The sequence below is a fragment of the Mediterraneibacter sp. 210702-DFI.3.120 genome, from assembly GCF_020561005.1.
Lineage (GTDB): Bacteria > Bacillota > Clostridia > Lachnospirales > Lachnospiraceae > Mediterraneibacter > Mediterraneibacter faecis.
In genome coordinates this window covers 173,014-230,684 of sequence record NZ_JAJCNG010000002.1, presented here as the reverse complement: position 1 = coordinate 230,684, position 57,671 = coordinate 173,014, and the positions used below count along the sequence as shown (strand labels likewise).

At 40.3% G+C, this 57,671-nt stretch carries 53 protein-coding genes (2 of these 53 only partly in view); 15 read left to right on the top strand and 38 right to left on the bottom strand.

What is annotated here, in order from left to right; translation table 11 throughout:
- The 10 genes from LI162_RS02655 to LI162_RS02610 all read right to left on the bottom strand — a co-directional run.
- A protein-coding gene (locus LI162_RS02655; protein ID WP_165853781.1) for a relaxase/mobilization nuclease domain-containing protein crosses the window boundary here: on the bottom strand, nt 1-1,269 show its 5' portion. It extends 27 nt beyond the left edge of the window; the window shows 1,269 of its 1,296 coding nt (coding positions 1-1,269); the start codon lies at nt 1,267-1,269; the stop codon falls past the left edge of the window.
- Between the two features lie 6 nt (nt 1,270-1,275).
- Nucleotides 1,276-1,584 (bottom strand): plasmid mobilization protein, encoded by a 309-nt coding sequence (locus tag LI162_RS02650; RefSeq protein ID WP_004613145.1) that lies wholly within the window; start codon nt 1,582-1,584, stop codon nt 1,276-1,278.
- Nucleotides 1,581-1,733 (bottom strand): DUF3789 domain-containing protein, encoded by a 153-nt coding sequence (locus LI162_RS02645; RefSeq protein ID WP_117636810.1) that lies wholly within the window; start codon nt 1,731-1,733, stop codon nt 1,581-1,583. Before LI162_RS02645 ends, LI162_RS02650 begins: the two co-directional genes overlap by 4 nt.
- Before the next feature lie 125 nt (nt 1,734-1,858).
- Nucleotides 1,859-2,182: a DUF7768 domain-containing protein gene (locus tag LI162_RS02640; protein ID WP_117636809.1), complete on the bottom strand. Its 324-nt coding sequence runs from the start codon at nt 2,180-2,182 to the stop codon at nt 1,859-1,861.
- Nucleotides 2,183-2,249: 67 nt separating this feature from the next.
- The gene (locus tag LI162_RS02635; RefSeq protein WP_028087628.1) at nt 2,250-3,047 is read right to left on the bottom strand and encodes a DNA-methyltransferase; all 798 of its coding nucleotides are present in this window, start codon (nt 3,045-3,047) and stop codon (nt 2,250-2,252) included.
- 55 nt (nt 3,048-3,102) lie between these two features.
- Entirely contained in the window at nt 3,103-3,987 is an 885-nt protein-coding gene (locus tag LI162_RS02630) for a DUF5688 family protein (protein WP_117636807.1), read from the bottom strand.
- Nucleotides 3,988-3,991: 4 nt separating this feature from the next.
- A complete protein-coding gene (locus tag LI162_RS02625) occupies nt 3,992-4,720 on the bottom strand; it encodes a hypothetical protein (protein ID WP_227155668.1) in 729 nt (242 codons plus the stop codon).
- 8 nt (nt 4,721-4,728) lie between these two features.
- Nucleotides 4,729-5,694 carry a DUF3991 domain-containing protein gene (locus LI162_RS02620; protein WP_117636805.1) on the bottom strand — a complete coding sequence of 322 codons (966 nt, stop codon included), beginning with the start codon at nt 5,692-5,694 and terminating at the stop codon, nt 4,729-4,731.
- The gene (gene metK, locus LI162_RS02615) at nt 5,694-6,851 is read right to left on the bottom strand and encodes a methionine adenosyltransferase (protein WP_117636804.1); all 1,158 of its coding nucleotides are present in this window, start codon (nt 6,849-6,851) and stop codon (nt 5,694-5,696) included. Before metK ends, LI162_RS02620 begins: the two co-directional genes overlap by 1 nt.
- Before the next feature lie 93 nt (nt 6,852-6,944).
- Nucleotides 6,945-7,709 (bottom strand): hypothetical protein, encoded by a 765-nt coding sequence (locus LI162_RS02610; protein WP_117888726.1) that lies wholly within the window; start codon nt 7,707-7,709, stop codon nt 6,945-6,947.
- Between the two features lie 112 nt (nt 7,710-7,821).
- Between LI162_RS02610 and LI162_RS02605 the strand changes: the two genes are divergently transcribed.
- On the top strand, nt 7,822-8,421 hold the full coding sequence (locus LI162_RS02605) for a TRADD-N-associated membrane domain-containing protein (RefSeq protein ID WP_117636660.1): 600 nt from the start codon (nt 7,822-7,824) through the stop codon (nt 8,419-8,421).
- Between the two features lie 58 nt (nt 8,422-8,479).
- Here the strand turns inward: LI162_RS02605 and LI162_RS02600 are convergent, their stop codons facing one another.
- The 25 genes from LI162_RS02600 to dnaA all read right to left on the bottom strand — a co-directional run bounded on the left by LI162_RS02600 (nt 8,480) and on the right by dnaA (nt 39,348).
- Nucleotides 8,480-13,060: a SpaA isopeptide-forming pilin-related protein gene (locus LI162_RS02600; RefSeq protein WP_227155667.1), complete on the bottom strand. Its 4,581-nt coding sequence runs from the start codon at nt 13,058-13,060 to the stop codon at nt 8,480-8,482.
- A gap of 22 nt (nt 13,061-13,082) precedes the next feature.
- A complete protein-coding gene (locus tag LI162_RS02595; protein ID WP_117636662.1) occupies nt 13,083-13,586 on the bottom strand; it encodes a gamma-glutamylcyclotransferase family protein in 504 nt (167 codons plus the stop codon).
- 13 nt (nt 13,587-13,599) lie between these two features.
- Nucleotides 13,600-14,553, bottom strand: coding sequence for an amidoligase family protein (locus LI162_RS02590; RefSeq protein ID WP_004613156.1), 954 nt, complete (start codon nt 14,551-14,553; stop codon nt 13,600-13,602).
- 12 nt (nt 14,554-14,565) lie between these two features.
- Nucleotides 14,566-15,813: a DNA (cytosine-5-)-methyltransferase gene (gene dcm / locus LI162_RS02585; RefSeq protein WP_179962484.1), complete on the bottom strand. Its 1,248-nt coding sequence runs from the start codon at nt 15,811-15,813 to the stop codon at nt 14,566-14,568.
- Between the two features lie 86 nt (nt 15,814-15,899).
- Nucleotides 15,900-16,313 (bottom strand): hypothetical protein, encoded by a 414-nt coding sequence (locus tag LI162_RS02580; RefSeq protein ID WP_004613159.1) that lies wholly within the window; start codon nt 16,311-16,313, stop codon nt 15,900-15,902.
- A gap of 177 nt (nt 16,314-16,490) precedes the next feature.
- Entirely contained in the window at nt 16,491-16,661 is a 171-nt protein-coding gene (locus LI162_RS02575) for a hypothetical protein (protein WP_165853791.1), read from the bottom strand.
- Nucleotides 16,662-16,688: 27 nt separating this feature from the next.
- The gene (locus tag LI162_RS02570) at nt 16,689-16,967 is read right to left on the bottom strand and encodes a plasmid segregation centromere-binding protein ParR (protein WP_117636664.1); all 279 of its coding nucleotides are present in this window, start codon (nt 16,965-16,967) and stop codon (nt 16,689-16,691) included.
- A complete protein-coding gene (locus LI162_RS02565) occupies nt 16,964-17,872 on the bottom strand; it encodes a ParM/StbA family protein (RefSeq protein ID WP_117636665.1) in 909 nt (302 codons plus the stop codon). The genes LI162_RS02570 and LI162_RS02565 overlap by 4 nt, the downstream gene beginning before the upstream one ends.
- Before the next feature lie 66 nt (nt 17,873-17,938).
- Nucleotides 17,939-18,544, bottom strand: coding sequence for a hypothetical protein (locus LI162_RS02560; protein WP_227155665.1), 606 nt, complete (start codon nt 18,542-18,544; stop codon nt 17,939-17,941).
- Between the two features lie 104 nt (nt 18,545-18,648).
- Complete coding sequence (locus LI162_RS02555) at nt 18,649-18,855, bottom strand: hypothetical protein (protein ID WP_044925139.1); 207 nt, start codon at nt 18,853-18,855, stop codon at nt 18,649-18,651.
- A 101-nt stretch (nt 18,856-18,956) separates the two neighbouring features.
- Complete coding sequence (locus LI162_RS02550) at nt 18,957-19,277, bottom strand: hypothetical protein (RefSeq protein WP_004613165.1); 321 nt, start codon at nt 19,275-19,277, stop codon at nt 18,957-18,959.
- Between the two features lie 7 nt (nt 19,278-19,284).
- The gene (locus tag LI162_RS02545; protein ID WP_117636668.1) at nt 19,285-20,553 is read right to left on the bottom strand and encodes a Y-family DNA polymerase; all 1,269 of its coding nucleotides are present in this window, start codon (nt 20,551-20,553) and stop codon (nt 19,285-19,287) included.
- Nucleotides 20,554-20,601: 48 nt separating this feature from the next.
- A complete protein-coding gene (locus tag LI162_RS02540) occupies nt 20,602-21,153 on the bottom strand; it encodes a GNAT family N-acetyltransferase (RefSeq protein ID WP_044949274.1) in 552 nt (183 codons plus the stop codon).
- Nucleotides 21,154-21,415: 262 nt separating this feature from the next.
- Nucleotides 21,416-24,553: a metallophosphoesterase gene (locus LI162_RS02535; RefSeq protein ID WP_117888725.1), complete on the bottom strand. Its 3,138-nt coding sequence runs from the start codon at nt 24,551-24,553 to the stop codon at nt 21,416-21,418.
- A gap of 644 nt (nt 24,554-25,197) precedes the next feature.
- Nucleotides 25,198-26,469, bottom strand: coding sequence for a type II secretion system F family protein (locus LI162_RS02530; protein ID WP_226865962.1), 1,272 nt, complete (start codon nt 26,467-26,469; stop codon nt 25,198-25,200).
- Nucleotides 26,459-27,052, bottom strand: coding sequence for a type II secretion system F family protein (locus LI162_RS02525; RefSeq protein WP_331470783.1), 594 nt, complete (start codon nt 27,050-27,052; stop codon nt 26,459-26,461). Before LI162_RS02525 ends, LI162_RS02530 begins: the two co-directional genes overlap by 11 nt.
- Before the next feature lie 109 nt (nt 27,053-27,161).
- Complete coding sequence (locus LI162_RS02520; RefSeq protein WP_227155663.1) at nt 27,162-28,376, bottom strand: CpaF family protein; 1,215 nt, start codon at nt 28,374-28,376, stop codon at nt 27,162-27,164.
- 2 nt (nt 28,377-28,378) lie between these two features.
- Nucleotides 28,379-29,449, bottom strand: coding sequence for a hypothetical protein (locus LI162_RS02515; RefSeq protein WP_227155661.1), 1,071 nt, complete (start codon nt 29,447-29,449; stop codon nt 28,379-28,381).
- A 178-nt stretch (nt 29,450-29,627) separates the two neighbouring features.
- Nucleotides 29,628-29,837, bottom strand: coding sequence for a pro-sigmaK processing inhibitor BofA family protein (locus LI162_RS02510; RefSeq protein WP_015527665.1), 210 nt, complete (start codon nt 29,835-29,837; stop codon nt 29,628-29,630).
- Nucleotides 29,838-30,185: 348 nt separating this feature from the next.
- Complete coding sequence (gyrA, locus tag LI162_RS02505; protein WP_118175286.1) at nt 30,186-32,735, bottom strand: DNA gyrase subunit A; 2,550 nt, start codon at nt 32,733-32,735, stop codon at nt 30,186-30,188.
- A gap of 296 nt (nt 32,736-33,031) precedes the next feature.
- Nucleotides 33,032-34,966, bottom strand: a complete 1,935-nt coding sequence (gyrB, locus tag LI162_RS02500; RefSeq protein ID WP_015527667.1) for a DNA topoisomerase (ATP-hydrolyzing) subunit B — start codon at nt 34,964-34,966, stop codon at nt 33,032-33,034.
- A gap of 11 nt (nt 34,967-34,977) precedes the next feature.
- Complete coding sequence (recF, locus tag LI162_RS02495; RefSeq protein ID WP_015527668.1) at nt 34,978-36,069, bottom strand: DNA replication/repair protein RecF; 1,092 nt, start codon at nt 36,067-36,069, stop codon at nt 34,978-34,980.
- 69 nt (nt 36,070-36,138) lie between these two features.
- On the bottom strand, nt 36,139-36,354 hold the full coding sequence (locus tag LI162_RS02490; protein WP_015527669.1) for an RNA-binding S4 domain-containing protein: 216 nt from the start codon (nt 36,352-36,354) through the stop codon (nt 36,139-36,141).
- 158 nt (nt 36,355-36,512) lie between these two features.
- The gene (dnaN, locus tag LI162_RS02485; RefSeq protein WP_015527670.1) at nt 36,513-37,622 is read right to left on the bottom strand and encodes a DNA polymerase III subunit beta; all 1,110 of its coding nucleotides are present in this window, start codon (nt 37,620-37,622) and stop codon (nt 36,513-36,515) included.
- 355 nt (nt 37,623-37,977) lie between these two features.
- Nucleotides 37,978-39,348 (bottom strand): chromosomal replication initiator protein DnaA, encoded by a 1,371-nt coding sequence (gene dnaA, locus LI162_RS02480; protein ID WP_020436913.1) that lies wholly within the window; start codon nt 39,346-39,348, stop codon nt 37,978-37,980.
- Nucleotides 39,349-40,047: 699 nt separating this feature from the next.
- Here dnaA and rpmH point away from each other — a divergent pair.
- The 8 genes from rpmH (at nt 40,048) to rsmG (ending at nt 47,406) form a co-directional block, all read left to right on the top strand.
- Nucleotides 40,048-40,182 carry a 50S ribosomal protein L34 gene (gene rpmH / locus LI162_RS02475; RefSeq protein ID WP_004847680.1) on the top strand — a complete coding sequence of 45 codons (135 nt, stop codon included), beginning with the start codon at nt 40,048-40,050 and terminating at the stop codon, nt 40,180-40,182.
- Between the two features lie 80 nt (nt 40,183-40,262).
- On the top strand, nt 40,263-40,598 hold the full coding sequence (gene rnpA, locus LI162_RS02470) for a ribonuclease P protein component (protein WP_015527672.1): 336 nt from the start codon (nt 40,263-40,265) through the stop codon (nt 40,596-40,598).
- A 27-nt stretch (nt 40,599-40,625) separates the two neighbouring features.
- On the top strand, nt 40,626-40,838 hold the full coding sequence (gene yidD / locus LI162_RS02465; protein ID WP_015527673.1) for a membrane protein insertion efficiency factor YidD: 213 nt from the start codon (nt 40,626-40,628) through the stop codon (nt 40,836-40,838).
- 12 nt (nt 40,839-40,850) lie between these two features.
- Complete coding sequence (locus tag LI162_RS02460) at nt 40,851-42,185, top strand: YidC/Oxa1 family membrane protein insertase (RefSeq protein WP_020436914.1); 1,335 nt, start codon at nt 40,851-40,853, stop codon at nt 42,183-42,185.
- A gap of 75 nt (nt 42,186-42,260) precedes the next feature.
- A complete protein-coding gene (gene jag / locus LI162_RS02455) occupies nt 42,261-43,088 on the top strand; it encodes an RNA-binding cell elongation regulator Jag/EloR (RefSeq protein ID WP_020436915.1) in 828 nt (275 codons plus the stop codon).
- 231 nt (nt 43,089-43,319) lie between these two features.
- Nucleotides 43,320-44,708, top strand: coding sequence for a tRNA uridine-5-carboxymethylaminomethyl(34) synthesis GTPase MnmE (mnmE, locus tag LI162_RS02450; RefSeq protein ID WP_015527676.1), 1,389 nt, complete (start codon nt 43,320-43,322; stop codon nt 44,706-44,708).
- The gene (gene mnmG, locus LI162_RS02445; RefSeq protein WP_055165907.1) at nt 44,674-46,566 is read left to right on the top strand and encodes a tRNA uridine-5-carboxymethylaminomethyl(34) synthesis enzyme MnmG; all 1,893 of its coding nucleotides are present in this window, start codon (nt 44,674-44,676) and stop codon (nt 46,564-46,566) included. Before mnmE ends, mnmG begins: the two co-directional genes overlap by 35 nt.
- Before the next feature lie 114 nt (nt 46,567-46,680).
- Nucleotides 46,681-47,406, top strand: coding sequence for a 16S rRNA (guanine(527)-N(7))-methyltransferase RsmG (gene rsmG, locus LI162_RS02440; RefSeq protein WP_330582922.1), 726 nt, complete (start codon nt 46,681-46,683; stop codon nt 47,404-47,406).
- A 249-nt stretch (nt 47,407-47,655) separates the two neighbouring features.
- Here the strand turns inward: rsmG and LI162_RS02435 are convergent, their stop codons facing one another.
- Nucleotides 47,656-48,633 carry an alpha/beta fold hydrolase gene (locus LI162_RS02435; protein ID WP_055157921.1) on the bottom strand — a complete coding sequence of 326 codons (978 nt, stop codon included), beginning with the start codon at nt 48,631-48,633 and terminating at the stop codon, nt 47,656-47,658.
- Between the two features lie 390 nt (nt 48,634-49,023).
- Between LI162_RS02435 and LI162_RS02430 the strand changes: the two genes are divergently transcribed.
- The 6 genes from LI162_RS02430 (at nt 49,024) to LI162_RS02405 (ending at nt 55,943) form a co-directional block, all read left to right on the top strand.
- A complete protein-coding gene (locus tag LI162_RS02430) occupies nt 49,024-49,794 on the top strand; it encodes a ParA family protein (protein ID WP_020436477.1) in 771 nt (256 codons plus the stop codon).
- 2 nt (nt 49,795-49,796) lie between these two features.
- Complete coding sequence (locus tag LI162_RS02425) at nt 49,797-50,717, top strand: ParB/RepB/Spo0J family partition protein (RefSeq protein WP_020436476.1); 921 nt, start codon at nt 49,797-49,799, stop codon at nt 50,715-50,717.
- A 7-nt stretch (nt 50,718-50,724) separates the two neighbouring features.
- Nucleotides 50,725-51,237 carry a DUF4446 family protein gene (locus LI162_RS02420; RefSeq protein WP_054753588.1) on the top strand — a complete coding sequence of 171 codons (513 nt, stop codon included), beginning with the start codon at nt 50,725-50,727 and terminating at the stop codon, nt 51,235-51,237.
- A gap of 38 nt (nt 51,238-51,275) precedes the next feature.
- Nucleotides 51,276-52,565 (top strand): serine--tRNA ligase, encoded by a 1,290-nt coding sequence (gene serS, locus LI162_RS02415; RefSeq protein WP_055145237.1) that lies wholly within the window; start codon nt 51,276-51,278, stop codon nt 52,563-52,565.
- Nucleotides 52,566-52,587: 22 nt separating this feature from the next.
- Entirely contained in the window at nt 52,588-53,463 is an 876-nt protein-coding gene (locus LI162_RS02410) for a DUF3881 family protein (protein WP_020436473.1), read from the top strand.
- Nucleotides 53,464-53,885: 422 nt separating this feature from the next.
- Nucleotides 53,886-55,943, top strand: a complete 2,058-nt coding sequence (locus tag LI162_RS02405) for a hypothetical protein (RefSeq protein WP_155203454.1) — start codon at nt 53,886-53,888, stop codon at nt 55,941-55,943.
- A 58-nt stretch (nt 55,944-56,001) separates the two neighbouring features.
- On the opposite strand, the gene LI162_RS02400 is transcribed toward LI162_RS02405, so the two are convergent.
- The gene (locus LI162_RS02400; RefSeq protein ID WP_155203456.1) at nt 56,002-56,976 is read right to left on the bottom strand and encodes a bile acid:sodium symporter family protein; all 975 of its coding nucleotides are present in this window, start codon (nt 56,974-56,976) and stop codon (nt 56,002-56,004) included.
- A 3-nt stretch (nt 56,977-56,979) separates the two neighbouring features.
- A protein-coding gene (gene panC, locus LI162_RS02395; protein WP_155203458.1) for a pantoate--beta-alanine ligase crosses the window boundary here: on the bottom strand, nt 56,980-57,671 show its 3' portion. The gene runs 148 nt beyond the window's last position; the window shows 692 of its 840 coding nt (coding positions 149-840); its start codon lies beyond the right edge, outside the window; the stop codon is at nt 56,980-56,982.

Below are 57,671 nucleotides of genomic sequence, written 5' to 3'. Positions count from 1 at the left end.
CCCCTTCCTTCGTTGCATATTCTTCTCTGCCTGTTCCATCCTCTCCTTTGCCCGTTTCATCCGCTGCTCCATTTCTACGGAATACTGCTCAATCCGCAGCGACATCCGAATATCCTTGCGGATCTGTTTCATCTCTTCTGTAATCTTTCCAATCCGTTCACATCCGGGCTGGCTGCGATACAGTTGCCGGCGTTCCAATAGCAACTGTGCCATTTTTTCTTCCAGCGGGTGCCGGAATTCCTGCAGCTGTTCTATGGTGGAAATGTCCTGTTTCTGAAGAAATTCTATCTGCGCAATCCGCTGATCCAGCCTGCGGATATCTTCCCGCACTTCATAAGGAATGCGCTTGGGTTTCTTTTGAAAAACACCCATCTGATACAAATAGGAATAATACAATGCCTGTAGTCCGGTCCGTTTCTTTCTTTGTTTTGACCATTGCAGATATACTTTTTCTGTCTCCCGAATCTTTGGTCTTAAAATCCACTCCCGGATTTCCATTTCTCCATATCCTTTTCCCAAAGATCGTAAGCGTACATATCGTTCCATTCCAGGAGCCTTTAGAGCAAGATATTTCCTATCTGTCCGCCATACATAACCTCTTGTTTCCATTTCTTTTACAAACTGAGTCCAGCTGTAGCTTGCTTTCACTGCCTCACGAATATCCGAACGGATGGCTGTCCGCCAGGTTGGTTTTCCCTCTTTCTCCGCTTTCCATTGTACATAATGTATCCCTTTTTTCTGATTTGTCTGGATTACGGACAACCCATATTTTCGGCAAAGTTCATCAGAAATCTTTCGAATCTCCATATAATAACTTTGTTCATTACTATGATACTTATGCCCATCTTCCATAGACACGGAATTCCAGACCAGATGGTTATGGAAATGACTGGTATTTAAGTGAGTGGTGATAACCACTTCAAACTGTCCTCTCAGCAGACGCTCTGCCAGCTCCACTCCTATCAAATGTGCCAGTTCCGGACTAACCTCTCCCTCTGCGAAACTTTGTACCAGATGGAAGCCCTGCACCTTGTCTGTTTTATGAAATCTTTTTTTTGTAGCAATCATATCCTGATATGCCTGTTCTATGGTACAGCCAATGGCATCTTCAAAAAACACTTGCTCTGTTTTATCCCGGTTCAATGCATAGTCGATTGCTTCTTCCAGAGAACCGGCAGTATTCCCTTTCTTTTGAGTCTTTTCTTTATCCCGGATATAGTCTACAGAACGGTCCAGGCGGTGAACGGGAATAATACTTGTATATGCAATAAGTCATCACCACATTTCCCTTACTTCTTCCCAGACTTTTCTGGATATCCTCAGCATTTCGTTGACACTCTCCTGGCTGGCAGTTCCTGTTGCATTGGCAACGTGTGCCAGCTGATTCGCATTATTACACAATCCTGCAACTTTCCGTAGCAAATCTGCATGATGGGTACAAGGCTTTGCACGCACTTCCGCCCCTAAGATCAGGGTACGGAGATATTCTTCCCTGTTTAGCCCACTGACTGCAACCTGTGTCTCCAGATGTTTCATTTCTTTTGTATTCAGCCTTATAGGAATCACATGATTGCGTTTCCTCATTCAGACACCTTCCCCTCTAATGCTGATGTTTCTTTCTTCTTTTCAATATGTTCCATATCCTCATCTGCTCGTTTTCCTATCACCGTAAGGCACACAATTCCAACTCCACACATACCGCCAAACATTGCACCTATGATAAAATTCCACATATTTGATCTCCTCTCATGCTCTGTCACGGGGGATTGGGGTTCTCCCCAAAGGGCGTTTGGATATCCAAACGCTATGCTTGCAAAACGAGTCGCACCGCAAGTCTGTTTCCTTTCCCCCTTTTCCCTTATTTTGTTTCTTTGATCTGAATCAGCCCTTCTAAAGTCGTACAGATAATATGCAGTCGATCCGCTGTACTGATTTCTGTATTCATGTTATCTGTCACTTCACTTCCACAGACTACTACCATGCGGCATCGTTTTAAGAGAAGCATGGACATCTGTGCAAGCCCCTGCTGGTCTTCTGCATTACTCTCATCCAAAAATGGGACAAATCCAAATCTGGGACAGATTGGAATATACCCCAGTTCATAAATCTTTCTGCAGTATTTCTGCACCTTTACTCTGCTGTCCTCTTCGGAGCAGCTCACATACGCAAACGCTCGATCCATATCTCATCTCCTTTCGCCAGGCATCCTTATGGATGCCCTAAATTTCTATCACGAAAAAATGGACATCCTATTGGACATCCACTTCTTCTTTCAATGCTTCTCTCACTCTTTCCGTTCCCAATTGGAAATAGGCATCTGTCACTTCAATTCCCACTGCCTGGTATCCCTGCTGGGCAGCCGCAAGAATCGTAGTACCTGCTCCGGCAAAAGGATCTAATATTCTTCCGCCTGGTTCGCATATCTGCACCACGTCCTTCATCAACTGCAGCGGTTTCTCTGTCACATGCACCCGGTTCTGGGGATTCCCATATCGGAACACACCTGGAAGACAGGAAACCGGACGGCTGATCGGCATAGGTCCGTTACTTCCCCATATGATAAACTCTGTCTGCTGGCGGAACCTTCCCTTCTGTGGCCGGCTGTTTGTCTTATCCCAGACCGCTGTTCCTCTCCAGATCCACCCTGCCCATTGAAGAGCATCCGTCATCGATGGATACTGTCTCCAATCAATAAAAAGGCAAATCGGAGCACCACTTTTACATGCTTTTCTCACATCATACAGCCATTCTGCCATCCAATGGGTCCAGGAACGCTGATCTTTCTGGTCGCCGTCAAAATCTGGCAAGGCTTTTTCCGGTGACATGCTGCTATATTTCTGATTGGTTGTACGGTTCCTTTCATTCTGCTTTGTACCGCCCGATGCGTAGGGCGGATCTGTGATCACTGCATCAAAAGTTCCCGGTTGAAACGCTTTTACTAATTTCAGTGTATCTCCGTGTAAGATCCTCCAGTTATCTCCTCCTTCAGACTCCACAGGATACATTCCATCTTTCAATATTTCCCCTAACTGCAGGGTATGTTCCATAGGCATCATCCTTTCTCTTCAACGATTTAACCGTTTTTTCGAGTTTACTTTTCTCTTATCGCTCCCGATTTTTTTTCTTTTCATCGAGACAACGTTTCAATTTTTTATCTCTTCCACTATACTCATAGACATGATCACTTAACATCTGCTGGATACCCATTTCACGGTTTCTTTGTTTCAACGCCTCTCTAAGATATTTTATCGGCGCATTCTCGGTTTTTCCTACAATCAAAACTTCATGGATATTGGCTGGAATCACATAATAATCCATACCTGCCATTTTCCTTAACTGTTCTAACATTCCCGGATAAGTGATGGCAGTCGCTCCATTTCGCCCATCTTTGTTAGACAGGATAAAGTAAGGAAACCTGTCATTGGTATCCACTGGCATCACCACAGGAGGATTTATTTTTATAGTATTTTCCATGGCCTGCTTCATCATGGTACTTTGACTCACGCCACAAACTTCCAATACATCCCTTCCCAGTCTTGCCATAACCAGCTGGTTCTTCTGTTCCAACCTAAGGTACAGAACCAATGCCCCAATAGGCTGCTTTTCAAAAATTCCATGAGATAAATGTTCTCCGTTGAACTCTGAACGTTCCAATTCTACCACCAGCAGATCTTTTATGTAATCATAATCTCTAAAATCAATTCCATGCGTACCATCTATTTCTGGAATCATCGTAAATGCAGTATTTACTGTATCTTGTATAGTTTCTATAACTTCTTCTATACTTTTTTTGTTCTGTGAAAAATCCTGATACATCTCCTCCATAGAGATGCCTGGTACAACTTCCTTGTCAGACTTATTGATGATCAACATCTTGCCAAGCCCATACTCTGTTTGATCCACAATAGTGATTACATAACCTTCTTCTTGTGGCAGAATCCTTTTTGCCTGTTCCATAATCTGTTGTTTAAATACAGCATATTCCATAGGTTTACCTTTCCCTTTCTGTTTTCTTTTTTCCTTGTTTCTCTGGCTTTGGTTGATCCGTATCCCTACTCAGTTCCGTTTCCACGTATTCGCTGATGATCGCAAGTGCCTGCTCATAACTTTTGGAAGACGTGACTCTGTCAAACATCTCTTTTGCGGCTTCTGGCTGTCCATTCTGTTTTAAAAGCCTGCTGGCATCACCTAAAATAGAAAAAACATTTCCATTATGTCCAAGCAGTTTTAACTTTGGTTTTACTGCACATTCCGGTTTTATCTGCTCCGGAATCTTGTGCAGGATATCCATCCGGAAATAGTCACTATTCCAGAAATGAACATTTAAAACACCATCTTCTACCGGAATATCCTGCTGTTCAAATCCTTCTCCCCAGCCATCGGAATATTGCCCAGTCAGATAAGTTTCCAGTCGATTCATTTCCCATCGATCTAAGGGCGCTTGGATGGTAACTTCCGCACATCCCATAAGTTCTCCATCCTTTAAGACAACCGACAGCTCCAGATTTGTAACTTTTTCTTTGACGGAATCCTTTTCATCGTAATATTCCATCAAATCTTCTCCTACATGATCCGCTCTCTCCTGCATCTTCTGTAGAATGTCTGCTCCATATACTGCCAGTGCACGGCCATCCATCACGTCATCTGGGTACATCCGGTCACTCTCGTTTTCATAAAATTCTGCCTGTAATGGTGATAATAAATATAGTTTTCGTTCCATAGAGACTCCTACCTTTCCATTCGATTTTTTTCTTTCTTTTCCCATGCTTCCTTTGACAGGTCTGCATAGTCTGCCCCTTCACGCTCCGGTAAGTTTATCAAAATCTCATATCTATCCCGATATGTTCTTTTCATAGTTTCACACGCATATCTGCCTGGTCCGTCATTATTGGTACAGATTTCAATCTGCGTAACCTCCGGATGGTTCTCCAGAAAATGTTCCAATGCCAGTGGCGGTTTTTCCTCTTTTTTTCGCCTGCCATCTTTTGGAGCATAAATCCCTCCAACGGACAAGCGATATTTATCTGTACGATTTCCCTCCAGCGTCATGTGTGCTAAGGTTTCGATTGCCGCTTCATATACCGCCACTCTGCAACACTTCCCACTTGGTGGAACACAAAAACTATATGCTTTGTCACTTCCTGACTGTTCCATCTTAAAGGGTTTCCCCCGGTCATAGATTCCCCGCAGGAAAGCATACCGGGCTTGTCCTTTTTCATCCCTGCCAACAAAAACAGCATTATGATATGGCAAGCTTTCATAGAGAATTCCTTGGTTCACACAGTACACAAAAGTTTCCCTGCTGATTCCCCTGTGTTTCAGATAATCCCAGATACGGTTTACATCCTTCGCACGTTCTGGAAGAGCAAATGGCTTCTTTGCCATTTCACGTTCCTGTATGTTAGGCGGTATATAGGATGGGTTCTGCTCCAGTAAAAAACCAACTGCATCCAGAAAAGACATCCCATTCACATGAACCAGGAAATTCAATGCGCTGATTCCTCCGATATCCCTGGATTTCCAATGCCACTGGCTGGTGATCTCATTGATCTTGAAGCTGTCATGATCAATCAGTTCATATTCATGCCGAAGACCTCTGCAGGGTTTGAGCCGCTGTGGTTCATATTGTTTTAAGTATTCAATCGCTGTCATTTCTCTGGCCTTTTCCAAATCTTCCTTTTCGTACCACGGCATTACAATAGTGCTGACCGTAGTGCTTCTACCTTATCGGTACGTTCCCACGGAAACTCCTTTCTTCCAAAATGTCCAAACACCGCTGTTTGGCCATAGATTGGGCGTTGCAGCTTAAAATGGTCTATGATCTGTTTTGGCGTCAAACCAAACACCAGCGGAATGGCTGCAGCCAGACAGTCATCCGCACACACAGTTCCAGTACCAAAAGTATCTACCTGCACCATCACAGGTTCTGCCACACCAATTGCATAAGCAAGCGAAACCAAACACTTTTCAGCCAATCCGGCAGCCACCATGTTTTTGGCAATATACCTTGCCATATATGCCCCTGACCGATCCACTTTTGTTGCGTCTTTTCCAGAAAAGGCACCGCCTCCATGTGGTGCTATGCTTCCATAACAGTCCACCATTAATTTCCTTCCTGTCAGCCCCGTGTCTGCATCCAGACCGCCCACCACAAATTTTCCTGACGGATTGATCAAAATCCTGGTATCCTCATCTGGTGGAAGCATCCGCAGTGCCGGGCGCAACACTTTCTGTCGAATCTCCCGTTCCAGATCTTTTTTGGACTTTTCTTCAACATGCTGGCAGGACACAATGACCGTATCCAGACGGACAGGTTTCCCATCTTCATATTCCACGGTTACCTGTGCTTTCCCATCTGGCAGTAATCCCTGGATATATTCACTGATCCTGCAAGCCGACAATTCCCGGACAATCCGGTGTGCTAGTACCACGGGAAGGGGCAAAAATTGTTTCGTTTCACTGCATGCATATCCCGTCATGACTCCCTGGTCTCCGGCGCCCATTTTCCATTCCTCGCCAGCTGCATGTTGCTTTCTGGATTCCATGGAGTTTTGAACACCCTGTGCGATATCCGGGCTTTGCTGATGGATCAAGGCATCAAAGAGGATTTCTCCTGCCTGGTATCCCACTTTTTCTACTACATCTTCAGCAACCGCCAAAACATCTGGCTCATACTTACTTGTAATTTCCCCGGCCAGAAGTACCGTTCCCTTTGTTGCAAGTACCTCGCAGGCTACTCTTGCTTCTGGATCCCCTTTTAAACACTCATCCAAGATACTGTCTGCAATCAGATCAGAGAGTTTATCCGGATGCCCTTCTGTTACGGATTCCGCTGTATAAAATCGTTTCATATCTTTTTTCTCCTTTCAGACAAAAACAGCAGGAACACGATAATTTCATTACCGTACTCCTGCTGTTTAAAATTGTTTTTTCACAAATAAACTCTAGATTTTATCCCACATTGTTAAATTCTTTACTGTTTGAAAAATCCCCAACTTCTCATCAAAAATATACTCTGGCAATTCCACTCTAAAAATATAATCTAAATATGTATTTCCTTCGACTTTTTCTTCATTTTTAACTGCCTCTCTACATATTCCTAATTTTGCTAATGTTTTTGATTCTGAAAGATTTAATATATTTTCCAAATAATCAATGTTCTCGATATAATATGCTAACTCCATAATATTGGAAAACGTATCGTCTAAACGTTCTAATAATCGAGATATTATAAACAATGTATCTGGTTCTATATAAGTTGTTGCATGTTCATCTTCAATCATTCCATGACATTTTTCACTTCTTATTTTTCTAGTTTTGCTTTTTTCTCTGTATTCCTTCTGCAACTCATGTACGTCCTTACTCTTCCAATTATCTTCTTGTAAAACTGCTACCATTAAGTCACTTAATATATCAATGAGAATTTCATGGTGATATTGTAAGGCAAACGACATTTCTTTTCGCTTTTTCTTTTCTGGTATTACTGTAATAATATAGTGAAAAATATAACTAGCAACAATGGAATAGCTAAGAGTGCTTGATAATATTCCTAACTTGTATATCAGATCATTATAAGCAGGAATTCTTGTCCACCATATTTCGTATAAAAATATATACACTATCGCAATAATAAATCCAATAACATGACATGCCCTATTTCTTGCCTTTTTTTCTGCAATCAAGCGATCTAATTTACTTCTATTTATCATAGCTATACCTAATTCCTTCTATTTTTGTTGCTTTAATAAGATTATATTTTATGCTAATATTAGTATTATAACAAGAAAATTCACCAATATATAGGGGGAAAACTGTAGAAGCATGAATGCCTTAGTGACAACTACTAGAACTGTAACAAAAACACCTATAGATAAGACAGCTTTGGAACAATTTATTGGGATGTTACCACTACTACTTATAATTCTTGGCATGTTTATAATTCTTCTAGTAGTAGTTAAAATGACTTTAAAAGATGAGTCCACTTCACCAATGATGGATTGTGATTTGTCAAATAATATTAGTAATCAACTAATGAGACAAATTGTAAAAGAATCTGAGTTTTATTACAAAAATAATAGGCGCCAAATGATTGCAATATTTATTTGCGCTCTTATATCTTGTTTTGCAGGACTTGCATTACTGATTTTTTCCGCATTGTATTTTGCAGATGAGGCAAAAACTATGGGAATTATTGGTGGTATTATTATTAATTTTATATCCAGTATAATATTTTGGATATATAAGCAATGCAGCAAACAAGTTCAGTGTGATTTTAATACCCTTATTCATTTACAAAACATATGTTTAGCCATAGAACTAATAAATGATTGTGATGATGAAATTCAAAATAGAAAAAAAGAAGCTTTAATCGATAAACTATTAGAATCCTCTAGGTTTCTTTATTCTGGGAAAGAGGAGTAATCTCCTCTTCCCTTTTCTTTTTCTCTTATAGATTTCAATCTCTATATAACACTATTAATCATTCTTTATCATTTTTGCAATTCTTTTTCTTTCTGTAAACACAACACCCAATCAATATACCTGCACAAACCGCACAAATACCAAGAAGCACTATTGGTGATACCGTATCATCTCCTGTTTTGGGAACATCTGTTGGAATCTTATGATTTGTCACATCCAGCTCCACTAAAATCTCCCCATCCTTTTCTCCTTCTAAATCAAAGGTAACCGGATGTGGCGTGGAATCCAGCTGGTATCCCTCTGGAGCCTTTGTCTCCACAACTTCATACTGGAATAGTTCTTTGATTCCCTTCTCATTATAACTTCCGATCAGCAGTTCCACACTTTCTGCCTGCCCGTTCTGGTCTGTCTTAAGAACTCCGGCCACTTCATTGGTCGTTTTATTCCGGATTTCAAATTCTGCACCTGCAAGGGCATCCCCGCTTTGAAGGTCTGTTTTTCTTAAAAAGATTTTTCCATAGACAAATTCATTTTTCATGGATACCTTCTGTACTTCACCCGTATCCTCTAAAGTAAACTTCACATCCTCCGCCAGCGTGTATCCAGAAATTGTCTGGGTTTCACGAAGCGTCAGTTCTTCTCCCACTGGCAGATATTCAATCCGATGTTCTGTTCCATCGGAAATCCATTCATCCAGCACTTCTTCTTTGCTGTTTAATACCTGAAGTTTCACACCTACAAGCTCGGTATCTCCAGTAATATCCGTTTTGCTGATATCCACTTTTGAAAAATCATCCTTCATTTCCACTTTTGTGATCGTTCCATCTTCTTTAACCTCAAAAGACACATCCTCTGCACTTACATATCCATCCTCTAACGGTGGAAGTTCTTCATGAAGGATATAGTTTCCCGCCAGAAGTGCATATTCCAGATGTTCTTCCTTGGTTGTGATCCATTCACGGACAACGGTTCCTTCTTCATCCAGAATCTGCAGTTTGGCACCTTCTACCGGTTCACCGGTTACAATATCTGTTTTTGTAAAATAGCTTTCTGTCGGCTGGTTCTCTACTTCCTTTTCCAGAAAGATGGCCGGAAGATTCTGGTCTTCATATGTTGCATCAATTTCCCAGATTTCATCATTTGGCAGATATCCCGGCAGATGCTGCTCTTCTTTTACATAATAATGTCCATGCCACAGGTCACTGTCAAAGGTAAGTTTTCCTTCCGGATCGGTTGCTTTCGTTTCAAGCAGCGTATCTTTTTCTACTACAACCTTACCCTGCATATTTTTGATATCTTCCCCGGCATATAAACCAAACACCACACCCTCCAGTGCTTCTTTGGATACGGAATCTTTTTTCTCTACAGAAATTTGGATTTTCTGTCGCTCATTCTTATAAGTAACACCTTCATAAACAACGGATACTGTGTCATCTTCTGCAGAAAGTGTGAACTCCTTCTGTTCAGGATTTAAGACAAAATGGTCACCAGCTGTCGTTTCTTTTAAATAATAACTTCCTAATGGCAGCTCTCCTATTTCCGCTTTCCCATCTTCATCTGTAGTCAGCGTTGCCACAAGTGCATCTTTTTCATACCGGATGATGCGGTCTCCATTCTCATCTACAGCTCCGTCTGGCGTATAGATGGTCTCTTTTGCATGAAGTTCAAAGACAGCTCCTTCCACACCGGATTCCTCATAGATAAACTTCTTTTCCAGTCCAGATTCAACTGAAACTTCCCCCATGACCATATCTTTCAATGTTACAAAGAATTTTTTTGCTTTTTCCAGCAGGTTCTCATCTTTGACTGTTTTTAGCTGTTCTCCTACTTTTTGCAAAGTAAGATGACCTGTCTGCGCCTCATTATACTGTACGACTTCCACAATATAAGCGCCTGTATCCGGATCGATCTGATGAGGCGTGTCGGAATTAATCACAATTTCAATAGCCTTTGTTTGTTCTTCCTCATACCCTTGTCTCACATATCCATCCGGTGCCTGGATTTCTTCAATCCGATAATGCCCTGCCTTTAATTCTTCTGGCAGGATCAGATATCCGTCTGCATTAGTGGAAAACTCAGAGATTTTCTCTTTCTCTGGATAATATACCATTTGTTCCACATATGCTTTTTTCTCAAAATCCCAAATCTTATAAGTTGCAGAATTATTTAATACATTATGGTCTGTTTCCGCATCTTTCTTTATGATCTTCAGCATGAATTCAAATGGGCGGTCATCAAAGACTCTCCATTCCTGCGGATCTCTGCTGTCTTCGTTTACAGTTACCAAAAACGGATGGACTTGTTTCAGATTTTCCGGTGTTTTGGTCTCTGCAACCACATACTGTCCATATGGAAGTTCCACGCTCTTGGCATATCCTTTTTTATCTGTTACAAGGACAGGTACTTCTATTTCTTTCCCATCCTCATATGTGACTGCCACTTCTTCGTCTGTAAAATCATAACCAATAAAATCTTCCGGGGTAAATTCAGAACCATTTCCCGGTTTTAAGGTACCGTCTTTTACTTTGGAGAGATTGCTGACCAGATATATGGTAAATTCTGCTCCCTCCACTAAATCTGTCTCTGTCTGATCTCCATCCTCTGAAATCTTAATGATCTGAAACGCCTGTTTCTTAACTTTTTCCTTGACAGTCAGCGCCTTTACTACAATCGGTTTTTCCTGTCCTTCATAAATAAGCGTTGCATCATATTCCGTTTCGTCCAGAAGGTATCCTTCTGGTGCAGCGATTTCTTTCACATACATTGCTCCAAGGTATACATTCTCAAATACGATTTCTCCGCTCTTTCCAAAGGTTTTTTCCTGAATCAGGCTTCCTGCTTTGTATAAAACTCCAGTTCCATCTGGTTTCTGGATATCTTCTTTCGCATACAGCCCGTAAACAGCACCGTCCAGTTTTGCATCTCCCTGCGGAAGGAAATCTCCCGTATCCACGTCCTGTTTCTTCACCGTGATCTTGCCTTTTACCGAGGTATTTACTGCTTCTACCTCTACACTTGATCCAGCGGACACATGAACCGGATATACAGTCTTATTGATTGCATATCCATTAGGCGCTGTGATCTCTTTTACATAAACAGTTTCTAATGCTGCATCAAAATAGTCACTGTAACTGATACCGTCTTCACCTGTCATAGCAATGGTCAACAGCTGGTCCGTACAGGTACTGTTTTTATAAACGCCATAGACTGCACCATCTAACGGGTTCCCTGTCTCCGCATCCTTTTTCAGAATCTTAACTCTGGCAAGATTTAGCCACTGGATATCAAAAGATACCGGAGCTGCTTTTTCAGAGATAAATGCTCCGATATCCTGATTGTTTCCTCCGGTGGAAGTTAAAACCAATGTTTTCCAGCTCTCACGGACAGAACCATAAAGCTGCCCGCTTTCCCATTTCCCAGTTACCGTAAGAGGTGCCTGCAGATAGAACGTATCTCCCCCATAAACTTCCAGATTTCCGCCGCTTACATTTGTTCCTTTTGACTTGTTATATCCGGTTACACCCTGTGGAACAGGAATGGTAATCTTATTCCGATGGTCACCGTTCAATGTAATATCTGGTGTTTTCTGGATATCACCTTCTCTTACTGCAGTCACATTTGCATTGGAAAAAGACAGCTCACCTTTTGGCGGCTCTTCCATGCCAAATAAGTGATTGATATAAGCAATCACACCTGCATTGACCAGGTTTTCATACGGGCATCCTGTAAATGCCAGATCCCCACAATAGGCATAAGATGCTGCAAGATGGGTATAAACATACTTTTCGTCATCACTTTTCCCGGACAGGTAACTGCCTGTGATATCTCCAGCTCCACCATATCCATAATAAAGAACTTTCTGAAGATTCTTATTACTTTCCAGAATATCCGCAACATAGTCACCAGTAGGCGGTGATGCACGGTGGGATTCCAGACAGTACGCCAGTTTTCCATTCACCGTAAATAAGCATGTCAGATAATTACCTAAATAATCCGGATAGTAAATGGTCCGTCCTTTATTCAGATGGACTGTTTCACTTTTTCCCATACCATCTGCAGCAGAAAACATCATCACATTTCCCTCTTCAATATCTCTTTCCAGTTCTGCAAGGACATCCGGGGTATCTTCCGGCTGGGAACTGGTAATCTCTACAGGAAGAGGCTGCTCCGACTCTTCTTCAGAAGACGTATCTTCCTTCTGTTTCTCCCCGCCATTGGATTCCGAGTGTGCCAGCCCTTCCGTATCGGTCAATGTGATGGTCCGTCCAATCATATATGGCTCACTTCCATCTTTTGGGGTAACCAGATACTGTGCGTAATAAACACCTGGGTTTTCCGGCTGGAAAGAGCCTCCATCCTGATCTTTGATTTCAGACAGCAGGACACTCTCCCGCTCCGGGTCATAAGAAATCCCTTCCATAGAAGTTTCTACCCGGAACTCTTTATCTGAGACATCTTTTACAATATCTTCTGCTCTTACCTTCTCTTCTGTCTGTTCCTCAAATACCTGCGTTTCCGTTTCTACTTTTGTCTCCGGCTGTTCCGCCGCAGCATAAACGGATGAAGAAATCATCGAACTCATTCCCATACTAAAAGCCATGACAAATGCCATGGCTCTGGTTTTCCATTTTCCTTTCATAATCATTCTTTCTCCTTTATCCTTATCGTCCCACTTCCCGACCATGAGACTCTTTTTTCTTCTCTTGCTTCTTCATTTCTTTTCTGGTCGTATGGACAGCTTTTTGGATCTCATTTTCCGATAATCCATTCTGCCTGCATCCTTCCAGAATCCCTTCCAGATATAATTTGCCCGGAAGTGACGGCTGGCTCTGGTAGGGTTCATTCATAATATATACAGCTGCATAAAGTTCCTGCCCATCTTCACACTGCACAAGAATATCCTGTTTTCCATATAGATATGGATATCCTTCATAGTAATCCAGGCTTTTTTCGCATTTTTCTGTAATACTCCATAACACACCCGATACCTGTTCCCCTTGCTCCGGCAGGATACTGGCTACTCCATTTCCCCTGCTATTCCCCCGGAATACCAAGCGGTAATCTTTCACCACTACATTTCCTATTACTTCTGCATCCGGGCATCGAAATTCCATTTGATCCAGATTCATGTTGCTTCCATACGCAAAATACAAACGTTCTTTGATAACTTTCCCTCCTTTATCGCTCTTCCTGCTTTCTCTTCAGACATTCATAGGTGTTCTTGTCATATCTCCATGCTTTGTCCCCTTCCAGATGATCCAATAAGTGTTTCCGCACATTCTTATATTCTGGTCCGATCAGGCCAAGCCGAAGAAGAAAGGTCCGAAAAGTAAAACAGGGATTTTCAGAAATCTCCGTCTTTCTCATATGGGTACATTTCTGATTGATAGCTTGAGCAGAAATTGCTAAAGCAAGAGTGATATTTGCACGTACTTTTCCTGCATGGAGGGTACTGTTAAAACACCGCCATTCCACCGTTCCCTTATCAAACACAGCATGCAGGTTCAGCGCATAGTACCTGGTATCATCATAGTGACTATGCGATCTTCCTCCCATTCTTCTTTCCTCATACCACAGCTGACGAAATTTATCCATGGACATATTCCCGGAAGGCATTTTCCGGATATCTTCTAGCACATTTTCACGGACTTTTTTACACCATTGTTCCACCCGGCTGGGGTTTACCTGCAATGCTTTAAATAAAATATCTTCTTTGGAATACATGATCGTGAGCGCATTCTTTAAACTTCGTGGTGTATGATTGGAGGCATCCACATGAACATGCATTCCACAGGAGGAATTGACTTTTCCCCCATGGCTTCTTAAACAGCGGACAACCTGTTGCAGTTTTTCCATTTCGCCATATTCCAGTTTCGGACTGACCATTTCTGTGCTGTACTCACTATCTGCATAAACATAACGGTTTCCATTTCTTCGCTGTGTATGGATGCTCCCATCGTAGGTAAACTTCCACTCTTTTCCTTCCAGATCTCTGACTCCCCAAGTACTGTAGTAGGTTCCGATATAATATGGCTGTGTTCCAAACAATTCTCCTACTGCGTTTGCTGCCTCTTCTCTGGTAATCCCCGTCATTTCTATTTCGGTTCCAAAGTATTGTTCTTTCAGATCCATCCTGACACCACCTTACTGCAGAACATGGATACCGGAATGTACCTGAAACAAGCGTCTTCCTATGGCTTCGATCACATTAACGGTTACCCCGTTTCCGGCCTGCTTATATGCCTGTGCATCAGAATTAAGTTCCAGGATCTTGTCGATCTGTTCCTCATAATATCCCTGTAATCTCAAGCATTCCCGTGGTGTCAGTCTCCGGATTCTTCCTTCATAACACACCCCATGCCGGTCCTGTGCAGTTAAAGTGAACATTTCTTCCTCTGGTGCTTTCATCCTACGTCCCTGTTGACGGACGTTTTCCCTTTCGGGTGTCAAAACAGCTCTTGGTCCCTCTTCTTCCAATGCTCCGGAGCGTTCCCCCAGATGTTTGTCACTAAGGCTATTCTGCCTTGTTGTGATACAGCGTGCCACTTCGGTTACACGCAGTCTGGAATCCAGATCTACAAAATGCACGGTTCCCTGGGTACTGCCCGTTGTCAGCGTATGGGCAACCTGATGCCCCACTCTTCCCCGTCGGGTATTCATCCCGGCATATCCCAGATCAATGCTGTCGCCTTCATATGCCATCTTATAACCTTTTTTGGTATTTTCCTTAATGGGTACCCCAACATCATAAAGCCCTGTTTTTCCTCCCATCCCTCCTGCAGTGGAAGTGATAGTACAGCTTAATCCGTCTTTGGAATAAACTCTGCTCCCTTGGCAGCCTGGGACGATTTGAACAAGAGCCTTCTTGTTTGCTCCGGTGAAAGGTAATATTTTTCCGGCACATCTTTCATCAAGATATCCGATAAGATACACTCTTTTTCTGGACTGAGGGACTCCGAAATCCTTGCTGTTAAGCACTTGCCATTCCACATGATACCCCAGTTCATAAAGCGTATATAAGATGGTGTTAAACGTCGCGCCTTTGTTATGCGATAACAATCCGGGTACATTTTCAAGTAAAAGATACGGAGGTCGTCTTGCTTTAACCAGTCTGGCAATTTCAAAGAATAAAGTTCCTCTGGCATCTTCAAAACCTTGTCTTTTTCCAGCAACTGAAAAAGCCTGGCACGGAAATCCTCCGCACAAGAGATCAAACTCTGGTAGTTCTTCTGGGCGTATTTTTTTTGCGTCATTACAAAACCACTCTCCTTCTGTGTTAAAAATTGCTCGATAACTTCGGTCTGCATACTTATCGATTTCGCAATGTCCAACACAGGAAAAACCACCAGCCCTGTTGAGCCCTTCCCGAAATCCCCCTATACCGCTGAACATATCAAAAAATCGAATATTTTTTCTGACCACTCCCTTCAACGAAAAAAAGTACGGGCATACCCGCACTTTTTATACAGTTTCCTTATTTATTCTGTTTCTTCCTCTGATTCTGCCTCTTGCAGACGCTCTTCATTCTCTAATTCCAATTCTTCAGGCTGTGTTACATGAAGTTCCGGTTCATCCTCATCTTGTTTTTCCAGTTCATCCGCTGCATCCAGTGCCTGGGTAATAATTTCGATCAGATAGTCTTTCTGAGTGAAACGCCCGCGTCTTTGGCGTTTTTCCTTTTCTACTCTCTCTTTTAAGCGGTTGAATAATTCCTCGGATACTTGTACTGCCAATGTTTTTGCTTCCATTTTTTCCACTCCTTTTTTCATAAAATGCTCTTCGATAACCTTTTGTAAAAACTGAGGAATTGTCATTTCTGTTCCTTCCAGTTCTTCCCTGACCTTTTCATGTAATTCTACTGGTATCTTGCCACAGATGTTTTTGGTTTCCATAGAAGTCTTTCTCCTTTCTTTTTGTTACAACCAACATACTCCAAAGGTCATCACAAAGCTATTCACAATACCTGACAAAGAAATGCTCTGCAAACGAAGCATATTACATACTCAAGTTTTCCCTGCTCTCAGTAGGCATCCCTCCCTTCTTTTGCCGCGCTCTATCTATGCAAGCTCTTATCTTTTTCTATCTCTTTGTTTCATCCGCTTGATCTGCTGGCGGACAGCCCGCTCCGCAAGATCCGTCATGGTCACTTCTTTTCCAATCCGGTTGGATTCTTCTTTTGCCAGAAATTCCAGCTGGTTTACCTGGTCTTCCGGTAACGTTACAACTACCATTCTGCTCATGGCATCCCTCCTTCCCATGTGTTTTTCCTATTCCTCCTGCAGCATTGAGATAAAATCCAATACCTGATCCGGCAACTCCTCCGGCTCTGCAGTTGCGACAGTTTGTCGCATATCGCCACATTTTAGTTCTTCTCGAACACTTTTCCGGATCAGCTGTTCCAGTGCATCTGCCTGGTCATAGAATAAAATCGCATCCACAAGAAACTGGCTTTTCTCTCCTTCCGGCACTTTCTCCAGAATGCTCCATGCTTTTCTATGGTTTCGGTCTTTCCTATTAGGCCGGAAAGAAAATACCGGACGTTTCATCGTTTCAAAATCTGCCCTGCAAGCCTTTCAAATCCTGCAGCGTTTAAACATACGTCTGGCAGGGTGATAAGCCGACACAGGCGGTCCTGGGGGCTTACGTTGCGTTCAAAAAGTCTTGCTCCCCCTCCCAGAAATACAGCCGGAACTGCCTGCAGATCGAAACCGGCCTCCATGATGGCAGACACGATCCGCTTCACATACTGTCTCCCATAAGTAAGTATAATGTTCTTTGCCTCTTCAGAGATGCTGCAGCTCTTTCCATTCAGAACACGTTCCACCTGTACTTCTGTGATCGACAAACCAGTATCTCTGCGGACTTGTTCCAAAATCTCGTCTTGACAACGGATGACTCCCATTTCCAGACTCCTGCAGGTTGCTGCATTTGGAACACCATTATCCAGTCGCATAATGTCAATAGTCCAACCGCCAATGTCTACCAAAAGAACAGAAGGTTCATCCCGAATGATCTCCGGGTGCATTGCTACGACAGAATAGCCCTGTGGAAACAGTCTGACATCCAAAACCCGGATTTCATAGATTTCCCCTTCGTATTCAAACACTACCGGATTTTTTCTTTCCAGCAGGTAATCCCGAAAATTTTTCTTTTCCCGTCCGAAACTGGTAAGCGGGAGGCCAGCGGCCAGCACCACCTCCGCTTTCCGGGGAGCCTTCCGGAATCGGATTTCCTGTGCGATAGCTGCAAGTGTCAATAAATAGTACTGCTCATTCTCGGTCTTGGTACGCAAAAGCGGCTGTCTCCCTGTACCGCACACATAATATTTCCCTTCTATCTTCAACACTCCACGATTGGTATAGGGTTCATGTTCATATCTTACAATCCCTGATGGGAAACAAATATGCGCTGTTTTCATGACAGAATAGCCATGATCTACTCCAATAATCATGCAATTCCTCCTTTTTGCAGACAAAAACACCGCCCCCGAAAGGACGGCATTTCTTCATTACTCTTCTTATTCTTTTATCATTGCTAAAATATCTTCCATGCCATATTGATAAGCTAACTCCCCGTATCTCAGCCACTCGGCATTGAGAGCAGAGAGATAATTATCAATGACTATAATGATTTCTTCTGAAAGCCCCATACTACGCAGTTCTTGTTCATATTGAAACACTTCATCCCTTTCTTTTTGATATTTTGGATCAAAGCGGAACTCCTTTTCTGCTTCTTCCAATCGGAACTGCCTCATACATTCCAAAATTTCCTTTTTTCTTTGTTCCGGTTCCCTTTCCTTCGTTTCTGAGATCTCTTTTAATAACTTTTGGTAATGGAACATATCTGCTTGTCCAAAGTAATAATAGTATGCCCGTTCCAGCATTTCCCGGTTAGATGACAGCTCGCTGTAGGTTTTAAATACCTGGTATTCCTCATCATTTAAAGTTACCCCGTTATTTCCATCAATCAGTTGTATGATAGCTGGATACTTTTCACACAGTTCTTTCATTTGCCTGGAATAGTCTTGATAATCTCTATTATATCTTTTCAAATAGAACACTACCCGATTATCCACCATAGACTCTAAAGTCCCTGCCCATGCTTCTTCCGGTGACAGTTTCATAGGCACATCCTCCTTTCCAGCACAACAGGATACCATATTTGTGCCAGAAAGCTATTCACAATACTACACAAAGAATCTGCTCTCTTTTGTAGCAACTATCCAGCTTATTTACATTCTGATTTTTCAAAAGTACCCTCCCTTTCCTGCATTTGTTTTACCATCCAATATCGGATTCCAAACACATACTCGCAAAAATCGTCCAGCTGTTTTAACGTATATTGATCCAATGATATACGTTTCATCTTCTCCCATACTTCATATCGGTATCTGGGTAGGTCAGAAATATAGGTACAGCCAATACAATTTTTCATTCTTTCAAACAAATCCTGTTCTCTCTTTTCTATCAGCAGACTATCCCCCTTTCTCCAAAAGAAAAACAGCCTGTCCAAGCTCATGTTCATTTTAGGCTGCTTCACATCATCTCATTTTCTTTGTCAATATCATATAAATCATCAATACAGATTTTCGTATTGACGATCTGTATCACTCTGGCGGATGTATCGATTCGGGACACCATCCCTTTTTTCTGCAGATATTCTCCTTTGAAGAAAAACACTGCCGTGACTACATCATTTTTCTTAATCTGTCGAAGTTTCCGATCCAGCTCTTCCTGGTACTCTTCCGGCAGTTCTATTTTGGGTACTACGATTTTCTCTTTTTTTCGAAGCGCTTCTGGATAACCTTTTAAAGCAGCAAATGGCATAAATTGTTTTGCTCGGTCTTCTCGGTTCATACATCCTCTATGTTCCACTTTTATGCCCTCCTATCTGACGGTTCCGTTCCATCGTAGTGGCTCCTGTCTGCAGGTCCATCCCTCTCAAGATAGCATTTTTCCCGAACTTTTCTTTAATATCCAAGATAGCCTCCTGCATCCGATGTTCCCGTTCTAATTCCGCCGGATCTGTGAACAGGTCATACTGCTGATACTGCTCATCTACCACCTGGTTAAAGGTTACAGTCATTCGCCGGACGGAAGTATACGGATCTACAATCTGACAATATAATTTTTCCGTAGCCGCAATAATTTGTCTGGCTGAACTGGTACTATTCCGTAACCCTATGGTCCCGTGTGCAGGTTTCTTCTCCAGCCGGTTACTGTATCCTACATGCAGGGTGATGGAATCTGTGACCAATCCTTTCTCCACCAATTCCAGACAAAGAAGGTCAGCCATCTCTTTCACCACAAGTTTCCCTTTTTCAAAGGTATAATCGCACTCCAATACCTGCCCGCTGGAAAGGGAATTGGTCTTTGGTCTGTAAGATTTGATATCCTGCATGGTAGTGCTTTCCCTGCCCCAGGCGTGATCGATCAGTAATTCCGCATCTACCCCAAACATCCGGTAAAGCATGTCTTCATCTGCATGGGCAATCTCTCCTATTGTCCGGATACCTGACTGCTCCAGCCGGTTAGCAATCCCTTTTCCCATTCTCCAAAAATCTGTCAGTGGCTTATGATTCCACAAAGTCTTGCAATAGGATTCTTCATCCAGTATCCCAATATGATCCTCTACATGCTTTGCTGTGATATCCAATGCAACTTTGGCCAGATACAGATTTGTTCCAATCCCGGCAGTCGCAGTAATCCCGGTATGTTCAAGAATATCTTCCATGATCCTTACACTCAGTTCTTTTGCAGACATCTGATACATTGCCAGATAATCCGTTACATCCATAAACACTTCATCGATACTGTAAACATGTATGTCTTCTTTGGAAATGTATTTCAGATAAATCGCATAAATCTCTGCCGAATAATCAATATAAAGCTGCATCCTTGGTGGAGCCATGATATATTCAATCCCTTTGGGTATTTCAAAAACCCGACATCGACCTGGAACGCCCAGTTTTTTCATTGCCGGGGAAACCGCAAGACAGATAGTTTTATCTGACCTTTCTGGATCTGCTACTACAAGATTCGTAGTCATGGGATCTAATCCTCTTTCCCGGCATTCCACAGATGCATAAAAGGATTTCAGATCAATACAGACATAGGTTCTATCCTTTTGCATGTTCCCACCTCCTCCAGATTAGTATCCGCATTTCTCAGTTATTTTCATTCAGAACCGGATAAAATAATCCCTAAAAGAAATGTTACATTCGTCCATTGCTGCTACAAAATGAAACTGTTTTAATATACTTCTTCTTGCAGTTGCATATTCCTGTGCTTTCATCAAAACTGCCTGTACTTCAAAATCCTCATAGATATGCTCTAAGATCAGAGTAAGCAATTCATTAAGCATCTTTTCATTTTCATATTCCGGTAATAGATCGATTCTCAAAATCCCAATCTTAGAACCATCTGCAGAATATTTATAAGACGGACAGATCTCTACCATTCCAGCAATTTCTTTTTGTTTCTGATCTACAATGGTAAAACGTACAAAATCCCTCACTTGGTATCTGCTTTCCCAAAACTTCATACATTCTAAAAATTTCTCATAGTCTGTATAATAAAAATCATCTCCACAGCAGTCACCGTTAAAATATCGGGCAGCCTGGGGATTACTGTAACACCGAAATAATTCATGTGCATCTTTCATTTCCATCTTTCTTATCTCAAAACGATCAGACTGGTAAATCGGACAGTTTTGAAAAACATCTTTTTTCATTTGAATTCCCCTTTCTGTTCTTATTAGTTTAACAGAACGTATGTTCTTTTTCAACATGAATTTATTGTATCCTTTTTCCATATCTATGAAAAAAGGCCGACCTCACTTGACCGGTCTTTCATCACGTTGCCTAACAATTTGGTTTTTGTAGGATTCCAAAAATCTTAGTAAAATTGTTTTGTATCTTGTAATTCCTTATCAGATGCTTCCACTTTCTTTCCACTTTTACAATATAAAGAATATTTCTGTTTGTCCTCCCCTTCTATACGTCTGAAATTAATTTATTTTTTTGTTCATCTATAAATATATCTTTTATGTTGAAATTTAACAATGAACAAACAGCCTTCTTATCATTTACATCATACTGATAATTCCTCAAATAGACAGCCACATTCTGCGATAAAATACTGCGAGAAAATGTATCTAATTTGTTCTTGCCTTTGATACATTCTTCAATGTCCTTAACTGGCAAATGTCCATTCTGAGTTCTTATTAAATAATCAATACTTGCCATTCGGAAAAATGTACAGTTTTTCTCAGTTCTAACATCTATAATCTCATCCACAATCCTATCTGATTGCAAAGAATACCCCAGATTACATACTGTAGCACCAACGAAGGCTCCCCAAAATTGACTCAGAAATTCATTTATTTTCATCTTGAATTGACTTTTGGCTGCAATTTCTTCCTGATCTTCTTTTGCTTTTTCGTCTACAATTTCAATGATAGTATCTATCATTCCATTCAGGGATTCATATAACGCTCCCATAAGCTTCATACTTGAATCATACATCAAATTTATTATTTCTATTCTTGGTTTCCGCTTAATGGATGATGAGTAATTTTTTAAAATATCTCCCAAAAACTCAATAATTCTTATTGTTTTGGTAAATTCAAGTGACATTTTATCTAATTCTGCTTCCTTTTCAAGCATTTCCTCATCTTTTTCAGATTGTTGATTTACCTCATCCATTTCAACTTCATACTGCTTAAGGGCTGTTTCTTCCTGAATTTTAGGTATGTTTACATTCTTAGGTATATTGAATATCTGTTCCACTTTTCGATCTATATCATACTCCAATTTTTTTAATAAATCTTTTTGTTGAGCATACTCAAAATTTTGATACTCTACAAGAAGCTCTTTGCATACTGCTTGTATCAATGGTAATATTTCATACTCCGCACTCATATCATATGCTAAAAATAAAGCAATATTAAAATTAAGTTCTTTCGATAAATCTTCAAATATTTTTTTTGTTTTTTGCATTCTCATATCTGGAGGTAATTGGTTCAAAATATAACTTCCAGTAAAATAGTAGTACATGTAGCTATGTTTAAATCTATATTTACCTTCTCTCTTTTCAAGAACTTTATATTTAGTCAGGTTATTAATGACATCAATTCCGCTTCCCTTACTTCCTCGATAATCTTGATTATAATCAAAAATCACCCCTAAGACAAAGCTCTCTTCCATATTTTGCTGTTGTTCTTCATCATAAACTCTGAAAGCTAATTGCTCCAGAATAGTCTTATACATAGTTGCTTCATTTGTATCGCCATTGGATATTTCGTTTATCTTATCAAGAATTAAACATTCATAAATATAGGAATATCTACTATAATCCGTATTCATTTTTTCATAATTGTCTAAATAGGAAAGCACAAGTAAAAATTCTATTGGCGTCTTATTAAAAAATCCTGTTTTCATAACACTTTGTACTTGTGCCAGCTTATTTCTACATAATACATCAAACTCTTGACTTTCAGGATTTTGTTCCTCATTAGATAACAGCAACCACCTACTTACTAATTTTCTTCTCATATAGTTTTTTAGGTCTTGAATATATAGGCGCGTGAATTTCTTTTCTAAATATTCTTTTGTTTCTACATTTTTCAAGAAACCAAGCAAATCATTTTGAAGATTACTTGTAATCACCACAATCCCAAATTTACAAGTAAGGTAATGTAGTATTTTTTTTATTAATTTATCCGAAACTACAATCTCTTCAAAATTATCTATAATACACACCTTCTTTTCTTCTTCCATTTGCAGGATTTCTTCTTTTTCCAAATTAGAATATTGTTGTTCATAAATTTCTGCAATCTTATTATTTAATTCATCTCCTTCTCCAGTTCTCAATTCTGTGGCATCTACCATTACTGGATATAATTTCATATTAAAAAAATCTTTATATAACTGCTTTAATAAAGCTGTCTTTCCATACTCCTTTTCCCCAGAAATCATGATATATTTCTTGTTTTTTATGATCTGAATAATATCTTCTTTATTTTTATACAGCGCTTTATTCTTTTTATTACTAATACTTTCCCCTTTTAAAACCGGATAAACAAAAACATCGGATAATTTCAATATCCCTTTGGCTTTACTTACCAAATCTATTTCATTATCCTCTAAGTATTCCAAAAAATCTGCTTTTAATTCAACACCGCTTTTTACATAACGGTTTTTCTTAAATTCTCTCGATTTAGTATCTAATATATTTTCATACAGTTTTCCATTCCATTCATATGAAAAAAAGCGCTCAATATTACTTTCTAAATCGATTTTCAAAACATTAAAACCACTCTGTTCTGGATAATGCGAATTATATAATTGGTTTCCTTTCACAAAATAATTTGTTGCAGCACCATAATTATCCTTTAATACAATCTCAGAAACATGATCATGCCCCACTAATACAATATCCGAATAATATTTATAATACTTTTTCCATTCCTCAACACTATCCCAAGTCATCCACGACTCATCATGGTGCATCAAAGTAATAACAATATCATTTTCTATCTTATCTTCTTGTTCAGGAATGGCAATTCTCATCTCTTTAGGTTTTTCATTTTTACTAGAACACCATGCTGTGTTCAAACAATGAAATTTTAAAGAAACTCCTTTATATCTCAATCCGTTAATTGCAAATATGCTTTCAGCACTTGCACTAACTAATGGTGCTATACTTTCATCCCAGTCTTTCACAAAGTTAAAATAATTTTCTTCAGCTGTAGTACAAGTCTTGATAATACTACCATTTAACATATCTAAATTAGAATCACGTAGTACCGATTCTCTTATGACACTATCCTCTCTGTCAAAATCACAATCATGATTTCCTGGAACGGTTACAATTTGTATAAACAAATCATTATATCTCTTCTTTATACCCGCTATAATGTCAGAGATAAATATTGACGCAAATAGATATTGCTCTTCTTTGCCCGAATATGCTATATCTCCAGTGATACACAAAATTAGCAGTGTATTCGTTTCATCTATAATATGTTTATTTATTGCATTTGCAATATATTCACTTCTGCCTTCTAAAATATTATAATCTGTGTCGTTTTCGAGATGTATATCTGTAATATGTACTAATACTAATTCCATACTCTTTTCTCCTGCTTAAAAATGACAATTTTCTACAACTCTATTTTAGCATAAAAAATTTTACCCGTCATCTGATTAAAGAATGGATGTTGATTAAAGAATGGACAGCATGGTACATGTAATAACCACATCATAATATCTGAAATTTTTTATCTGTTTTCCAATAAAAACCTAATGTAAGAATATAAGTTCCATAAATTGGCTTTAAGAGGAAAATCCTTTCTATAAATAAATCTGGTTCTATATGTGATCTGATGATAATGACACCATTTCTGTATTTGCTTCATCCGAATGGACTCCCCTGTATTAATTCTATTCACCAAGCACTGTCTATTAAAGTCATCTATCCCACCCTTAAAAACTAGATAAAACAACACGTTATAATATCTAATCAATACAATCTCTTCCTTAGATTTTTCCTTTGACTTCATACACACTTTCCACCTTTCTCTGTATATCTAGTAAGATTTGTCCACACATTTCCACTCTATCCACACAATACACACCCCAAATACGGGGTGAAATTTCTAACCAAAATTAAAACCAGTTCAATTGTTGTGATCGCGGCAACATATTTCTTATCTTTATTTTTTCTTATCAATAATTTTCTCATCTTGTATCTCTCCTTCTTTTCTCTCTTTTTCTCAAATCTGAATCGTCAAAAACGCTGGAACAGTCACGATCACGAACACGACTGCCAACATAAGAAACAACGGTATCATCAACTTTGTTCCTGCCTCTTCACCAAGTTTCTTTGCCATATTTTTCCGTTCCTCAAAAGCTTCCTGCGCCTCTCTTTGTAACAGATTCGTCAATCCCTTGGTTCCTTTTCTTAAATTCTGACTTAAAAGCATTCCGAACTTTCGGTAAACCGGACTTTCGCACCTCCTTCCAAATGCCTCGTAGCATTCACTTTCCGGTCTTCCATTCTTCAGTTCATTCATTGTATATCTCATCTCTTCATACACTGTTCTTTCTCCAAGATAGTGTTTCTCTTTGTCATATTCTTTTACAATTTGGATCCAGGCTCTTCTCACTGTCATTCCTGCCCCTATATACAGACTGAATTTATTGATCAGCTGCGGATAATCAAACTGCATCTGTCTGATTTCTTTCTTTCGTTGTTCTTTCTGCTTTTGTTTCTCTGCTGTAAACTGGAATACAATCATCACTCCGCCAAGCAAAAGAATTCCAAATGCTCTCATTTCCTTCACAGGCTTCCAGGATAATTTTCTTCCATCTACCTGATCTGGCAATATCAGATAATCCTTTTCCCGCTGTTCCTGATCTGCTTTTTCTACTTCCTGGGATATCTTTTTCAGAACACCTTCCTTCTTTGACAACGGTGTGGAAAACAGGTGTGCATAAAATTCACAGGACATTTTTTCCTCATCATATCGAAGGACAGCGGTTAATTTGACGAGTGTTCCTTCTTCCGTCAGCTTCTCCTGCTTTAAAACACCTCTGCTGTTCATAACCTCGTAGTTATCAAGTTCCCATGACACGCTGATTCCCGTATGTGGAATTTCCATAATAAGATTCAGGTCTGACCTGACCTCATCCAGACTTTTGTTTTCACCAAGGATCTGAGCCGGAAGTTCTTCTGCCGCCTTAGAAAGCTGTTCTCCAATCTCTTCTTCTGCATACTTCTTTTCCGAAATCTGAACCTTCATCTTCTCTTTCCACTCGCCTGTCTCCATCTGGATTTTTTCTGTCTTTTTTCCTTCTCCCTGTCCTTTTCTTTCCAAAATCCGGTTTCCATTTTCATCCTGTGCTAATTGACGACGATTATCTGTGACATACACTGCACTAAACATTACGATTGACAATAAAAGAACGATTCCGGCCTTTTTATAGATTCCATATTTTCCTTTGTCAGGCTGAAGTACTTTTTTCCACTTCTTGTTAAATCTCAATCTGTAGCAACCTCCTTCCAAACCTATATGCTCCAAGATAAAGCACAAGACAAATACTCATTACAATACATCCGGTCCATGTACCATACAAGACACTTAAGAATTCACCAAATGTCATCTTCATGTAGAGAATCATTATAAATGGGATTACGCTCATGATTTCAAATTCCAGCTTTTTCGCAGCCAGCATGGTCTGTATCTCACGTTCTGTATCGATCTTCTCTCCGATTGTTCTGGCCGCATCTCTGATAATCGCAATTGAATCCCCACCACTGACCTTAGCTGCTGCATAAACTGTAATAAAATTCGTCACATCCTCCTGCTTTACTTCAGCCGCAAATTCATTCAATACAGTTACAACTGACAGATTCAGATCCAGCTTCCTTACCATCTGACCATATTCTTTTCGAATCCTTGTATTCGCATCATACATTCCAATCAGATCACGATTTGTTTCCCTGATTGCATTCTCTACAGAATATCCTGCCTTAAGTGCCCCTGCCATTGTCTGGATACTATCTCTGAACTGCCTCCTGAATTCCTGTTCTTTTCCGATTGCTTTCTCTTCCATCCACTCCTTCATGTATAAGAACCATAACGGGAACAGGAGAATTGCCGGAAGTATCGATTCATAAAACAAATACAAAATTAGAAGAAATCTCACCGTACATTTTATGATTCCGACAGTATATTCAGATGGTGTGATATCCTGCAGCCAGGAGTTTTTCTTTATTCGTGATTTCATTTTTCTTCATAAGGCATCCCTGTATCTTTCCATTCTTCATCCCCTCCTCCTTAAATTCATAAAGAACCTTTGTCTGGATCCTTCCATCTTCATACCCTTCCACTTCTACAATCTGCAAAACCTTTCTTGTCTTATCTCGAAGTCTTCCAAGATGAATGATAATATCAAGTGCCGATGCAACTTGTCTTTGAATTGCCTGTAACGGAAGATCAATCCCCATCAGCATCATTGTTTCCAGTCTGTGTAACATATCTGTTGGATTATTGGCATGTCCTGTTGACATTGAACCACTGTGACCATTCAACATTGCTGAAGAGATCATATCTACTGTCTCTTCTCCTCTTACTTCTCCTACAACAATTCGATCCGGTCTCATACGAAGTGCTGACTTAATCAAATCTCTGATGGTTACAGCCCCTTCTCCTTCTGCATTCGGTCCGCGTGCTTCTAAGCGCACCAGATTCTGAACTCCTTGAATCTGTAACTCTGCATTATCCTCGATCGTGATCAGGCGTTCTCCTTTTGGTATATAGTTCGACAACGCATTCAGGAAAGTTGTCTTTCCTGCTCCTGTTCCACCACTGACAAAAATATTATATTTTGCTGCTACCAGCTTTTTTAAAAAGTTAGCGGCATCATCAGTTACGCTGCCTATACGGATCAGCTCTTCCATCGTAATTGCTTCCGATGGAAACTTTCGGATTGTAAGGATTGGTCCATTCACAGCAACCGGATTCAATACAACATTTACTCGAGATCCATCCTTCAGCCTTGCATCCACAATCGGAGAGGCCTCATTTACATAACGGTTCGATTCACCTACAATCTGTTGAATCACATCCAGTAATCTCTCCTGAGACAAAAAACACTTCTTAGACCGGAAAATTCTTCCTTCTTTCTCATAAAAGATATGGTCGATTCCATTTACCATAATCTCTGTAATCGAATCATCTTCAAGAAGCTCCTGCAGAACATCCAGTTTACGAAAAGAGTTGAATAACTCACGACCGATTCTGATCTTATCACTCAACGAAATATATTCTTCATCTGCTGCCTCATCCAATACTGTGCGGATCAGCTCCTGCAGTTCTTCATCATCCGTCTCCTTCGTAAGATCGATTTGTTCAAGGATCTGTTCATACAGCTGCTCTTTTCTAATCATCCTTACGACTTCCTTTCTCTGTCCGGAAATTCTGTAATTTTACTTGCAGATGCTTCTAAAGCAACAGGATTTCTTGGCTTTCCCATTCTGCGTCTTACCATCTTCTTAAGAATCTCGCCATATCCTGCTGATCTAAGATTCTCTTCATACTGATTGAGTTTTGCTTTTGCTGCACCTTCCTCAATGTAAGGCGTATAAACTTTGCTGCATCTTCCTAACAGATCATACAGACCGTCTACCGTATCTCCAAGATCAAGAATGATCACTTTGTAAATACTCTTCTCCAGAATCAGATCCAAAAGTTGATTCCATTCTTCTTTTGTCACTTCTCTGAAATCTTGTTCTGCCCGGATCGGTGCGATATAATCCAACCCATTCATATGGCTGATCAAAGTACTGATCTTCCATACCGGATTGATACTTTCCTGCTTCATGTAATACAGCAGATCTCCAAGATTCATTCCGGATTCTTCCGGCAGGTAATAATTTAATCCTGAATATCCTTCCAGATTCAGATACAACGTAGGAATCGATTCTGAAAGAACTCGTCCCATACGCATGGCAAATCTTGTCTTCCCGATTCGATGAACCGGTGAATAGATCCCGATCAGACCATTTACATTTGCTTTCACTGTCTGCGATCTGTCTGAGACAAGTTGGATTTGATGCGTCTGTACTTCTGAATTTTCCTGATTTTTTTCCTGAAGTAAAAGTTCCAGCATACTGCTGACACTTTGATACCGGAAGAATGGAATCTCTGTGGGACTTCTTTCGTTCGGAATCTTCTCGCCGATCAGAAGATACTTCTGTCTTGCCGGAATCTCATCCCGATCTTCTTTTCCATACTCTTCTCCGATCAGCAGAATATTTACCTGCATACTCTTGGCTGCTATTTTCAGATTCTCAATATCATGAAATACATGAAACTGAAAATAACCGGATAATTTCTCAGATAATCTTCTGAACAAATTTTCTGAATAACTCTTTTGTGTATCACAAATCACAAAATTCTCAGCAGTTCCTCTTACTGCTCTTTGCTCAATTGTCATAATTCGAAACTTTGCTGCGATCATACAGCCTGAATAAAGAAATTGTACCGAAGGTCCAACGCTTCGATGCAAAAGATACATCAGTAATTCCCCAATTCACTGATGCTGCAACAGATGATTTTCTGTTGGTAAGTGAGATTATATACGGGCACTTCTGTTTTGTCCATACCAAAATTAAAAATATAATGTTTTTGTAAAAAACTTACAAAAATTGATACCATGTAATGCTATAAAGAAGACAAACCCCAGGAATTCCAAGGGTTCCGGATGTCAAAAAGGTCATCGGATTCAAACCGACATTAATTGAAGAATCTGCTGGAAGAACATATTTGTTTATTATAAAAATCAACGCCATTCCTATGGTTGCACGTATAAAAAACTTGAGAAAAAAGTATCCTGTTTTCTTTTTCATTTCACTCTTCCAATCTGTTTTTCTTGATTTGTAACTGTTCAGAGCCAAGCAAAATTTCAAAAAACAGGTATAAAATGCTTGCATTTTTAAGACTGTTTTTGAAATTTTATTTGGCGGATACGCCACACCGACGAAATGCGTAGCATTTTGGAGGTTGGCTCTGAACTGTTACCTTGATTTATTTTATTTTTTCCGTCTCTTTTTTATTCCTTTTGATTCCATTTTCAATTCTTTATACTCAAAAAAGAAAGCGGATAAAGTTTACTGTAATCAAGTAAACTCCATCCACTTTCTCTTATCTTTTTATTTTTCAGGACAGCTTACAATCTTCTGTAAAACATAACAACTTTATTCCTCTGTTGTTTCCTGTTCAGTTGTCTCAGAAACTGATCCTTCCTCTGATTTTTCAGACTCATCTTCATCAGAAATCTCAACTTCTTCACCGTCGATCTCGGCAGAAGCCTTTCTCACCTTCGCAACGCTCGCTACAGTGTCATTTTCCTTCAGGTTGATCAGTTTTACACCTGATGTGATTCTGCCGTAAACAGAGATGTCAGAACACTTCATACGGATAATAATTCCCTCTGTGTTGATGATCATGATCTCACTGTCTTCATCTACAGCTTTCATTCCGACAACATTTCCTGTCTTCTCTGTGATCTTATAACATTTCACACCTTTACCGCCACGATTCTGACGAGTAAATTCATCCATGTCTGTACGTTTACCCATACCACGCTCAGATACGATCAGCATATCTTTGCCCTGGCTTTCGATCTGCATACCGATCACAACGTCATTATCTGTCAGGTTCATACCGCGTACGCCCATAGAAACACGGCCTGTAGAACGTACATCTGTCTCATTGAAACGGATACACATACCGTATTTTGTAACGAGGAAAATATCCTCTGTATTATCTGTGATCTTAACTTCGATCAGCTTATCATCCTCACGCAGTACGATTGCCGCAAGTCCTGTCTTTCTGACATTTGCATAGTCCTGAATCGGAGTCTTCTTCACAAGACCTTTCTCCGTTGCCATGAACAAATACTTACCTTCCTCATACTCACGAAGCGGAATGATCGCAGTAATCTTCTCTTCCGGCATCAGCTGGAGTAAGTTAATGATTGCTGTTCCACGCGCAGTTCTTCCTGCCTCCGGAATCTCATAAGCTTTCAGTCTGTAGACACGGCCTGTGTTTGTAAAGAACATAATGTAATGGTGACTGGTTGTAATAAACAGTTCTCGGATGTAATCATCCTCCAGAGTCTGCATTCCCTTAATACCTTTACCACCACGATTCTGGCTCTTGAATGTGTCCATAGACATTCTCTTGATATATCCAAGTTTTGTCATTGTAATTACGACATTCTCGCGCGGAATCAGATCTTCCATGGAGATGTCAAATTCATCAAATCCAATCTTAGTTCTTCTGTCATCACCGTATTTCTCAGCAATTACAAGAATCTCTTTTTTGATCACACCAAGAAGAAGTTTTTTATCAGCAAGAATTGCTTTATACTCTTCAATCTTCTTCATAAGCTCTGCATATTCAGCTTCAATCTTCTCACGTTCCAAACCTGTGAGTGCACGCAGACGCATGTCTACGATTGCCTGTGCCTGGGCATCACTGAGTCCAAAGCGTTTGATCAATTCTGCTTTTGCTTCCTGAACATTCTTAGAACCACGGATGATGCGGATGACTTCGTCAATGTTATCCAGAGCGATCAGTAATCCTTCCAGGATATGAGCTCTCTCCTGTGCTTTATTCAGGTCATACTGTGTTCTTCTTGTCACAACATCTTCCTGATGACGCAGGTAGTACTGCAACATCTCAAGAAGATTCATAACCTTCGGCTGATTATCAACGAGCGCCAGCATGATCACACCAAATGTATCCTGAAGCTGTGTATGTTTATATAACTGATTCAGAATTACATTCGGATTCACATCACGACGAAGCTCAATACAGATTCTCATACCTTCACGGTTAGACTGGTCACTTAAATCAGTGATTCCATCAATCTTTTTATCTCTTACAAGTTCAGCGATCTTTTCGATCAGACGTGCTTTATTTACCATATACGGAAGCTCAGTAACAATAATTCTGTTCTTTCCGTTCTGCATTGGCTCAATGTTTGTCACCGCACGCACTCTGATCTTACCGCGTCCTGTTCTGTATGCCTCTTCAATTCCTCTTGTTCCAAGGATCTCCGCACCTGTAGGGAAATCTGGTCCCTTCACGATTTCAAGAATTTCCTCGATTGTCGTCTCTTCTTTATCTGCAATCTGATCATCTATGATCTGAACAACTGCTGAAATAACCTCACGCAGATTATGCGGCGGGATATTCGTTGCCATACCTACTGCAATACCTGATGTTCCATTTACCAGAAGATTCGGAAATCTGGACGGAAGTACAGTAGGCTCCTTCTCTGTTTCATCAAAGTTCGGGATAAAATCTACGGTATTTTTGTTAATGTCCGCTGTCATCTCCATGGAGATCCTACTCAGACGTGCCTCTGTATAACGCATTGCAGCAGCGCCATCACCGTCCACTGAACCAAAGTTTCCGTGTCCATCTACAAGAGGATAACGGGTAGACCACTCCTGTGCAAGATTAACGAGAGCTCCATAAATCGAGCTGTCTCCATGAGGATGGTATTTTCCCATCGTATCACCGACAATACGCGCACATTTACGATGCGGTTTGTCCGGTCCATTATTTAATTCTATCATTGAGTACAGAATTCGTCTCTGTACCGGCTTAAGTCCGTCTCTAACATCCGGAAGAGCACGGGCAGCGATTACGCTCATGGCATAGTCGATGTATGAAGTCTCCATCGTCTTTTTCAGATCGACTTCATGGACTTTGTCAAAAATATTGTCTTCCATCACTTGTCTCCTTTTTTCTAGGGTCAATCTATCATATTCAAAACCTGGCTGGGTTTCGCGTTCTTACGCTCTGCACCAGCTCAAAATCTGACTGGGTTTCGCGTTCTTACGCTCCACACCAGCTCAAAAATCTAACTGGGTTTCGCGTTCTTACGCTCCACACCAGCTCAAAAATCTGACGATTTTTTCGCTGGGTTGGCATTTCTAATGCCAACCCAGACAACTACGTCCAGGTCTGCTTTCGAGTAAACTCGAATCAGCCCTGCCCGAAGTTGCCTGTTGTGTCGCTATAACTACTATATATCCAAGTTTTGTACATACTTTGCGTTTTCTTCGATGAATTCTCTTCTTGGTTCTACTTTGTCTCCCATAAGGGTTGTGAAAGTAAGATCGAGCTCGGAAGAGGTCTCATCATCCATCGTTACACGCAGAAGGATTCTGTGCTCCGGATCCATAGTTGTCTCCCAAAGCTGCTCTGCATCCATTTCTCCAAGACCTTTGTAACGCTGGATCTTATTGTTGCTGTCACGACCAACTTCTGTAAGAATCTGGTTCAGTTCGTCATCGCTGTATGCATACCATACCTTCTTGTTCTTCTCCAGCTTATACAGCGGCGGCTGCGCAAGATATACATATCCCTCTTTGATCAGATCCGGCATGAAACGGTACAGGAATGTCAAAAGAAGTGTACTGATGTGCGCTCCATCGACATCGGCATCGGTCATGATAATGATCTTGTGATATCTCAGCTTACTGATATCAAAATCTTCGTGGATTCCCGTTCCAAATGCTGTGATCATTGCCTTAATCTCAGCATTTCCGTAAATCTTATCAAGACGTGCTTTCTCTACGTTCAGAATCTTACCACGAAGTGGCAGGATTGCCTGAGTTGCACGGTCTCTGGCTGTCTTCGCAGAACCGCCGGCGGAATCTCCCTCGACAATATAGATCTCACACTTGGACGGATCTTTATCTGAACAGTCTGCCAGTTTTCCCGGAAGGGACATTCCCTCAAGAGCTGACTTTCTTCTTGTAAGATCTCTTGCTTTTCTGGCTGCTTCACGGGCACGCTGTGCCATAACAGACTTTTCGATGATCATCTTTGCAACACTTGGATTCTGCTCCAGGAAGATCTCCAGCTGTGTTCTGACGATATTATCAACAGCTCCACGTGCTTCACTGTTTCCAAGTTTCTGCTTTGTCTGTCCTTCAAACTGAGGATCCTCAATCTTGACACTAACAATCGCAGTCAGTCCCTCACGGATATCCTCTCCTGAAAGCTGCTCATTCTCTTTCAGCAGCTTATTTTTCTTACCATAATCGTTGAATACCTTGGTCAATGCACTTCTGAATCCCGCAATATGAGTACCACCCTCCGGCGTTGTAATATTGTTTACAAAACCGTAAGTAGTCTCATTGTAGGAGTCATTATGCTGCATAGCAACCTCAACTGCAACATTGTCTTTCATACCTTCACAGTAAATAATCTGCTCATAGAGCGCAGTTTTACTCTTGTTCAGATATGTTACAAATTCTTTAATACCACCTTCATAGTGGAATATATGCTCATGGATCTCTTCCTCACGAAGATCTCTTAAGTGAATCTTCAATCCCTTTGTCAGGAATGCCATCTCACGGAAACGCTGTTTCAGTGTATTATAATCAAATACTGTTTCCTCAAAGATTTCCTTATCCGGAAGGAAAGTAACCTTTGTTCCTCTCATCTCCGGCTCACAATCTCTGTCAACTCTGAGTTTATAGCATACTTTACCACGCTCATAACGCTGTTTATAAATCTTTCCTTCGTTGGCAATCTCTACTTCCAGCCACTCAGAAAGAGCATTAACAACAGATGCACCTACTCCGTGCAATCCTCCGGATACCTTGTACCCTCCACCGCCGAATTTACCACCGGCATGCAGGATTGTAAATACAACCTCAACTGCAGGAAGTCCTGCCTTATGGTTGATTCCTACAGGAATTCCACGCCCATTGTCTGTGACCGTTATCGAATTGTCTTTGTTAATGTCTACCTGAATTTTATCACAGTATCCGGCCAGAGCCTCATCCACCGCATTATCTACAATCTCATAAACCAGGTGATGAAGTCCTCTGACGGAAGTGCTGCCAATGTACATACCCGGTCTTTTTCTTACGGCTTCCAATCCTTCCAAAATCTGAATCTGGTCCGCTCCGTATTCAGCGTCAAATTCTGTACCTGATGCACCCATTCTTAAACCTCCTAGTTTTCTTTTGCTACATGTCCACTTTTCACATGGAATATCTTGTTGATAGAAAATCTATGATTTACAAACTCATCCAGTCCCGTACAAGTAATCACCGTCTGTATATCATGAATACTATCCAGTAAATAGTTTTGCCTGTTTTTATCTAATTCAGACAAAACATCGTCTAATAACAGGATCGGCGTATCCCCAATGATCCGCTTCACCAGTTCAATCTCAGCTAATTTCAGGGACAGCGCAGCTGTTCTTTGCTGTCCCTGAGAACCAAATTTTCTAATATCCAAATCTCCTGACAGGAAACACAGGTCATCTCTATGAGGACCTACAGACGTACTTTTCATCCGCAGATCCCTCTCCCTGTTTTTCTTCAGAGCCTGCTCCATCGACATCTCACCAATACTTGATTCATAAGTCAATGACAGCCGTTCTTTCCCGCCTGTCAGACGGAAATGAATCTCTGAAATAATCTCATTCACCTGTCGTACAAATTCTTTTCTTCTGTCCAAAACCTTTGTTCCATAAGCAGCCAGCTGCATATCCCAGATATCCAGTGTCTCCAGCAAATGCTGCTGGTTCGAGCCATAGATATCCTTCAAAAGTGAATTACGCTGGTTAATAATACGGTTATAGTTCGAAAGATTGTTCAGATAGATCTTATCAAGCTGGGAAAGCTCAAGATCAATAAATCTTCTTCTTCCTGCCGGACCCTCTTTGATAATATTAAGATCCTCTGGAGAAAAGAAAACAAAATGGACAATACCGAATAACTCACTTGCACGGCGAATCGGTACCTTATCGATTGCAATTCCCTTCGGACTGTTTTTCTTCAGGTGCATATCGATCTGGAAAATGATTCCCTTTTTCTCAACTACTGTCTCCAGATGGGATTCATCATACCCAAACTGTATCATATCCCGATCCTTCGTTCCTCTGTGAGATTTCGTCGTTCCAGACAAATACAATGCTTCCAGTATGTTTGTCTTTCCTTGAGCATTGTCACCGTACAAAATATTTGTTTTCGGATCAAAGGTCAAATCTAATAAATCATAATTTCTGTAATTTTTCAGCTTTAAAGACTTGATTATCATAATTTCCCCGCCATCACGTTATAACACGAGCGAGAAAACCTCTCACATGTTATTCTACACGTTTTTTAATTATTTTTCAATTTTTATTTCATTTCCGTCAAAAGAAGCTGTATCGCCCGGATAAAGCTTTCTTCCGCGTCTCGTATCAATTTCTCCGTTTACAAGAACAAGCCCGTTCTGAATTACGTCCTTAGCCTCAACACCACTTTCAACTAACCCGGCTGCCTTGAGCGCCTGACCGAGTTTAATGAATTCATCCTGAGGGCGCAGTTTGATTATTTCCATTTCTTATCACTCCTTAATTAATTTTTATCAGTGTTTTTGATCTTTATTTTTTATTTAAACTTTTTAAACATTTTTAAACTTTTAATTTTCTGGATTTCTAAAAGTCAAAAAATTGCAGAGCAGGGCGTCTGCTCCGCATAATCTATTATTTTCTGAGTTTAGACAGCTGCATTAAAATTGACTGGAAGAATCAGATAAATGTAAGACTGATTCTCGTCTTTGATAAAGCAAGGTGCTTTTGCATTCATAAAATACAAGTCTACTTCTTCATCTTCAATCACACGAAGTGCATCGATCAAAAACTTTGGATTAAATCCAATCATCAGATCTTTTCCGTCTTTTGTACAGAAAATCAGTTCATCCATAGATCCAATCTGTGATTTGATCTTCAACTCCATTGATTCATTCTTGATGTCAATGATAATCGGCTTTTTGTCTCCCTCCTTGATAAGCAGAGTTGCACGATCAATACAATCTAACAGTTCTTTTTTATTCACATGTACTCTTGTCTCATAATCACTGGACAGCATCTGATCAATTCGGAAATATTCACCTTCAATCAGTCTGGAAACAACCAATGTTCTGTCAAATTCAAAGACAATATGATTTTTTGTAAACGAAATCTCAACTTCAGCATCCGCTTCACCGCCAATAATCTTGCTGATTTCCTGAAGAGTTTTTCCAGGAACAATTACTTTTCTCGGCTGATAAGCATCTTTCAGTTCGATTTTCCGGATTGAAATTCTGTGACCATCAAGAGAAACAACTCTGAGAACATCATTGTCAATCTCAAAAAGTTCTCCAGTCATCATCTTGTTCGTATCATTGTCAGCAATTGAAAAAATAGTCTGGCGAACAACTTCTTTCAAAGTAAACTCGGAAATAGTAATAAAATCTTCACGCTCAATCGCCGGAAGATAAGAAAAATCATCTCCTGACTGGGCTGCGATATTAAATTTCGCTTTTTCACAAGTAATAATTGCCTGATTGTCAGATTCTGTTTCAATAACAACATCATTGTCTGGAAGTTTACGGACAATTTCTGAAAAAATCTTTGCATTTAAAGCAATAATACCTCTGGAATCAATAATTCCATCAATTGTAGTTTCAATTCCAAGTTCCATATCGTTGGCAGTCAATTTGATTACATCCGTTGTTGCATCAATCAGAATACATTCAAGAATAGGCATTGTTGTTTTAGAGGGTACTGCCTTGGAAACAATACTGACTCCTTTTACGAGATTCGATTTTTTGCATATGATTCTCATGTTGATGATTACTCCTTTCAGGTTTTAAGGTTACGGTTGGTATGTGGATAACGTTTTTTTCTCGCGTAATTTATGTATATTTATATAAATCGATTCCGCCTTCTCCGCCTTAGGGGGTGTGGATAAGTGGATAAGTACCTGCAGCCCTTTAAAATCAAGGGTTTGCGGGTTTGGATAACTATGTAGATTACAGAAAAATAACGTGTTGAAACTGTGGGGAAAAAAATTCGGCAAAAAATCCACATTTTTGTTATCCCAACGTTATTCACATAGAAATCTACAGGTTTTCTACAAAGTTATCCACAATTAACGCGAAAAACTGACAAGTTATTCACATTTTATAGAGTTATCTTCCTTATACAGGATTGATTTTCTTCTTAATTATATTCACAGTGTTGTTTAAAGCTTCATCTGTCTTCAGATCATTCTCAATTTTGCGTACACCATGGCTAATGGAAGCATGATCTTTACCACCGAGCAGGGCACCAATGGATTTTAGTGGTGTATCGGTCATATTTCTGCACAGATACATGACAATCTGGCGTGGAAGAACAATCTCAGCGTTTCGTTTTTTACCTTTTAGTTCAGCTACCGGTACATTAAAGTGTTCAGAAACCACATCCATGATCAGTTCTGGTGAAACTGCACGGGTATCATCTGGTGAGATCATATCCTTCAAGGCCTCAGCAGCCAAAGGAATGTCGATCGGTTTATTCTCCAGATTAGAAAGAGCGATCAGTTTATTCAAAGATCCTTCAAGCTCACGGATATTGGATTTAATATTATTGGCAATGTACTGCATAACCTCATCCGGAATATGATATTTCTCAAGTCCGTCGAGTTCTTCTTTCTTACGAAGAATCGCCATTCTTGTCTCATAGTCAGGAGAGGAGATGTCAGCAATCAGACCCCACTCAAAACGTGTGCGAAGTCTGGCTTCCAGTGTCTCAATGTCCTTCGGAGGCTTATCACTGGAGATGATAATCTGTTTTCCTGACACATGAAGGTGGTTAAATGTATGGAAAAATTCTTCCTGTGTACTTTCTTTTCCTATAATAAACTGAATATCGTCGATCAGAAGAACATCATTATTACGATATTTCTCGCGGAATGTGGTCATTGCCAGTTCATTTCCGTTCTTACCTACTTTAAGAGCATCGATCAGTTCATTCGTAAAAGTTTCACTTGTGACATACAGTACTTTTTTGGAGGGATCATGTTCCAAAATGTAATGTGCCACGGAGTGCATCAAATGGGTCTTTCCAAGTCCAACACCTCCATATAAGAAGAGAGGGTTGTAGATCTCTCCCGGAGATTCGGCAACTGCGAGGGAAGCAGCGTGGGCGAAATTGTTGTTGCTTCCAACGACAAATGTGTCGAAAGTATACTTTGGATTTAAGTTTGCCTTTTCATAAATCGCATTTACACGGGTCTTCTGGACGGAAGACTCTTTCTTTTCCTTAATCACTTTCGGGCTGTCGGTTACAAATTCCACTTCATATTCTGTACCGGTTACTTCGGCGATGCAGACCTTAAAAGGAAGCAGATATTTATCTTGAATATGTTCAAGACTCGCCTTCAGTTTGACGAGAATATATACGGTATTGTCTTTGACTTCATAAACAGTAAGTGGTGCAATCCATGTAGTATAAGAAATATTAGATGAGCAATATTCCAGCTTCATCTTGTTTAGTACCTGATCCCAGTTTTGTTCTACAATGTTCATCGATAGTAACTCCTAATTTTTTAAAATTATAATGGAAAGGTTGAAAATCCAGCGCAAATAATTCAGGACTTATCCACATTCAACTCCTGATTATGGCTTTTAGGGCAGACTTTCCCCTACCCAAATACAATGTTTTCAGCAACTGTTTGTTAAAAAAAGTGAAAAACAGCCACTTTTTATTAACTTCGTACTAAAATAATGTGGATAACTCTAAAAATGGTAGAGTCTCTCCATTACATTTTACATCAAAAAAGCTGTAGAATCAATGAAAAAACAGTGTGTATAACTTTATCAACATCTTAAAACGTTGATAAATATGGTTTTTTATGAATAAAAAAAATTTTATCAACACGATATTTAGTGGTTTTCCACAGGTTATACAGAAGTTATCCACATATGTTGATAACTTTGTGGATAACTTCTGTATAACTGTTGTATAATTATGTGAAAAAATAGTTATACTCCTTGATATATAAGGGGTTCGAGGAACTGTGAAATTATTCACAGAAAATGTGAAAAACTCTTTAAAATGAAAAAAGGCCAGAAATTAAGGGAAAGATTGTTGATAAAGCTTGACTTTATGCGGTTTTCCCTCTATAATTAAGAGCAGTGTCTTTTAATATTGAGGCGCAGTAACGAAGTTAATTTTGTGAATACTTTTATTATAAGGTATATCAGGCATAAGGGAGGTGTAAGAATATGAAGATGACATTTCAGCCGAAGAAGAGATCAAGATCTAAAGTTCACGGATTCAGAGCAAGAATGAGCACACCAGGCGGAAGAAAAGTTCTGGCAGCAAGAAGAGCAAAAGGAAGAAAACAGTTATCAGCATAGGCCGCATATATGTGGCCTTTTCTTCTATTTAATATTAAATGATAACAGGATTTTTGTTATCTGGAATGAAGAGGATATTGATGAAATTTTCTGAGTCTTTAAAAAAGAATAAAGATTTTCAGTCAGTCTACAGGAATGGAAAATCTTTCGCTAATAAATGTCTTGTAATGTATATAATCCCGAACGAACTGAATAAGAACCGACTGGGAATATCAGTTAGTAAGAAGGTTGGAAACAGTGTGGTAAGACATCATCTTACCCGATTGATCAGAGAAAGTTACAGATTATCAGAAGAACATTTCCGATGTGGGTATGATATAGTAGTAATCGCGAGAACAAGTGCAAAGGATAAGAATTATCATGATGTGGAAAGTGCACTGATCCATCTCGGAAAGCTTCATCACATATATGTCTGATAAGACAATGATAAGGAAGTGGCGCAGATGAAGTATGTCTTGTTATGGATGATTCGTTTTTACAGGAAATATCTGTCTGGAATGAAGGGCGGATGCACTTGTAAGTATTATCCAACCTGCTCACAGTATGGGTTGGAAGCAATCGAGAAGTACGGAGCACTCAAGGGAGGGGCTCTGGCGGTATGGAGAATCCTGCGCTGTAATCCATTTTCAAAAGGTGGATATGATCCGGTACCTTAAGGAGGATAAGTAATGGAAGTATACGGACTTTTGGCTTCAGGTTATGGAGACTGGCCGATTATCAAACAGATTGCCTGGCTTTTAGGTCAGGTAATGAATGGTATCTTCAATGTACTTAGCAAGATTGGTATTGAGAATATTGGTGTTTGTATCATTATTTTCACAATCATTATTTATACATTGATGATTCCGCTTACAATCAAGCAGCAGAAGTTTTCTAAGATGTCAGCTGTTATGCAGCCGGAGATCAAGAAAATTCAGAAAAAATACGAAGGAAAGAAAGATCAGGCTTCAATGATGAAGCAGCAGGAAGAGATCAATCTTGTTTATGAGAAGTATGGAACTTCCATGACAGGTGGATGCCTCCCGATGTTGATCCAGATGCCGATTCTGTTCGCGCTGTATCCGGTTATCCGTGATATTCCGACGTATGTAAAAGGTGTTAAAGATGTTTATATGCCTGTGACAGAAGCAATCATGAATACAAATGGCTTCCAGAAGATCATGGAGACGATCGGTGAAGCAAGCCCGGTTCTTATGAACCCAAAGGCTTATGATTATTCCCAGGCAGATACAATTGTAAATGTACTTTATAAATTCCAGGATTCTACATGGAATACGCTGATGGAAAAGATGCCGAGTATCACGGATCTTGCACAGCAGACAATGGATAAGGTTACTCACCTGAACAGTTTCCTTGGAATTAATATTGGAGAGCAGCCGCTGACACAGTTGACAACTGCATTACACAACGGATCTGTTGTAGGAATCATCCTTGCAGTACTTATTCCGGTACTTGCAGGTCTGACACAGTTTATCAGTGTTAAGCTTCAGCCACAGCCGGCAGGAGATGACAAAGATAACCCGATGGCAAGCTCTATGAAGACAATGACATACACAATGCCGCTGATCTCAGTATTTATGGGATTCACACTTCCGGCAGGTCTTGGTCTCTACTGGGCAGCAAGTGCAGCAGTAAGATGTATTCAGCAGCTTGCAATCAACAAATATCTCAGCACAAAGTCTCTTGATGAGATGATCAAAGAGAACCAGAAGAAAGCACAGAAGAAACGTGAGAAACACGGAACTTCTGCAAAAGAGATCAATAAGATGGCAACAACAAGTACTCGTAATGTGGGTACTGTTACAAAGGGAAAATCTGGAATTTCTGAAGCAGAGAAAGAAGAAAAGATCCAGAAAGCAAAGCAGAAGGCTCAGAATTCCAAGCCGGGAAGCCTTGCTTCTAAGGCAAATCTGGTAAGCCGTTATAACAGCGGACAGCAGACAAACCAGCCGAAGGCAGAAGATGAGAGCAGTTCTAAAGAAAAAAAGGGCAAGAAAAAATAAAGGAAGATTCGTAACTCCTAACCGTTCTCTTAAAAAGCAGGAGACGGGTCAGGATTTGAAGATGGAGGAATCGGGATGAACGGTAGTATCAGAGTATCGGCGAAAACAGTTGATGATGCGATCACAGAAGCATTAATCCAGCTTGGTGTAACAAGCGACAGACTGGAGTACGAAGTAATCGAGAAGGGAAGCGCAGGATTCCTGGGAATCGGAATGAAGCAGGCAGTTATTGAAGCAAGAAGAAAACCGGAACCGAAAGAGGAGAAGGTAGAAGAGCCTGTAGTAGAAGAACCTGTGAAAGCAGAGCCAAAGAAGGTTGAAACAGTTCAGCCTCAGAAAGCAGCTGCAGAAAAGAAAGCGGATGAACCTCAGAAGGCTGCTTTTGAAAAAGCTGTAGAAAAAGAAGTAAAAGAGGAAGTTAAGAAAGAGACAAAACTTGTAGAAGTTCAGCCTCAGACAATCGAAGCAGTAGAAGATTTCCTCAAGAATACAATGAAAGCCATGGACATGGAAGTTGAGCTTAAGACTGAGATTGATCAGGATGGTGCACTTTGCGTAGATATGAGTGGAGAGCATATGGGAATTCTGATTGGTAAGAGAGGACAGACTCTGGATTCTCTGCAGTATCTTGCGAACCGTGTAGCGAACAAGCATCAGGAAGGTTATGTAAGAGTAAAGCTTGACACAGAGAACTATCGTGCAAGAAGAGAAGAGACTCTGAGACACCTTGCAAAGAACATTGCACATAAGGTAAAGAGAAACAGAAGACCGGTAGCACTTGAGCCGATGAATCCTTATGAGAGAAGAATCATCCACTCAGCACTGCAGTCAGATCCTTATGTGATGACACACAGTGAGGGAGAAGAGCCGTTCAGAAAAGTTGTTATTACTTTGAAGAAATAATACTGTTTATGAATCGGAAGCGAAAGGACGTTTACGCTTCACGGATACTTTCGTGAGGTGTGGAACGTCCTTTTTTCTATGGTAAAATATGATGATACCAGGATTGTGGGAGTGCATTGCACGAGACAATCCGTAGGTATCATAGTTGGGGGAGTTTGCCCCCCAACATCATCAGAATATAGGAAGCAGGAAATCAGAGTACAGAGCAGGAAAACAGAAAGGAAATAAGGCATGAATCAGGATACGATTGCAGCGATTTCTACAGGTATGACTAATTCGGGAATCGGAATTGTAAGAATCAGCGGAAGTGAAGCGCTGGAGATAGCAGATCGTGTATATAAAGGGAAAGAAACGATTACAGAAGTGCCAACGCATACGATTCATTATGGACATGTAATGGATGGAGATGAGACAGTTGACGAAGTACTTGTGATGGTGATGCGCGGACCTCGTACATTTACAGGAGAAGACACAGTTGAGATCAACTGCCACGGTGGAACTTATGTTGTAAGCAGAGTTTTGGAGACGGTCTTAAAGGCGGGAGCAAGACCGGCAGAGCCGGGAGAATTTACCAAGAGGGCATTCTTAAACGGCAAGATGGATCTGTCACAGGCAGAGGCGGTCATCGATGTGATCACATCAGAAAATGAGTATGCATTGCAGAGTTCGATCAGCCAGCTCAAGGGAAGTGTGAAGAACAGGATCAAAGAGATCCGTGAGAAGATTATTTATCATACAGCGTTTATTGAGACTGCGCTGGATGATCCGGAGCATATCAGTGTCGATGGATATGGTGAGGTGCTAAAGGAGGCAGCAGAAGAGGTGATCGATCAGTTGAAAGAACTGATTGATTCCTCGGATGATGGAAGGATCATGAAAGAGGGGATCCAGACAGTAATTCTTGGAAAACCGAATGCAGGAAAGTCATCCCTTCTGAATATTCTGGCGGGTCATGACCGTGCGATTGTTACAGATATTGAAGGAACGACAAGAGATGTCTTAGAGGAGCAGATCCGTCTGCAGGGACTGACTTTGAATATCATTGATACTGCCGGAATCCGTCAGACAGACGATATCGTGGAAAAAATGGGTGTCGATAAGGCGAAAGAATACGCAAAAGAGGCAGATCTTATTATTTATGTTGTAGATGCATCAAGAAATCTTGACGAAAATGATGAAAAAATCTTTGATTTGATTTATGATAAAAGAACAGTGATTCTGCTTAATAAGTCGGATCTGGATACTGTAGTGACAGAAGAGATGATCCGCGAAAGGATTTCACAAAAGGGTGTTCAGAAGCAGATTCCTGTGATTGCGATTTCTGCGAAGGAAGAGCAGGGAATCAAGGAACTTGAGAACACCGTGAAAGCAATGTTCTTAAAGGGAGATCTCTCATTCAATGAAGAGGTTTATATTACAAATGCAAGACAGAAAAATGCATTGGTCAATGCGAGAGAGAGTATGAAGAAAGTCATTTTCAGCATTGACGCCGGCATGCCGGAGGATTTCTATTCGATCGATCTGATGGATGCCTATGAATCACTTGGAAATATTACCGGAGAATCAATAGGAGAAGATTTAGTAAATGAAATATTCAGCAAGTTCTGTATGGGAAAATAAAGATGAATATGATGTTGTCGTTGTAGGCGCAGGACATGCGGGCTGTGAGGCTGCACTTGCGACTGCAAGACTTGGATTTAAGACAGTGATCTTTACGGTCAGTGTGGACAGTATCGCACTGATGCCATGTAATCCGAATATCGGAGGAAGCTCAAAGGGACATCTGGTCAGAGAGCTGGATGCACTTGGCGGAGAGATGGGAAAAGTCATTGACCAGACATTTATCCAGTCTAAGATGCTTAACAGTTCAAAAGGTCCTGCCGTGCATTCACTGCGTGCACAGGCGGATAAGGCAAATTATAGTAAAACAATGCGTCAGGTGCTTCAGAACCAGGAGAATCTGGATATCCGTCAGATGGAAGTGACAGAGATCCTAGCAGAGGATGGGAAGATCACAGGAGTACAGACGTACTCAGGCGCTATTTACCGCTGTAAGGCCGTTGTACTCTGTACGGGTACATATTTAAAGGCACGCTGTATTTACGGCGAAATAAGTACACATACGGGCCCTAACGGGCTTCAGAGTGCCAACTATCTGACAGATAGCCTGAAAGCACTCGGAATTAAGATGTATCGCTTCAAAACAGGTACACCGGCGCGTATTGATAAGAATACGATTGATTTCAGCAAGATGCAGGAGCAGAAAGGAGATGAGAGGGTTGTACCGTTCTCGTTTACTACAGATCCTGAGAGTGTTCAGATCGATCAGGCGTCCTGCTGGCTGACTTATACGAATGAGACAACACATGAGATCATCCGTGGCAATCTGGACCGTTCACCGCTTTATTCAGGAGCAATTGAAGGTACGGGACCGAGATATTGTCCGTCTATCGAGGATAAGGTTGTGAAATTCCCGGACAAGAACCGTCATCAGGTGTTTATCGAGCCGGAAGGACTTGAGACGAATGAAATGTATGTCGGTGGAATGTCCAGTTCACTTCCGGAAGATGTCCAGTATGCAATGTACAGAAGTGTGCCGGGACTGGAACATGCGAAGATCGTGCGAAATGCGTATGCGATCGAGTATGACTGCATTGATGCGAGACAGTTGAAGAGTACATTGGAATTCAAAGAGATTGAAGGTCTGTTCAGTGGTGGACAGTTTAACGGAAGTTCAGGTTATGAAGAGGCTGCTTCCCAGGGACTGATCGCAGGAATCAATGCAGCGAGAAAGCTGCAGGGAAAAGAAGGTATCGTGATCGACAGATCTCAAGGGTATATCGGAGTTCTGATCGATGATCTTGTCACAAAAGAGAGTCATGAACCGTATCGTATGATGACTTCACGCGCAGAGTACAGACTGCTTCTTCGTCAGGATAATGCAGATATACGTCTTACAAAGATTGGTTACGAGGTGGGCCTGATCGATGAGGAGAGATATCAGAAACTGTTGAAAAAGGAAGAGATGATCGAGAAAGAGATCGAGCGTGTGGAGCACACAAATGTAGGTACTACAGAAGCTGTACAGGCATTGCTTGAATCATATGAAAGCACACCGCTGACATCAGGAACAACACTTGCAGAGCTGATACGCAGACCGGAGTTGTCTTATGAGAAGATCGCACCGATCGATAAGCACAGAGAAGAACTGCCATATGATGTGAAAGAACAGGTTGATATTAATATTAAATATGACGGTTATATCAAGCGTCAGATGCGTCAGGTAGAGCAGTTTAAGAAGCTTGAGAACAAGAGAATTCCAGAAAATATTAATTATGATGAGATTCAGAGCCTTCGTCTTGAGGCAAAGCAGAAACTGAATCAGATCCGTCCGTCGTCAATCGGCCAGGCATCCAGAATCTCAGGAGTTTCACCGGCAGATGTGTCCGTGCTTCTTGTATATTTAAGCAGTAAATAAAAGTGTTAGTTAAAGCAATACATGAGAATCTAAAAATGCTATAATAATATTCTACGGAACGGTATTGTCGGATTGTTGAAACTGTTCCGTGGGAAATAATGATTGGAGAATATAGTGGGAGAGAACACACAGAGTAAATTTGATCTAGAATTAGAAAAAATCGGAATCACATTAAATGAGCGGCAGAAGCAGCAGTTCGACAAGTATTATGAAATGCTAGTTGAGTGGAATAAAGTGATGAATCTGACAGGGATCACGGAGTATGATGAGGTGAATCTGAAGCACTTTACAGATAGTCTGACAATCGCAAGAACACAGGAGATGCAGAAGGTGCAGAGCGTGATTGATATCGGAACAGGAGCTGGTTTCCCGGGGATTCCTCTGAAGATTGCATTTCCGCATCTGAAGGTTGTACTTCTTGATTCACTGAATAAACGAATTAAGTTCTTAGAGGCAGTAATTGAAGAATTAGGATTGGAAAATATCAGTACAATTCATGGAAGAGCAGAAGATTTTGCAAAGAAAAAGGAATACAGAGAGCAGTTTGATCTCTGCGTTTCAAGAGCTGTTGCGAATCTGTCAACATTGAGTGAGTATTGCCTTCCATTTGTAGCTGTAAATGGCAGTTTTGTTTCTTATAAAAGTGGAGATTCTGAAGAAGAAATCCATCAGGCAAAACATGCGATTTCATTGTTAGGTGGAAAAGTAAAGAATGTGGATAAGTTCCAATTACCTGGAACAGACATGGGTCGTGCACTTGTTGAAATAAAAAAAACAAAGCAGACACCGGGCAAATATCCTAGAAAAGCAGGATTACCGGCAAAAGAACCATTAAAATAAGCAAATATATGAGGACCTGTTTACTGGCATTCTGGTGAATAGGTCTTCATTTTTGAGTGTATTGTTGAAAAATGCCGAAATAGTCAGAAAATAAGTCTAAAAAGAAGATATCCTCAAAAAAAGAAGGAGTTATCCACATTTTCCACATGAGATATTCACTCTGTGTGGATATCTCATGTGGAAAATGTGGATAACTCTAGTTTTTAGAAAAAATATGATACGAGTAAAATTTCTAATTTATGCGATATTCTATTCACATTCTTCAGCGTCTGACAAGAAAATTTCTACATTTTCAATGAATTCGTCACATTTTTCAATATGAGGAAGTTGTTTGGTTTTGGCCATTCCTGCAATTTCAATCGAAGGAAGATAGTTCTGATATTCACTGGCTGCCAAAGAATTTTCAGGATTACTATTTCCTACAATAATGGAGATGCTGTTATTTAATTTATTCAGACAGTGAAGAACATTTGCATTCGTATATCTCGTCTTTTGACAGGCGAAAAGATATTTGGAATTTGTATGTTCTTTGTGTGCTGCTTCAAAGTAGGTGAGAATATCTTTTTCACTAATTTCATTCTGAGTATAATAAGAAGAGCAGAGGGCATGAGCAATTGTCTTCTTATTTACATACATATTATAGATAAATGTACCCAGAATAGGAGAATACAGGATATTCTTTATGAATTTACTACGTTTTGTAGGAATCTTTGCCAGGTCTACCAGATTCGGCGGATTTATCATAATAACTTTATTTATAATTGTTTCATCGTTTGCACAGGCCATTAGTACAAATGGACAGGATTCACCAGAAACAATTACATCAGTTTTTTCTCCGATAATATGTTTGATAAAGTTCGTGATTAATTCTACATACAGATAATTAGTATATGTTAATCCCGGACGGTCGGAACAACCGCAGCCTAAAAGATCAATTGTATATACAGTATGGGACTTGGCAAGTTCCTCTATATTGTTTCTCCATTCATAGGAAGAAGAACATACATTGAGATTATGCACTAAAAGTAAAGGTGATCCTTCACCAGTTTTCTTATATGCGATTTTGCCAAATCTCCAGTTATAGTATTCATATTCATCAGAATTGATTAATTTATCAGCAGTTGAGATATATTCTAATACACGGTTGGCAATATGCATTGCACCGAGAGAAACTCCTGCTAAAGTAGTAAAAAAAGTTAGTTTTTTCTTAATACTCAAATTATTCACCTTCCTTATTATAATAGTGGTTTGTTTTATATAAAAGTAAGAGCCTGAATTAAAAGAAACTCTTACTTTATTATACTACATTCTTAAATTCAAATAAAGCGAAAAAATCTTAATGTTTAATTATAGAAGATAGTGGATTATCTCTAAAAATGTTTCACGTGAAACATTTTTGATCCGCACAATCAAATCCGCACCCTGCGCGTATAATACAGTTATTTACAAAATGCAGTACTAGAAATAACTGAGAAAACACAATGTTTCACGTGAAACATTTTAGAAAATGAGAAAAATGAAAAGGAAGATGTTTCACGTGAAACATTTGATTAGTTCTAGATTAATGAAAAGAAAGGTGATATAATAATGAATGTCCGAGAGAAAGGAGTAAAAATAATGGGTAGAGTGATAGCAATTGCGAATCAGAAAGGTGGAGTTGGTAAGACTACAACAGCAATCAACTTATCGGCCTCTTTAGCTAGTTCGGGAAAAAAAGTGCTTGCTATAGATATGGATCCTCAGGGAAATATGTCCAGTGGATTGGGCGTTGATAAGAATGAGGTTGAAAAGACAATTTATGAACTTATTATTGGTAAGTGTAAAATTGAGGAGTGTATTTGCAAGGAACCAATAGAAAACCTGAGTGTAGATGTGCTTCCGTCAAGTATTGATTTATCAGCCGCTGAGATTGAACTGATTGGCGTTGACAATAAGGAATATATTTTACGAGATGAAGTTGAAAAGATAAAAGATAATTATGACTTTATAATTATTGACTGCCCTCCGGCATTGAGCATGCTTACAATTAATGCAATGACTACTTCTGACTCGGTGATTGTTCCAATTCAGTGTGAGTATTATGCGCTGGAAGGATTAAGTCAATTGATGCATACGATTGAACTTGTTCAGGATAGACTGAATCCGAAACTTGAAATGGAAGGTGTCGTATTTACAATGTACGATGCAAGAACAAATTTATCATTACAGGTAGTGGAAAATGTAAAAGATAACCTGAACCAAAATATTTATAAGACAATTATTCCGAGAAATGTCCGACTGGCTGAAGCACCAAGTTATGGACTTCCAATCAATCTGTATGATCCAAAATCCAAAGGAACAGAGAGTTACATGCTTTTAGCAGAAGAAGTGATTAATAAAGGAGAATAAGTATGCCTGTGAAGAAGAGCGGACTTGGAAAAGGATTGGATAGTCTAATCCCAAACAAAAACGTTAAAAGCGCAAAACCTTCTGTAAAAGCGGACGAGAAAAAGGCAGCTCCGAAAGAAGAAATTTTAGAGGCAGGACCGATCATGGTGAAGATAAATAAAGTTGAACCAAATCGGGAACAGCCACGGAAAGATTTTGATGAAGATGCATTGATGGAACTTGCAGATTCAATTAAGCAGTTTGGTGTATTGCAGCCGATTCTTGTTCAGAAGAAGAAGGACTATTATGAAATTATTGCCGGTGAGAGAAGATGGCGCGCGGCAAAGCTGGCAGGATTGAAAGAAGTGCCAATTATCGTAAAAGAATTTACAGAGCAGGAAATTGTTGAGATTTCTTTGATTGAGAATATTCAGAGAGAAAATCTGAATCCGATTGAAGAAGCAATGGCTTATAAGAGACTGTTGAAAGAATTCAACTTGAAACAGGATGAAGTTGCTGAACGAGTGTCAAAGAGCAGAACTGCGGTTACGAACTCAATGAGATTATTAAAACTGAATGACAGAGTTCAGCAGATGATCATTGACGATATGATCAGTACAGGCCATGCAAGAGCTCTTCTGGCAATCGAAGATGAAGAGCAGCAGTACATGCTTGCCAACAAAATCTTTGATGAGAAGCTTAGTGTTCGCGAGACAGAGAAACTGGTGAAGGCTCTGAAGAATCCGAAAAAGGAAGAAAAAAAGCCGGAAGTAGAAAATCAGTTCGTATACACAAATCTTGAAGAGCAGATGAAGAGTCTGATCGGTACAAAAGTAAGTGTTCATGCGAAAGCAAATGGAAAAGGAAAGATTGAGATTGAGTATTACTCACCGGATGATCTGGAAAGAATCTATGAGTTGCTCATGACAATCCAGCATAATTAAAAAGGAGATGGTAGAAGTGACTGGAGTATTTGGCAATCTGGGAATTGATCCATTCTACGCATTTCTTATTTTACTTATTTTGCAGGTAGCCTTGCTTGTCGTACTTGTGTTAGTGTATGATAAGTATAAACACCTGGAAAAAGTATTCAATACCTTTATGAAGGGAAAGAATGGAAAATCACTGGAGGAATCCATTTTTGAACGGTTTGACAAGATCGACGAAGTCGTAGATCAGGTAGAAGAAAACCGTGAGGAGATTGCAGAACTTTATAATAAAATGAAAACGCATTACCAGAAAGTCGGAATCGTAAAATATGATGCATTCCATGAAATGGGAGGCGAATTAAGTTTTGCAATTACAATGTTAGATGAAAACAATACTGGATGGATCTTAAATATAATGCATAGCCGTCAGGGCTGTTATGCATATGTGAAAGATATTGTAAAAGGTGAGAGTACAATTCAGCTGGCAGAGGAAGAAAGAGAAAGTCTTGAGAAAGCTATTTTTCAAGAAAAATAAATAGTAAAAAAGAAATTAGACAGGAAAGGGTAAATAACATGTTAGACATCAAATTTGTAAGAAATAATCCGGATGTAGTAAAACAGAACATCAAAAATAAATTTCAGGATGAGAAGCTTCCACTTGTTGATGAAGTAATTGAACTGGATAAGAGAAACAGAGAAATCAAACAGGAAGTAGAAGCACTTCGCGCAGAGAAAAACAAAGCTTCTAAGGAAATCGGAGCAATGATGGCTCAGAAGAAGATTGAAGAAGCAGAAGCACTGAAGAAGAAAGTTGCAGAGAGCAATGGACGTATCAATGAACTTTCAGAGGAAGAGAAAGAAGTAGAAGAGAAACTGAAAAAGAATATGATGATCATCCCGAACATCATTGATCCTTCCGTACCGATCGGTAAAGATGACAGTGAGAACGTAGAGGTAGAAAGATTTGGCGAGCCGGTTGTTCCGGATTTCGAAGTTCCATATCATACAGACATTATGGAATCTTTCAATGGAATCGATCTCGATGCTGCAAGAAGAGTAGCAGGTAATGGATTTTATTATCTGATGGGAGATATCGCAAGACTTCACTCAGCAGTGATCTCTTATGCAAGAGATTTCATGATCAACAGAGGATTCACATACTGTGTACCGCCTTTTATGATCAGAAGCAACGTTGTAACAGGTGTTATGAGCTTTGCTGAGATGGATGCCATGATGTACAAGATTGAAGGAGAAGACCTTTATCTGATCGGAACAAGTGAGCATTCCATGATTGGTAAATTCATTGGACAGACATTGGAGAAAGATCAGGTTCCACAGACTCTGACAAGTTATTCACCTTGCTTCAGAAAAGAAAAAGGTGCTCACGGAATTGAGGAGCGTGGAGTTTACAGAATCCACCAGTTCGAGAAACAGGAAATGATCGTTGTCTGCGAACCGGAAGAAAGCAAAGAATGGTATGACAAACTGTGGAAGAATACAGTAGACCTTTTCCGTTCTATGGATATTCCGGTACGTACACTTGAGTGCTGCTCCGGAGATCTTGCAGATCTGAAAGTAAAATCTGTTGACGTAGAAGCATGGTCACCAAGACAGCAGAAATACTTCGAGGTAGGAAGCTGCTCTAACTTAGGAGATGCCCAGGCAAGAAGACTTGGTATCCGTATCAAAGGAGAGAACGGAAGCTACTTCGCTCATACATTAAACAACACAGTTGTTGCTCCACCGAGAATGCTGATCGCGTTCCTTGAGAACAATCTTCAGGCAGATGGTTCTGTAAGAATTCCGGAAGTTCTTCAGCCATACATGGGTGGAAACAAAGAAATTACACCAAAGAACAAATAAAGAAATATAAAGCAAATAAAATATGCATCAGTATTTAAAAGCAATTGGATTTGAAAATATTCAAACAAGAAAAGATCTGAAAAAGCTCTTAAAAGAAGTAGAAGAGAATTTCACACATCAGACAATTGTATCCTACAGACCGGGCGAAGATTTCTGCGAATTCCAGAAAGAGTTCGGTCAGGATGTAGGAATCACACTCTGCGGAGAACTTGATGATGAGGAACATTTTGAAGCTGCATATTATTTCCCGTATTTTGAAGGAAGCGGAGTTACAACGTATGCAGAAATCGATGTGCAGAGAAAGATTGAGAAAGAACAGTATGTTGGTCTTTGTGAAGATTCTAAGATCGGAATCAGTCTGATCTTCACACTGCAGAATGGTGTGGAATATATGCGGGAGAAACAGGCTGGTCTTGCAAAAGATGTGCAGACCTCAGTGACATTTTCAGGATTGGCACAAGGTGGAACGATCCTGCTTCCGGTTAATAAAAATGAGCAGCAGATTTTAAATGAAAAGCGTGCGTCAGATACAAGAAGAGAATTGATGAACGCAGCCCGCAAGGGCGACCAGGCAGCAATCGAGACGCTGACATTTGACGATATGGATCTCTATTCCAAGGTGTCAAAGAGATTGGCGAATGAAGATGTATTTTCCATTGTGGACACATATTTCATGCCGTTTGGAGCAGAATGTGATATGTATTCGATCATGGGAGAAATCCTGGCAGTGAGAGAGCGGATCAACAGAATGACAGGTGTGAGACTGTATCAGATGCGTCTGAATGTAAATGAACTGACATTTGATGTCTGCGTTCCGGCAGATTCCGTGATGGGAGAGCCGGAGATCGGAAGACGGTTCAAAGGTACAATCTGGCTGCAGGGATATATTAATTTTTAAAAATGAAGAGAAATTGTTGCTGGACACACGCAGTGTGAAAAGTAATGGGAAATCCACATCCGGAATGTGAAAAACATGGAATAAATGTGGAAAAAAGATTTCATTTAACAGAAGAATGTGGATAACGAAGGCACCATCTCTGGCTGAAAAGTAGTTCGGTCAGGAGATGGTGTCTTTTACAATTCGTGCCATTTTAGCATGATTCGTGCCAAAAGAATTGAAAATAAGAGATGTTTTTTTATAATAAAAACATAACTGTTCAGAGCCAACCTTCAAAATGCTACGCATTTCGTCGGCGTGGCGTATCCGCCAAATAAAATTTCAAAAACAGTCTTAAAAATGCAAGCATTTTACACTTGTTTTATGAAATTCTGCTTGGCTCTGAACAGTTACAGATTACGAGAAAAAGGAGGCCGAATAATATGAAAAAACGAACAATTCTTTTAGCATTTATTATATCAGCAGTCGCAATGACATCAGGTTGTTCATCGAATGAACCAAAGACAGATGAGGTGAAACAGGAACAGACAAAAACAGAAAGTGTAAGCTCAGGAGTAACGATAAAACCGCTTACCCAAAAGGCAATCGATGAGAATCCTTATATGGCAAAAAATGATGCGAATATCCACCATGATTGTTATAATTCAGATTCAACAGATGAGGTACTGCCTGTTGGTATTTACCCAGAAATTAATGTTTCTTATGAAAAGGTGAATCCGAATGCATCTCCGGCGGTATTTTTTGACAATTATGGACATTCAGTTGTTCCGTTGTTGGGAGGACTTGCAATTCGTGATATCAATGCAGAAGAAACACAGACGATCGGATATTTCTCACCAAAACAGCATGACGGTGGAGGGTATGTGATACAAAGTTCCTATTCCTTTGTTGATGAAAATAATCGTCTGGTTTGTCCGACAAGCAACAATCATGTACTTATGTTGAAAGCAACAGACGAGGAAGGAAATGTGCTGCCGGAATTTGAAAAAGTGCTGGATATTGATATTAAAGCAGCGGCAGAGGCGATTACCGGAAAGACATTGGATCAGAATTTATTATCTGTAGTGTTTGACTATGAGGGAAATCTCTGGTTTGCAACCGGCGGATTCAGAATCTATCCGGAACGTCAGCAGCAAGGTGCGATGGGATACATTTCCAGAGATGCGATCAACGCAATTCTGAATGGAGAAGAGGTTGATCTGACAGCATCTACATTTGTATATGAATTAACTCCTGGAGAAGGGGCAGAAAATGGAATAGCTTCTTCGAAAGAGGGTGCGGTCATCTTAACAAATCAGAACTGCTATCTGCTGAAAGCAGATAATGGTGTACAGGTAGAATGGTGTACTCCGTATGAAAGTGCAGGGGCAAAAGACAGCAAAGAAGGTGATGAAACGACCGGAGGAGGTCTGGCGTGGGGAAGTGGATGTTCGCCGTCACTAACCAGTAATCTGGTCATGTTTACAGATAATCAGAATCCGGTGAATCTGCTGGCATTAGATATGAAGACCGGTGAAAAGGTTGCAAGCACACCTGTTATTGATGAGCTGCCGGAAGAAATGCAGGTATCCGTAGAAAATTCAGCAATCGTATATGATAACAGTGAAGGTACAGTCAGCACAATCGTATGTAACTGGTTTGGAGCAGGAAGTGCGAAGCTTGCGGACGCAGATAACGATTCATCTGTACAGACATATGAAAATATCTATGATGTAAACTGGCTGCAGAAAGGAAATAAAATGGTCATGCCGGGAGTTGAGCGTGTTGATACGATCAAGACAGAGGACGGATATGAAATGAAGAGTATCTGGTGCAGAGATGATATCCGGGATACATCGATGATGAAGCTTTCAACCGCAACAGGATACATTTACGGTTATGTTCAGGACCTGGACAGTGGCATGTGGCAGTTTATCATGATCGATTTTGAGACCGGTGAGACTGCATTTTCAATGGATGTGTCAGATAAACCGGGATATAACAATATGGCAATCGGTATGTATGCAGGAAGCAGTGGAAATGCATTATACTGTCCAACAGGATATCTTGAACTCCTCAGACTGCAGGATCGGTTCGTATATCTTCCGGAAATGCCTTACCGAAAAGTAGATTTGGACAAGGCAATGCGAAATATATTAACGCAGGAAGAATTTACGGAAGACGGAGGTAAGGGCAATGTCGCAGGATGGCTGAATACGATAACGGTAGAAAATGTACATCCGAGTACGACTGTGGCGATACGAATGAAGGGGCTTGCAGGCAAAACGGATGACTTTAAGCTGTATGCTTATGGAAAAGACGGTAAGCTGACAGAGGTTCCGGAAGATCTGTGGAAGATTCAGACAGAAGATGGAAAGACACCAGAGAAGTTGTCGGAAGATACATTGTACGAAGTACATGTTACAGTAGAAGATGGAGGATCATTGGATCTTAGCGATACAGAGAAAGAGATTAAGATAGCAGTAGTATTAGGAAATTAAAGAAAAGCAAACGGGGATGGAGAAAGTAGTTTCCTATCCTCGTTTGCTTTTCTTTTATCTATTCAGTTACTTCCAGGCAAGCTTCTTTCGTACCAGTTCCGCCACGGCGGATCCCGGCGAATAAAGAGCCTGATATATTATGCCATACACTGAAGATCGCTCCCGGAAGCGTTGCCAGTGGATTGGCTACAAAATTAGCTGTTGCAAGAGAAATCGCAAGGCCGCTGTTCTGCATTCCGACTTCGATCGCAATCGCAGTAGCTTTATCATATTCGATATGTAAAAGTTTTGCTGCGCCAAGCCCGATGCCCATTCCGCAGAGATTGTGAAGTGCTACAACTCCAAGTACGAGCAGACCACAGCTTAAGATTTTTTCTGTATTGACAGATACGATTCCACTGATGATCATTACGATGGATACAACAGAAATCAGTGGAAGTACTTCTGATATTTTCTGAATCTGCTTTCCAAAGATCCAGTTTATCAAAATACCAAGAAGGACCGGAATCAGTACAACCTTTACAACAGAAATTACCATCGCAAGGAAAGATACTTCTACCCAGGCACCGGCAAGCAGATACACTAATAACGGTGTCATCAGTGGGGCCGCAAGCGTGGAAGTGATCGTCATTCCAACAGAGAGTGCCACATCACCTCCGGCAATATATGTGATCACATTACTTGCTGTTCCCCCAGGACAACATCCGACCAGAATAACGCCGAGTGCAAGATCTGTCGGAAGATGCATCAGCTGGCATAATCCCCATGCCACAACAGGCATGATCGTATATTGTGCAACAAATCCGATCACGATTTCTTTTGGCCTTGAAAAAACTCTCTTAAAATCGTCCATCTTGATTGTAAGCCCCATGCCAAACATGGCAACACCTAAAAAGATGGATGTATAATTGGTTGTCCATGCGAACCCGTCGCGCCAGAAAAATGCGATCACAGAGAAGCAGATGATAATAATTCCAATATATTTTGTAAGAAAAGAACTGGCTTTTCCTACTTTTTTCATCACATTTTCCATATGCTATACCTCGTAGCTAAAGTTGTCGATCAGTCTGGTTTTTCCGATGTAAACTGCCATGGCGACCAGAACGTCTTTTTCTACGATTTCTACCGGTTGCATATCCAGTGCATCTACCATAGATACATAATCAATCTTTGCCAGAGGTTCAGCTTCGATAATCTCGCGCATCTTTGTTAATACTTCTTCAGCTTTGCTTCCCTTACAGATCATATTCTGACCGGCTTTTACAGCTCTTGAAAGACAAAGTGCGGCTTTTCTTTCTTCTTCACTTAAATATGTATTTCTGGATGATTTCGCAAGTCCGTCTTCCTCACGGATGATAGGGCATCCTACGATCTGGATATCAAAATTCAGATCCTGTACCATTTTGCGGATGATTGCCAGCTGTTGTGCATCTTTCTGACCGAAATATGCCCTGTCCGGTGTTACAATGTTAAATAACTTAGAAACAACGGTGCATACACCTTTAAAATGGATTGGTCTTGTCTTACCGCACAGTGTATCTGATAATGTATCAATACTTACAAAGGCATGTGGATCATGGTACATATCCTCCGGTTCCGGATGAAAGATGACATCAGCTCCAAGGCTCTCGCAGAGTTCGCTGTCACGTTTGAAATCTCTCGGATATGCTTCCAGATCTTCTGTCGGTCCAAACTGTGTCGGGTTTACAAAATCAGATACAACAACGA

Bases quoted from the DNA above. Each gene is read 5' to 3' on its own strand.
- LI162_RS02650 (WP_004613145.1), bottom strand. From the start codon at position 1,584: ATGAGGAAACGCAATCATGTGATTCCTATAAGGCTGAATACAAAAGAA.
- LI162_RS02645 (WP_117636810.1), bottom strand. From the start codon at position 1,733: ATGTGGAATTTTATCATAGGTGCAATGTTTGGCGGTATGTGTGGAGTT.
- LI162_RS02640 (WP_117636809.1), bottom strand. From the start codon at position 2,182: ATGGATCGAGCGTTTGCGTATGTGAGCTGCTCCGAAGAGGACAGCAGA.
- LI162_RS02635 (WP_028087628.1), bottom strand. From the start codon at position 3,047: ATGGAACATACCCTGCAGTTAGGGGAAATATTGAAAGATGGAATGTAT.
- LI162_RS02630 (WP_117636807.1), bottom strand. From the start codon at position 3,987: ATGGAATATGCTGTATTTAAACAACAGATTATGGAACAGGCAAAAAGG.
- LI162_RS02625 (WP_227155668.1), bottom strand. From the start codon at position 4,720: ATGGAACGAAAACTATATTTATTATCACCATTACAGGCAGAATTTTAT.
- LI162_RS02620 (WP_117636805.1), bottom strand. From the start codon at position 5,694: ATGCCGTGGTACGAAAAGGAAGATTTGGAAAAGGCCAGAGAAATGACA.
- metK (WP_117636804.1), bottom strand. From the start codon at position 6,851: ATGAAACGATTTTATACAGCGGAATCCGTAACAGAAGGGCATCCGGAT.
- LI162_RS02610 (WP_117888726.1), bottom strand. From the start codon at position 7,709: ATGATAAATAGAAGTAAATTAGATCGCTTGATTGCAGAAAAAAAGGCA.
- LI162_RS02605 (WP_117636660.1), top strand. From the start codon at position 7,822: ATGAATGCCTTAGTGACAACTACTAGAACTGTAACAAAAACACCTATA.
- LI162_RS02600 (WP_227155667.1), bottom strand. From the start codon at position 13,060: ATGAAAGGAAAATGGAAAACCAGAGCCATGGCATTTGTCATGGCTTTT.
- LI162_RS02590 (WP_004613156.1), bottom strand. From the start codon at position 14,553: ATGGATCTGAAAGAACAATACTTTGGAACCGAAATAGAAATGACGGGG.
- dcm (WP_179962484.1), bottom strand. From the start codon at position 15,813: ATGTTCAGCGGTATAGGGGGATTTCGGGAAGGGCTCAACAGGGCTGGT.
- LI162_RS02580 (WP_004613159.1), bottom strand. From the start codon at position 16,313: ATGGAAACCAAAAACATCTGTGGCAAGATACCAGTAGAATTACATGAA.
- LI162_RS02575 (WP_165853791.1), bottom strand. From the start codon at position 16,661: ATGAGCAGAATGGTAGTTGTAACGTTACCGGAAGACCAGGTAAACCAG.
- LI162_RS02570 (WP_117636664.1), bottom strand. From the start codon at position 16,967: ATGAAACGTCCGGTATTTTCTTTCCGGCCTAATAGGAAAGACCGAAAC.
- LI162_RS02565 (WP_117636665.1), bottom strand. From the start codon at position 17,872: ATGATTATTGGAGTAGATCATGGCTATTCTGTCATGAAAACAGCGCAT.
- LI162_RS02560 (WP_227155665.1), bottom strand. From the start codon at position 18,544: ATGAAACTGTCACCGGAAGAAGCATGGGCAGGGACTTTAGAGTCTATG.
- LI162_RS02555 (WP_044925139.1), bottom strand. From the start codon at position 18,855: ATGAAAAATTGTATTGGCTGTACCTATATTTCTGACCTACCCAGATAC.
- LI162_RS02550 (WP_004613165.1), bottom strand. From the start codon at position 19,277: ATGAACCGAGAAGACCGAGCAAAACAATTTATGCCATTTGCTGCTTTA.
- LI162_RS02545 (WP_117636668.1), bottom strand. From the start codon at position 20,553: ATGCAAAAGGATAGAACCTATGTCTGTATTGATCTGAAATCCTTTTAT.
- LI162_RS02540 (WP_044949274.1), bottom strand. From the start codon at position 21,153: ATGAAAAAAGATGTTTTTCAAAACTGTCCGATTTACCAGTCTGATCGT.
- LI162_RS02535 (WP_117888725.1), bottom strand. From the start codon at position 24,553: ATGGAATTAGTATTAGTACATATTACAGATATACATCTCGAAAACGAC.
- LI162_RS02525 (WP_331470783.1), bottom strand. From the start codon at position 27,052: ATGAAGGAGTGGATGGAAGAGAAAGCAATCGGAAAAGAACAGGAATTC.
- LI162_RS02520 (WP_227155663.1), bottom strand. From the start codon at position 28,376: ATGATTAGAAAAGAGCAGCTGTATGAACAGATCCTTGAACAAATCGAT.
- LI162_RS02515 (WP_227155661.1), bottom strand. From the start codon at position 29,449: ATGATCGCAGCAAAGTTTCGAATTATGACAATTGAGCAAAGAGCAGTA.
- LI162_RS02510 (WP_015527665.1), bottom strand. From the start codon at position 29,837: ATGAAAAAGAAAACAGGATACTTTTTTCTCAAGTTTTTTATACGTGCA.
- gyrA (WP_118175286.1), bottom strand. From the start codon at position 32,735: ATGGAAGACAATATTTTTGACAAAGTCCATGAAGTCGATCTGAAAAAG.
- gyrB (WP_015527667.1), bottom strand. From the start codon at position 34,966: ATGGGTGCATCAGGTACAGAATTTGACGCTGAATACGGAGCGGACCAG.
- recF (WP_015527668.1), bottom strand. From the start codon at position 36,069: ATGATAATCAAGTCTTTAAAGCTGAAAAATTACAGAAATTATGATTTA.
- LI162_RS02490 (WP_015527669.1), bottom strand. From the start codon at position 36,354: ATGGAAATAATCAAACTGCGCCCTCAGGATGAATTCATTAAACTCGGT.
- dnaN (WP_015527670.1), bottom strand. From the start codon at position 37,622: ATGAGAATCATATGCAAAAAATCGAATCTCGTAAAAGGAGTCAGTATT.
- dnaA (WP_020436913.1), bottom strand. From the start codon at position 39,348: ATGAACATTGTAGAACAAAACTGGGATCAGGTACTAAACAAGATGAAG.
- rpmH (WP_004847680.1), top strand. From the start codon at position 40,048: ATGAAGATGACATTTCAGCCGAAGAAGAGATCAAGATCTAAAGTTCAC.
- rnpA (WP_015527672.1), top strand. From the start codon at position 40,263: ATGAAATTTTCTGAGTCTTTAAAAAAGAATAAAGATTTTCAGTCAGTC.
- yidD (WP_015527673.1), top strand. From the start codon at position 40,626: ATGAAGTATGTCTTGTTATGGATGATTCGTTTTTACAGGAAATATCTG.
- LI162_RS02460 (WP_020436914.1), top strand. From the start codon at position 40,851: ATGGAAGTATACGGACTTTTGGCTTCAGGTTATGGAGACTGGCCGATT.
- jag (WP_020436915.1), top strand. From the start codon at position 42,261: ATGAACGGTAGTATCAGAGTATCGGCGAAAACAGTTGATGATGCGATC.
- mnmE (WP_015527676.1), top strand. From the start codon at position 43,320: ATGAATCAGGATACGATTGCAGCGATTTCTACAGGTATGACTAATTCG.
- mnmG (WP_055165907.1), top strand. From the start codon at position 44,674: ATGAAATATTCAGCAAGTTCTGTATGGGAAAATAAAGATGAATATGAT.
- LI162_RS02430 (WP_020436477.1), top strand. From the start codon at position 49,024: ATGGGTAGAGTGATAGCAATTGCGAATCAGAAAGGTGGAGTTGGTAAG.
- LI162_RS02425 (WP_020436476.1), top strand. From the start codon at position 49,797: ATGCCTGTGAAGAAGAGCGGACTTGGAAAAGGATTGGATAGTCTAATC.
- LI162_RS02420 (WP_054753588.1), top strand. From the start codon at position 50,725: ATGGTAGAAGTGACTGGAGTATTTGGCAATCTGGGAATTGATCCATTC.
- serS (WP_055145237.1), top strand. From the start codon at position 51,276: ATGTTAGACATCAAATTTGTAAGAAATAATCCGGATGTAGTAAAACAG.
- LI162_RS02410 (WP_020436473.1), top strand. From the start codon at position 52,588: ATGCATCAGTATTTAAAAGCAATTGGATTTGAAAATATTCAAACAAGA.
- LI162_RS02405 (WP_155203454.1), top strand. From the start codon at position 53,886: ATGAAAAAACGAACAATTCTTTTAGCATTTATTATATCAGCAGTCGCA.
- LI162_RS02400 (WP_155203456.1), bottom strand. From the start codon at position 56,976: ATGGAAAATGTGATGAAAAAAGTAGGAAAAGCCAGTTCTTTTCTTACA.